The organism is Streptomyces sp. NPDC001315 (assembly GCF_042896175.1).
Classification (GTDB): domain Bacteria; phylum Actinomycetota; class Actinomycetes; order Streptomycetales; family Streptomycetaceae; genus Streptomyces.
Genome location: NZ_JBIAWZ010000005.1, coordinates 1 through 55,885 on the forward strand (window position 1 = coordinate 1; position 55,885 = coordinate 55,885).

The 55,885-nt window shown below is 69.9% G+C and carries 50 protein-coding genes, 1 tRNA gene and 3 pseudogenes; 19 read left to right on the plus strand and 35 right to left on the minus strand.

The window, feature by feature from the left end:
* Positions 1 to 17 precede the first annotated feature (17 nt).
* The 3 genes and pseudogenes from ACFY16_RS16060 to ACFY16_RS16070 form a co-directional block, all read right to left on the minus strand.
* The gene (locus ACFY16_RS16060; RefSeq protein WP_390647741.1) at positions 18 to 851 is read right to left on the minus strand and encodes an MFS transporter; all 834 of its coding nucleotides are present in this window, start codon (positions 849 to 851) and stop codon (positions 18 to 20) included.
* A 207-nt stretch (positions 852 to 1,058) separates the two neighbouring features.
* A complete protein-coding gene (locus ACFY16_RS16065) occupies positions 1,059 to 1,298 on the minus strand; it encodes a hypothetical protein (RefSeq protein WP_390647742.1) in 240 nt (79 codons plus the stop codon).
* A 101-nt stretch (positions 1,299 to 1,399) separates the two neighbouring features.
* Positions 1,400 to 1,507: pseudogene (locus tag ACFY16_RS16070) on the minus strand (LacI family DNA-binding transcriptional regulator); the annotation flags it as partial.
* A gap of 52 nt (positions 1,508 to 1,559) precedes the next feature.
* On the opposite strand from ACFY16_RS16070, the gene ACFY16_RS16075 reads away from it, so the two are divergent.
* The 3 genes from ACFY16_RS16075 to ACFY16_RS16085 all read left to right on the plus strand — a co-directional run bounded on the left by ACFY16_RS16075 (position 1,560) and on the right by ACFY16_RS16085 (position 3,849).
* Positions 1,560 to 2,255: a ThuA domain-containing protein gene (locus tag ACFY16_RS16075; RefSeq protein ID WP_390647743.1), complete on the plus strand. Its 696-nt coding sequence runs from the start codon at positions 1,560 to 1,562 to the stop codon at positions 2,253 to 2,255.
* Positions 2,240 to 3,343 carry a Gfo/Idh/MocA family protein gene (locus ACFY16_RS16080; protein ID WP_390647744.1) on the plus strand — a complete coding sequence of 368 codons (1,104 nt, stop codon included), beginning with the start codon at positions 2,240 to 2,242 and terminating at the stop codon, positions 3,341 to 3,343. Before ACFY16_RS16075 ends, ACFY16_RS16080 begins: the two co-directional genes overlap by 16 nt.
* Before the next feature lie 200 nt (positions 3,344 to 3,543).
* A complete protein-coding gene (locus ACFY16_RS16085) occupies positions 3,544 to 3,849 on the plus strand; it encodes a winged helix-turn-helix transcriptional regulator (protein WP_390647745.1) in 306 nt (101 codons plus the stop codon).
* Between the two features lie 209 nt (positions 3,850 to 4,058).
* Here ACFY16_RS16085 and ACFY16_RS16090 read toward each other — a convergent pair whose 3' ends face one another.
* Both ACFY16_RS16090 and ACFY16_RS16095 read right to left on the minus strand, forming a co-directional pair.
* A complete protein-coding gene (locus ACFY16_RS16090) occupies positions 4,059 to 4,370 on the minus strand; it encodes a hypothetical protein (protein ID WP_390647746.1) in 312 nt (103 codons plus the stop codon).
* Entirely contained in the window at positions 4,367 to 5,149 is a 783-nt protein-coding gene (locus ACFY16_RS16095) for a phytanoyl-CoA dioxygenase family protein (protein WP_390648180.1), read from the minus strand. Before ACFY16_RS16095 ends, ACFY16_RS16090 begins: the two co-directional genes overlap by 4 nt.
* A gap of 124 nt (positions 5,150 to 5,273) precedes the next feature.
* Between ACFY16_RS16095 and ACFY16_RS16100 the strand changes: the two genes are divergently transcribed.
* From ACFY16_RS16100 to ACFY16_RS16110, 3 genes are all read left to right on the plus strand, one after another.
* Positions 5,274 to 6,044 carry a helix-turn-helix transcriptional regulator gene (locus ACFY16_RS16100; RefSeq protein ID WP_390647747.1) on the plus strand — a complete coding sequence of 257 codons (771 nt, stop codon included), beginning with the start codon at positions 5,274 to 5,276 and terminating at the stop codon, positions 6,042 to 6,044.
* Positions 6,045 to 6,385: 341 nt separating this feature from the next.
* Positions 6,386 to 8,551 carry a beta-galactosidase gene (locus tag ACFY16_RS16105; RefSeq protein ID WP_390647748.1) on the plus strand — a complete coding sequence of 722 codons (2,166 nt, stop codon included), beginning with the start codon at positions 6,386 to 6,388 and terminating at the stop codon, positions 8,549 to 8,551.
* Positions 8,552 to 8,924: 373 nt separating this feature from the next.
* The gene (locus ACFY16_RS16110; protein WP_390647749.1) at positions 8,925 to 9,524 is read left to right on the plus strand and encodes a hypothetical protein; all 600 of its coding nucleotides are present in this window, start codon (positions 8,925 to 8,927) and stop codon (positions 9,522 to 9,524) included.
* A gap of 325 nt (positions 9,525 to 9,849) precedes the next feature.
* Here ACFY16_RS16110 and ACFY16_RS16115 read toward each other — a convergent pair whose 3' ends face one another.
* Both ACFY16_RS16115 and ACFY16_RS16120 read right to left on the minus strand, forming a co-directional pair.
* Entirely contained in the window at positions 9,850 to 10,572 is a 723-nt protein-coding gene (locus tag ACFY16_RS16115; RefSeq protein WP_351300938.1) for a FadR/GntR family transcriptional regulator, read from the minus strand.
* Positions 10,563 to 10,919, minus strand: a pseudogene (locus tag ACFY16_RS16120) (aldo/keto reductase); the annotation flags it as partial. The gene ACFY16_RS16115 and the pseudogene ACFY16_RS16120, both read right to left, overlap by 10 nt.
* Positions 10,920 to 11,489: 570 nt before the next feature.
* Here ACFY16_RS16120 and ACFY16_RS16125 point away from each other — a divergent pair.
* The 7 genes and pseudogenes from ACFY16_RS16125 (at position 11,490) to ACFY16_RS16155 (ending at position 21,593) form a co-directional block, all read left to right on the plus strand.
* On the plus strand, positions 11,490 to 13,718 hold the full coding sequence (locus ACFY16_RS16125) for an alpha-L-fucosidase (RefSeq protein WP_390647750.1): 2,229 nt from the start codon (positions 11,490 to 11,492) through the stop codon (positions 13,716 to 13,718).
* A 187-nt stretch (positions 13,719 to 13,905) separates the two neighbouring features.
* Positions 13,906 to 15,465, plus strand: coding sequence for an RICIN domain-containing protein (locus tag ACFY16_RS16130; protein ID WP_390647751.1), 1,560 nt, complete (start codon positions 13,906 to 13,908; stop codon positions 15,463 to 15,465).
* A gap of 217 nt (positions 15,466 to 15,682) precedes the next feature.
* Positions 15,683 to 15,910: pseudogene (locus tag ACFY16_RS16135) on the plus strand (RICIN domain-containing protein); the annotation flags it as partial.
* A 684-nt stretch (positions 15,911 to 16,594) separates the two neighbouring features.
* A complete protein-coding gene (locus ACFY16_RS16140) occupies positions 16,595 to 16,804 on the plus strand; it encodes a hypothetical protein (protein WP_390647752.1) in 210 nt (69 codons plus the stop codon).
* A gap of 115 nt (positions 16,805 to 16,919) precedes the next feature.
* Positions 16,920 to 18,434, plus strand: coding sequence for a glycoside hydrolase family 43 protein (locus ACFY16_RS16145; RefSeq protein ID WP_390647753.1), 1,515 nt, complete (start codon positions 16,920 to 16,922; stop codon positions 18,432 to 18,434).
* 242 nt (positions 18,435 to 18,676) lie between these two features.
* On the plus strand, positions 18,677 to 20,446 hold the full coding sequence (locus ACFY16_RS16150; RefSeq protein ID WP_390647754.1) for a cellulase family glycosylhydrolase: 1,770 nt from the start codon (positions 18,677 to 18,679) through the stop codon (positions 20,444 to 20,446).
* Positions 20,447 to 20,648: 202 nt separating this feature from the next.
* A complete protein-coding gene (locus ACFY16_RS16155; protein WP_390647755.1) occupies positions 20,649 to 21,593 on the plus strand; it encodes an expansin EXLX1 family cellulose-binding protein in 945 nt (314 codons plus the stop codon).
* A gap of 145 nt (positions 21,594 to 21,738) precedes the next feature.
* Here the strand turns inward: ACFY16_RS16155 and ACFY16_RS16160 are convergent, their stop codons facing one another.
* The 8 genes from ACFY16_RS16160 to ACFY16_RS16195 all read right to left on the minus strand — a co-directional run bounded on the left by ACFY16_RS16160 (position 21,739) and on the right by ACFY16_RS16195 (position 32,304).
* Positions 21,739 to 22,455 carry a hypothetical protein gene (locus tag ACFY16_RS16160; RefSeq protein WP_390647756.1) on the minus strand — a complete coding sequence of 239 codons (717 nt, stop codon included), beginning with the start codon at positions 22,453 to 22,455 and terminating at the stop codon, positions 21,739 to 21,741.
* A 436-nt stretch (positions 22,456 to 22,891) separates the two neighbouring features.
* Positions 22,892 to 24,556 (minus strand): extracellular solute-binding protein, encoded by a 1,665-nt coding sequence (locus tag ACFY16_RS16165; protein WP_390647757.1) that lies wholly within the window; start codon positions 24,554 to 24,556, stop codon positions 22,892 to 22,894.
* 814 nt (positions 24,557 to 25,370) lie between these two features.
* A tRNA-Pro gene (locus ACFY16_RS16170) sits at positions 25,371 to 25,444 on the minus strand.
* 295 nt (positions 25,445 to 25,739) lie between these two features.
* Positions 25,740 to 26,813, minus strand: coding sequence for an Ldh family oxidoreductase (locus tag ACFY16_RS16175; protein WP_390647758.1), 1,074 nt, complete (start codon positions 26,811 to 26,813; stop codon positions 25,740 to 25,742).
* 20 nt (positions 26,814 to 26,833) lie between these two features.
* Positions 26,834 to 28,543, minus strand: a complete 1,710-nt coding sequence (locus ACFY16_RS16180) for a thiamine pyrophosphate-dependent enzyme (RefSeq protein WP_390647759.1) — start codon at positions 28,541 to 28,543, stop codon at positions 26,834 to 26,836.
* 13 nt (positions 28,544 to 28,556) lie between these two features.
* Entirely contained in the window at positions 28,557 to 29,417 is an 861-nt protein-coding gene (locus ACFY16_RS16185; protein WP_390647760.1) for an amidohydrolase family protein, read from the minus strand.
* 164 nt (positions 29,418 to 29,581) lie between these two features.
* Positions 29,582 to 30,808 (minus strand): L-2-hydroxyglutarate oxidase, encoded by a 1,227-nt coding sequence (gene lhgO / locus ACFY16_RS16190; protein ID WP_390647761.1) that lies wholly within the window; start codon positions 30,806 to 30,808, stop codon positions 29,582 to 29,584.
* A gap of 38 nt (positions 30,809 to 30,846) precedes the next feature.
* On the minus strand, positions 30,847 to 32,304 hold the full coding sequence (locus tag ACFY16_RS16195) for an aldehyde dehydrogenase family protein (RefSeq protein ID WP_390647762.1): 1,458 nt from the start codon (positions 32,302 to 32,304) through the stop codon (positions 30,847 to 30,849).
* Positions 32,305 to 32,532: 228 nt separating this feature from the next.
* On the opposite strand from ACFY16_RS16195, the gene ACFY16_RS16200 reads away from it, so the two are divergent.
* Complete coding sequence (locus tag ACFY16_RS16200) at positions 32,533 to 32,820, plus strand: putative quinol monooxygenase (protein WP_390647763.1); 288 nt, start codon at positions 32,533 to 32,535, stop codon at positions 32,818 to 32,820.
* Between the two features lie 75 nt (positions 32,821 to 32,895).
* On the opposite strand, the gene ACFY16_RS16205 is transcribed toward ACFY16_RS16200, so the two are convergent.
* The 12 genes from ACFY16_RS16205 to ACFY16_RS16260 all read right to left on the minus strand — a co-directional run bounded on the left by ACFY16_RS16205 (position 32,896) and on the right by ACFY16_RS16260 (position 44,271).
* The gene (locus ACFY16_RS16205) at positions 32,896 to 33,924 is read right to left on the minus strand and encodes a methionine synthase II (cobalamin-independent)-like protein (RefSeq protein WP_390647764.1); all 1,029 of its coding nucleotides are present in this window, start codon (positions 33,922 to 33,924) and stop codon (positions 32,896 to 32,898) included.
* Positions 33,925 to 33,928: 4 nt separating this feature from the next.
* Positions 33,929 to 34,402 (minus strand): heme-binding protein, encoded by a 474-nt coding sequence (locus tag ACFY16_RS16210; RefSeq protein WP_351137164.1) that lies wholly within the window; start codon positions 34,400 to 34,402, stop codon positions 33,929 to 33,931.
* Entirely contained in the window at positions 34,399 to 35,184 is a 786-nt protein-coding gene (locus ACFY16_RS16215) for an alpha/beta fold hydrolase (RefSeq protein WP_390647765.1), read from the minus strand. The genes ACFY16_RS16210 and ACFY16_RS16215 overlap by 4 nt, the downstream gene beginning before the upstream one ends.
* 26 nt (positions 35,185 to 35,210) lie before the next feature.
* The gene (locus ACFY16_RS16220) at positions 35,211 to 35,582 is read right to left on the minus strand and encodes a VOC family protein (protein WP_390647766.1); all 372 of its coding nucleotides are present in this window, start codon (positions 35,580 to 35,582) and stop codon (positions 35,211 to 35,213) included.
* Positions 35,579 to 36,376: a fumarylacetoacetate hydrolase family protein gene (locus ACFY16_RS16225; RefSeq protein ID WP_390647767.1), complete on the minus strand. Its 798-nt coding sequence runs from the start codon at positions 36,374 to 36,376 to the stop codon at positions 35,579 to 35,581. Before ACFY16_RS16225 ends, ACFY16_RS16220 begins: the two co-directional genes overlap by 4 nt.
* Positions 36,373 to 37,821, minus strand: coding sequence for an NAD-dependent succinate-semialdehyde dehydrogenase (locus ACFY16_RS16230; RefSeq protein WP_390647768.1), 1,449 nt, complete (start codon positions 37,819 to 37,821; stop codon positions 36,373 to 36,375). The genes ACFY16_RS16225 and ACFY16_RS16230 overlap by 4 nt, the downstream gene beginning before the upstream one ends.
* A 69-nt stretch (positions 37,822 to 37,890) precedes the next feature.
* Positions 37,891 to 38,817, minus strand: a complete 927-nt coding sequence (locus ACFY16_RS16235) for a VOC family protein (protein ID WP_390647769.1) — start codon at positions 38,815 to 38,817, stop codon at positions 37,891 to 37,893.
* A 123-nt stretch (positions 38,818 to 38,940) separates the two neighbouring features.
* The gene (locus tag ACFY16_RS16240; RefSeq protein WP_390647770.1) at positions 38,941 to 39,852 is read right to left on the minus strand and encodes a LysR family transcriptional regulator; all 912 of its coding nucleotides are present in this window, start codon (positions 39,850 to 39,852) and stop codon (positions 38,941 to 38,943) included.
* A 188-nt stretch (positions 39,853 to 40,040) separates the two neighbouring features.
* Entirely contained in the window at positions 40,041 to 40,991 is a 951-nt protein-coding gene (locus ACFY16_RS16245; RefSeq protein WP_390647771.1) for a sugar ABC transporter substrate-binding protein, read from the minus strand.
* A 129-nt stretch (positions 40,992 to 41,120) separates the two neighbouring features.
* Entirely contained in the window at positions 41,121 to 42,137 is a 1,017-nt protein-coding gene (locus ACFY16_RS16250; RefSeq protein WP_390647772.1) for an ABC transporter permease, read from the minus strand.
* Positions 42,134 to 43,669, minus strand: coding sequence for a sugar ABC transporter ATP-binding protein (locus ACFY16_RS16255; RefSeq protein ID WP_390647773.1), 1,536 nt, complete (start codon positions 43,667 to 43,669; stop codon positions 42,134 to 42,136). Before ACFY16_RS16255 ends, ACFY16_RS16250 begins: the two co-directional genes overlap by 4 nt.
* 38 nt (positions 43,670 to 43,707) lie before the next feature.
* Positions 43,708 to 44,271: a carboxymuconolactone decarboxylase family protein gene (locus ACFY16_RS16260; protein WP_390648181.1), complete on the minus strand. Its 564-nt coding sequence runs from the start codon at positions 44,269 to 44,271 to the stop codon at positions 43,708 to 43,710.
* 232 nt (positions 44,272 to 44,503) lie between these two features.
* Here ACFY16_RS16260 and ACFY16_RS16265 point away from each other — a divergent pair, with 232 nt between their 5' ends.
* The 3 genes from ACFY16_RS16265 to ACFY16_RS16275 all read left to right on the plus strand — a co-directional run bounded on the left by ACFY16_RS16265 (position 44,504) and on the right by ACFY16_RS16275 (position 46,444).
* Positions 44,504 to 44,908 carry a cupin domain-containing protein gene (locus ACFY16_RS16265; protein ID WP_390647774.1) on the plus strand — a complete coding sequence of 135 codons (405 nt, stop codon included), beginning with the start codon at positions 44,504 to 44,506 and terminating at the stop codon, positions 44,906 to 44,908.
* 128 nt (positions 44,909 to 45,036) lie between these two features.
* Positions 45,037 to 45,483 carry an SH3 domain-containing protein gene (locus ACFY16_RS16270; protein WP_390647775.1) on the plus strand — a complete coding sequence of 149 codons (447 nt, stop codon included), beginning with the start codon at positions 45,037 to 45,039 and terminating at the stop codon, positions 45,481 to 45,483.
* Positions 45,484 to 45,682: 199 nt separating this feature from the next.
* Positions 45,683 to 46,444 carry a DUF2690 domain-containing protein gene (locus tag ACFY16_RS16275; protein WP_390647776.1) on the plus strand — a complete coding sequence of 254 codons (762 nt, stop codon included), beginning with the start codon at positions 45,683 to 45,685 and terminating at the stop codon, positions 46,442 to 46,444.
* Between the two features lie 185 nt (positions 46,445 to 46,629).
* Here the strand turns inward: ACFY16_RS16275 and ACFY16_RS16280 are convergent, their stop codons facing one another.
* From ACFY16_RS16280 to ACFY16_RS16310, 7 genes are all read right to left on the minus strand, one after another.
* A complete protein-coding gene (locus ACFY16_RS16280) occupies positions 46,630 to 47,961 on the minus strand; it encodes an MFS transporter (RefSeq protein ID WP_390647777.1) in 1,332 nt (443 codons plus the stop codon).
* Positions 47,962 to 48,218: 257 nt separating this feature from the next.
* Complete coding sequence (locus ACFY16_RS16285) at positions 48,219 to 49,169, minus strand: VOC family protein (protein ID WP_390647778.1); 951 nt, start codon at positions 49,167 to 49,169, stop codon at positions 48,219 to 48,221.
* The gene (locus tag ACFY16_RS16290) at positions 49,166 to 50,278 is read right to left on the minus strand and encodes a 4-oxalomesaconate tautomerase (RefSeq protein WP_390647779.1); all 1,113 of its coding nucleotides are present in this window, start codon (positions 50,276 to 50,278) and stop codon (positions 49,166 to 49,168) included. Before ACFY16_RS16290 ends, ACFY16_RS16285 begins: the two co-directional genes overlap by 4 nt.
* On the minus strand, positions 50,275 to 50,985 hold the full coding sequence (locus tag ACFY16_RS16295; RefSeq protein ID WP_390647780.1) for a 4-carboxy-4-hydroxy-2-oxoadipate aldolase/oxaloacetate decarboxylase: 711 nt from the start codon (positions 50,983 to 50,985) through the stop codon (positions 50,275 to 50,277). The genes ACFY16_RS16290 and ACFY16_RS16295 overlap by 4 nt, the downstream gene beginning before the upstream one ends.
* Complete coding sequence (locus ACFY16_RS16300; protein ID WP_390647781.1) at positions 50,982 to 51,731, minus strand: PIG-L deacetylase family protein; 750 nt, start codon at positions 51,729 to 51,731, stop codon at positions 50,982 to 50,984. Before ACFY16_RS16300 ends, ACFY16_RS16295 begins: the two co-directional genes overlap by 4 nt.
* Positions 51,732 to 51,795: 64 nt before the next feature.
* Entirely contained in the window at positions 51,796 to 52,446 is a 651-nt protein-coding gene (locus tag ACFY16_RS16305; protein WP_390647782.1) for a GntR family transcriptional regulator, read from the minus strand.
* 179 nt (positions 52,447 to 52,625) lie between these two features.
* Positions 52,626 to 53,138 (minus strand): hypothetical protein, encoded by a 513-nt coding sequence (locus ACFY16_RS16310; RefSeq protein ID WP_390647783.1) that lies wholly within the window; start codon positions 53,136 to 53,138, stop codon positions 52,626 to 52,628.
* A 131-nt stretch (positions 53,139 to 53,269) separates the two neighbouring features.
* Between ACFY16_RS16310 and ACFY16_RS16315 the strand changes: the two genes are divergently transcribed.
* Positions 53,270 to 53,584, plus strand: a complete 315-nt coding sequence (locus ACFY16_RS16315) for a cupin domain-containing protein (protein ID WP_390647784.1) — start codon at positions 53,270 to 53,272, stop codon at positions 53,582 to 53,584.
* A complete protein-coding gene (locus tag ACFY16_RS16320; RefSeq protein WP_390648182.1) occupies positions 53,581 to 54,738 on the plus strand; it encodes a Gfo/Idh/MocA family protein in 1,158 nt (385 codons plus the stop codon). The genes ACFY16_RS16315 and ACFY16_RS16320 overlap by 4 nt, the downstream gene beginning before the upstream one ends.
* Here the strand turns inward: ACFY16_RS16320 and ACFY16_RS16325 are convergent.
* Positions 54,722 to 55,795, minus strand: a complete 1,074-nt coding sequence (locus tag ACFY16_RS16325; protein WP_390647785.1) for a LacI family DNA-binding transcriptional regulator — start codon at positions 55,793 to 55,795, stop codon at positions 54,722 to 54,724. The genes ACFY16_RS16320 and ACFY16_RS16325 overlap by 17 nt on opposite strands.
* Between the last annotated feature and the right edge of the window lie 90 nt (positions 55,796 to 55,885).

Genomic DNA, 55,885 nt, shown 5'->3' on the forward strand with positions numbered 1-55,885 from the left:
CAGCTCAGCCCGGTCGACTACGAGCGGCGATCGAGTACGCTCGAACTCGCCGCATAACAGGATGAAACGGTGTCCACTCGTCGGGTGGAAGTCCCGATGTCCAGGTGGCGTTCCCGTTGTGCGCGGGACTCGGTCAGGACCATGCCCCCGACCGCGGCCGTGACCAAGCCCATGACCAGTGCGGGAAGGAAGATCCACCGCCAACTCACGTGTTCCACGATCAGGCCGTTGAACAGCGGACCGAGGGTCAGGCCGAGACCGAGGGAGGCCGTCCACAGGGCTATCGCCCTCGCGCGCTTGTGGCGGTCCGGACAGACATGGCTGATCAGGGCGAGCGTGGAGGGGAGCAGAGCGGCGGTGCCCACGCCGGTGAGCGCCTGCCCCACGCAGACCTGCACCACGCCATCGGCGGTCAGACAGACGAGGCAACCGAGGGAGAACAGCACGAGCCCGGCCAGCCAGGTCTTCTTGCGCCCGTACAGGTCGCCGATCATGCCGCAGGTCAGGAGCAGAGCCGCGGTCGGCAGGATGAAGGCGTCGGTGATCCACTGAAGCCCGGCGGTGGAGGCGTCGAGCGCCTGTTGCATGACCGGCAGCGCGACGGATACGCCGACGACCGGCAGGTAGGAGATGAACACTCCCATGCAGGCAAGCACGATGGTGACCGTGATGTGCCGGGACCCGGATTGCGGTTGCGCGGACTGGGACGGGACAGGACTGATGGCCGACATGGCGCCTCGAGACGGTGGTGTGGTGACGAGTTGCTGGAGCGAGAGTTCACAAGCCGTCGACTCCGCGTCGACGGGTGCGCCGTGCCCTACCGCGAGGAGGGACGGCACCGGCTCCGTCATGTCGGTCCAAGGTCCGGGCGGTGGCGCCGGCGTTGCTGCGTGCCATGCGCATGCGCGGCGGATGTTACGGAAAATCGTCGGCCGCGCGGCCCGCCCGCAGCCCTTCCGGCTTGAATCTCCATTGACGTAAGACGTTTCTGATCAGGGGAATTTGCTTCGGACCGTATACCGGCCGGGCCCCTCCGGAGATGCCCTAGGACCTGCAACCTAAGGTGAACGAGGTTGACGGCTGAGCCCTTTCGGGTCGCGTGCATCGCCGGATTCCGCGGAGTCCGTCACATCGCGTGCCTCGGCAGGGATGCCGGAGGTGATGAGGCCGTGGGCCGCGAAGATCGCTGTGGGGGGAACGCTGAGGGAGAGCAGGGCGGTGAGATCACGGACTCCGTGTTCGGCCAGGAATTGGCCGTGGATGAGGTACGGCTCGTCGACGGGGATGCCGGCGGCCATGAGGGCCGCCGTATGGCCGTGCAGGCGGGCGACGCCGACGGCTCCCGCCGCTCGGCGTTGCCGGGGGGACTCGTATCCCGCCTCTTCGAGCGCCCTTACCACCCGGGCTCTGGTCTCCGCCGGCCGTTGAGTACCTTCGACACCGTCGACGCCGACACGCCTGCTCCCCTCGCCACGACCGCGAGGGGCGGCTCGGGCGCCCTTGCCAACTGCTGAGCGGCACCGCATGATTCCACCGTCACCGAAGGAGAACGTTCGCCAATGCACCGCAGACAAGCCCTTGTCGTGCGCGGCGGCTGGGACGGCCATCAACCGGTCGAGGCGACCGAGTTGTTCATACCCCACCTGCAGAACCATGGGTACGAGGTACGCATCGAGGAGTCTCCTCGGGTCTACGCGGACGCCAACTTCATGGCCCGCGTGGACCTGATCGTGCAATGCATGACCATGTCGACCATCGAGGAAGCGGAGGTGCAGGGCCTGCGCACCGCAGTCGAGGCAGGCACCGGCCTTGCCGGATGGCACGGCGGCATAGCCGACTCCTACCGCAACAGCTCCGACTACCTCCAGCTGATCGGCGGACAGTTCGCCTGCCATCCTGGGGTACGTCCGGCGGAACGCACAGGCGAGCAGTCCGACAACTACGTCCCCTACACCGTCAACATGCTGCCGGCGGCCGCTGACCATCCCATCACCCGCGGCGTCGGCGACTTCGAACTCGTCACCGAGCAGTACTGGGTGCTCTGTGACGACTACATCGATGTGCTGGCCACTACCACGCAGAAAGTACGGGACTGGGACCCGTGGAACCGGCCCGTCGTGTCCCCCGCCATCTGGACCAGGCAGTGGGGCCGGGGCCGCGTGTTCGTCACAACTCCCGGTCACCACATGCCGGTGCTGAAGGATCCCAATGTGAGGACCATCATCGAAAGAGGCATGCTGTGGGCAAGTCGCTGAACGTCGGCGTGATCGGCTGCGGTGTCATCAGCGGCCAGTACCTTGCGAGTTTCGACAGGCTCGAGGCGGTCAACCTCGTCGCCGTTGCCGACATCGACCGGGACCGCGCCTCGGCAGCCGCCGAGGGCCGCACCGGCGTGAGAGCGTGCACGGTCGGGGAGTTGCTGTCCGCCGCCGATGTGGAACTCGTGGTCAATCTGACCGTCCCCGACGCACACGCGGAGATAGCCCTTCAGGCGATCGCGGCCGGGAAGAGTGTCTACGGGGAGAAGCCGCTCGCCGCGACCACCGTCCAGGCGCGAGCCGTTCTCGAGGCAGCGTCGAAGGCGGGGGTCATCGTCGGCTGCGCTCCCGACACGGTCCTGGGTACCGGCGTCCAGACCGCTCGGGCAGCGATCGACGCAGGACTGATCGGTGCACCCATCGCAGCGACAGCCACCATGGCCGTCCCCGGCCACGAACTGTGGCACCCGGACCCGGACTTCTACTACAGGCCCGGTGGAGGCCCCCTGCTGGACATGGGCCCGTACTACGTGTCCGCCCTGGTCACGCTGCTCGGCCCGGTCACCTCGGTAATCGGCACCGCCAGCCGCACCCGGCCCACCAGGGTCATCGCGTCCGGCCCGCGCAGCGGGGAAGTGATACCGGTCAGCACCGACACCCACGTCACGGGCATCCTCACGCATGCGTCCGGGGTACTGTCCACCCTCCTCATGAGCTTCGACGCCGTCGCCACGAAGTCGGCGAACATCGAGATCCACGGCGAAACCGGCAGCCTCGCGGTCCCGGACCCCAACCACTTCGACGGAGAGGTGCAGCTGCGCCGCCTCCGCAGCGACGCATGGGAAACCCTTCCCGTGTCCGCGGGGTACCGCAACGCCGGCCGGGGGTACGGAGTCGCGGACATGGCACTGACACCGCCCGCTGAAGCACCAAGAGCCGGAGGCACCCTCGCGTATCACGTGCTGGACATCCTGGAATCCGTCCTCACCTCCGCCGTCGACGACCGAAGAGTCCACGTGACGAGCACGGCGGAACGACCCACCCTGGTTCACCTCCAGTCGCTCGACCATGAACCGCCTCCATGAGGGGTGCGGAACCGTTGCCGCTTGACCGTGTACGAGTGTGCTTTCGCGAGGATGGGTGAGCGTCGGCGTCGGCAATCGGGTGTGCGGGCGGGTTTCCGGTCGGTGGGAACGGGAGTGTGTCCGTCGAATGCGTGACCTTTGCGGGCGGGGCTCGCTAGGCAGGGTGACGGGATGGCGCGGCGCTGGGTGGGGGTGACGGGATGGGTGAACTGCGGGAGGTGGCGGCGTCGTTCGTGGTCGAGGGTCTCGGTGATCGCACCCTGCGTTTCAGCGAGCTGCGGAACGAGATCGAGGGGATCAGCCACAAGATGCTCACCCAGAACCTGCGCATGCTGGAGCGCAACGGCCTGGTCGAGCGCACTGTGCACCCCACCGTCCCACCGCGGGTCGAATACACCCTCACCGAGCCGGGTCAAGCCCTGCGCGCAACGGTCGACGGAATGTGCGGCTGGACCCACCAGTACTTCGGTCACATCGAGGCCGCCCGCCGCCGCTTCGACGCCTGACGGCCGCCGGCGCACGCGCCGCCGTGGGCCGGCCAGGTGCAATGCTCAGCGTGGCCGACCAGCGTACTCAGTCACAGTAACCGGCAACCCGCGGGTGTCTGGTGATCACTTGTGCGGGATGATCCCGGTATGCGTGATCAGGAGGGGCCGTTCGGGGTCGAGCCAGCCTCCTCCCGGTCCCTCACGCCGGCCAGGTGTCTTGTCAGCTCCTATCCAGGAGTCTTGTCCACCTCTCCGGAGCCCGCCGGGCCGAACTTCTCGAAGAAGAACTCGTGCTTGAGGAACGAGGTGTCGTACTCGTGGCCAGGGTAGGGCGGTAGGAGCTGGGAGGCCTGGAAAAGGCGCCAGCCGTCCAGCAGGGCGTCGAGGCCGCTCTTGTACGGGGGCTCGTCGCTGTCGCCGGAGGTGGGGCGGGTACGGCCGGTGCCGTCGTAGCGCGACCAGCCGACGACCGGAGAGTCGAGGGCCGAGGTGGAGAGGTAGAGGACGAGGACTTCCTGGCGCGGCTCGGTGCTGATCACTTCTGCCCCCTGATCGCGGGTCGGTTGGTGACGCGGGTGACCCAGTGGTCGACGTCGAAGCCGGCGTCGCCGGTCAGGGCACGCCACAGCAGGGCCCTGTTGTAAATCTCCAGGCGGCCGGTGGCCTGCTCGTACCAGGGGAACCCGATGGCGAGTTCGCGCAGGACGGCCGGGTCGCCGAGGTCGGCGGTGTCCCAGAGGCGGACCTGCGGGACGGTCGGGTTGAAGCGGATCTTGTACATGTAGCGACGGCGGCCGGTGTCGTTGCGCCGTCCGCCGTGCCAGATGCCGTGGTGGACCAGGACGACGGTGCCTGCCGGGCAGGTCAGCCGGGTCTGGCCGCGCAGGTTCTGCACCCGGCCGATGTCGGTCTCGTTGATCCGGCGCAGGTGGCTGCCGGGCACGGACAGCGTGCCGCCCATGTCGGCGGTGACCTCGTGCGGGTAGTACATGAGCTGGATGTCGAAGGCGTCAGGGCGGACGTCGATGATCGCGTCCCCGTGCAGGTCCTGCGCCTCGCCCTCGTGCGGGCCGCGCACGTGCACGGCGTGGTGGTCGACGTCCGGTTCGGGCCCGACCAGGCTGCGCAGGGCGCCGGCGACCGCCGGAACGGCGAGCAGGCGCGGGATGAAGGTGGAGTCGTCGAACGCCTTGGACAGCGGGGTGCCGTAGGCGACGGGCGGGAGCTCGTGGTCGAGGGCGACGATCGCCTCCTCGTTGATCTCCCGCGGCACGACTCCGTCCAGCCGCAGGTATCCCTGCGCGACGAAGCGGGCCATCTCGACGGAACTGAGGGACTGTTGATGGTCCGGCTGTTGAGTGGTCGGCATACGGCGAAGGTATGCGCGCATGAGAGCGTTGTCGTGGGATGAATTCGTCGCTCGCTGGTAGATTTTCGGCATCATGCTGAGCGTCGCCCCTTGCCTCGAGGAACCGCCCGAGGTCGTGAACGCCGGTGTCGGCGTCCATGGCGTCGTCTCCGACCACGACGTCTTCCGGCTGCCCGATCTCTGGCAGTTGCACCTGTACAGCTACGCGGCCCGGCTGGTGATCGGCCGCGGTGCCGAGCACGCCATCCTCCCCGGCCGGGTCAGCCTCGTCCCGCCCGACACCGAGGTGCACTATCACTACCGTGGTCGGTCGGAGCACCTGTACGTCCATCTGCGCCTGCCGGACGCCGGGCCGGGAATGCCCTTCTCGCTGATGCAGGACACCGGGGACGAGGGCGCCCTGCTCGCCGGGCTCCTGCGGCGGGCTGTCGCCGCCTTCCCGTACTCGCGTGCCCGGGCGGCGGCCGAGGTGTGGACGGTGCTGTGGCGCGTGGCGGAGCTGGGCGGCGGCGCGGAGCAGGACGGGCACAATCATCCGGTGGTGGCCGCCGCGGCCGCCCACCTCGAGGCTCATCTCGCCGACCCGCTGACCGTGCCCGCCGTGGCCCGCGCCGCCGGGGTCTCCCCCGGGCACCTCACCCGCCTGTTCACCACCCACACCGGCCGCACCGTCGTCGCCTACATCCGCCACCGCCGCCTGGAACGCGCCCGCCACCTGCTGAGCGCCTCCACCCTCCCGATCCCGGCCGTCGCCGCCGCCGTCGGCATCCCGGACCTTCAGGCCTTCAACAAGGCCTGCCACCGCGAACTGGGCGCGGGACCACGGGCGATCCGGGGCCGATGACGTGCGCCGCACGCGGCACGGAGCACGTCTCCAGAATTGGTCGGATGCTTTTACACTCCCGGTAAGACGGCACCACGCACACCTCGGCGATTTACAGAGCTGGTTGACCTTTCTTGGCGCAAGGTCTGGACGGCGACGACCCTTGACGCCTATACATACATCCCATCAATGGGGGCGGGGTCAGATGGACCGCGGAGAGGAAGGCAGGCCGGAGTGTCGCTGACCGCGGCCGGACCCCGCCTGACCGTCCACCCCATCATGTCCCGGATGCCGGGACCCGCACTCCCCCACTCCCCCACTCCTTCGCTCCTTCTCGCCCACTTCTCCGCGAGGTCTCCCGCATGACATCTCTGCCTCCGCGCGTCCTGTTCGGCGCCGCCTACTACCACGAGTACCAGCCCTACGAGCGACTGAAGACCGACCTCGATCTGATGGCGGAGGCGAAGTTCACCGTCATCAGGGTCGGCGAGTCGGTCTGGTCCACCTGGGAGCCGGAGAACGGGCGCTTCGAGCTGGACTGGCTCCGGCCGGTTCTCGACGGCGCCCACGAACGCGGCATATCCGTCGTCCTGGGGACCCCGACCTACGCGGTGCCGCCGTGGCTGGCCCGGCAGTACCCGGAGATCGCCGCCGAGGACGCCGCCGGCCACCCCGCCGCGTGGGGCGCCCGCCAGGAGGTCGACATCACCCACCCGGCGTTCCTCTTCCACGCGGAGCGGGTGATCCGCGCGATCGTGGCCCGCTACGCCTCCCACCCCGCGGTCATCGGCTTCCAGGTCGACAACGAGCCCGGCCCGCGGCTGCCGCACAACCACGGCGTCTTCCAGCGGTTCGTGGACGACCTGCGGCAGCGCTACGGCGATGTGGAGACCCTCAACCGCGAGTGGGGGCTGGTGTACTGGTCGCACCGGCTGACCACATGGGCCGACCTGTGGAAGCCGGAGGGCAACACCCAGCCCCAGTACGATCTGGCCTGGCAGGCGTTCCAGGCGCGCCGGACCACCGAGTTCATCGCCTGGCAGGCAGGCATCGTGCGCGAGTACGCACGCCCGGAGCAGTTCGTCACCACCTGCCTCGCCTACGGCTCCCCCGGCCTGGAGGACGACGAACTGACCGACGCACTGGACGTCACCGCGGGCAACCCGTACTACGACATGCAGGACAGTCTCACGATGCCCGAGCCGCCGCGCGAGAAGCTGCCCCAGCAGTGGATGGCGTACGGGGCATGGGCGCTGCACCGGAGCGCCGACCGGATCTACTCCTCGCGCCAGGAGCCGTTCCTGATCACGGAGACCAACGCCCAGGCCATCGGTGGCCCCTCCGACAACCGGCCCGCCTTCGACGGCCAGTGGCGGCAGGCCGCGTGGGCACTGGTCGCACGCGGCGCCCGCATGATCGAGTACTGGCACTGGCACACCCTGCACTTCGGCGCCGAGACATACTGGGGCGGGATCCTTCCGCACAGCGGACAACCGGGCCGCGTCTACGCCGAACTCGTCCGGCTGGGCGGCGAGTTCGAGCGAGCGGGAGACCTTGTCGCCGGAATCACCCCGGATGCCGACATCGCCATGGTGTACTCCGCACCCAGCAAATGGCTGATGCGCAAGCACCCGCCGCTCTCTGCCCCGGACGGCGGCCCGGACGCGGACGCGTACGAGGGGATCTTCGACCCGTTCTACCGAGGAGCGTTCGAGGCGGGACGACAGGTACGGATCCTGCACGCCCGCCAGCTGCACGACCCCTGCGGCGAACTCCCGGGAATCGCCCCCGAGGCGGCGGCCGAGCGGCACCCCATCCTCATCGCGCCAGGACTGTACGTGGCGGACGACGGCATGCTCGACTGGCTCGCCGCCTACGCCGAGGCGGGCGGCCACCTCGTGCTCGGGCCGCGCACCGGCTACGGCGACAGCGAGGCGCGGGCACGCCACGAGGTGACGCCGGCGCGCCTGGTGCAGGCCGCGGGCGTGCGCTACGACGAGTTCAGCAACCTCCACACAGACCTGCCGGTGCGCTCCACCCCGGGCAGCCCCCTCACGCTGGGCGCCGGCGCCGTGGCGACCCGGTGGGTCGAGGGACTCGCCGTGGACGACGCCGACGTCCTCGCCACGTACGAGCACCCGCACTTCGGGCGATGGCCCGCCGTCACCACCCGCCGTCACGGCGCGGGACGCGTCACCTGTGTCGGGACCGTGCCTGGGCGCGAGCTCGCCCGCGCGCTCGCCGCGTGGCTCGCACCCGCCCCGTGCGCCGGCTGGCGGGACCTGCCGGACTCCGTCACCGTCGCGACCGGCACCGCCGAGGACGGGCGACGCGTCCATGTGGTCCACAACTGGAACTGGGAGCCCGCCGTCGCCCAGGCACCCGAGGACGTCGACCTGACGGACGCCCTGGACGGCGGCGCCGTCCCGGCCGGCACGCCCGTGCGGCTCGGCGCCTGGGACGTCCGCGTCCTCGCCACCGAGCCCGCGTCCCTCCCCTCCCCCGCCTCCCCTGGGGAGGTCCGGTGACATCCGCCGAGCGTGCCCCGGTCGTCCGCGGGGCTGGGACGGGCACGTCCCTGTGGCCGCCACCGACCGCTACGTCACCGCGCTCAAGGCGGACGGCTACACGGTGACCGTCTCCGACACCCTCGAGAGCTACCTCGACGCGGAACTTTCGCGGTCACGGACCTGGTGGTGCAGTGCTGGACGATGGGCGAGATCACCGGCCCGGAGGCGGAGGGCCTGACCCGGGCCGTCCGGGCGGGGACCGGCCTGGCCGGCCGGCACGGCGGCATCGTCGACGCGTTCCGCGCCGAGACCCGCTATCAGCTTCGACTGGCTGGACGGCATCCTGGACCGCCATCCGCGCCTCGTCCTGGAGAACTGCGCCTCCGGCGGCATGCGCACCGACCACGCCCTCCTCTCCCGCGTCCAGCTGCACTCCACCAGCGACCAGCAGAACCTGCAGCTGTACGCCCCCATCGCGGCAGCCGCCCCCACCGCGGTCACCCCGGAGCAGGGAGCGGTCTGGGCCTATCCGCAGCCCGAGGACTCCCTGGACGAGGTCGCTTTCACCATGGCCGGCGCGCTGCTCGGCCGCATTCACCTGTCGGGCCGCCTCCCCGAACTCGCCCCCGACGCGCGCTCCTTGACGCACGAGGCGGTCGCGGTCCACAAGGCGATCCGGAGCGACGTGGCGACCGCGGTGCCCTCCTGGCCGCTGGGCCTGCCCGGCTGGGACGACCCGTGGATCTCCCTGGCCCTGCACACCCCCGACACCGCCTATGTCACGGTATGGCGGCGCCCCGGTGACGGCTCCGAGGACTCGACGGTGCTCCCTCTGCCGAGCCTTCAGGGTGCGCCGGTCCGTGTCGACGTCCTGTACCCCTCCACCACCAAGGCGCGAGCCTCGTGGGACCCGACGAGCGCGGCGCTCCGTGTGTTCCTCCCGTCGGCCCCTTCAGCGGTACTGCTGCGCCTCTCCACCCGTCCGGAGTGAACCGTCCGGGCAGGTGGGGACGCGGGACACCGCCCGAGGTCAGGACTGCCGCGACTACGGTCGCGACTGCCGCAAGGCAATCCGCAGCTCCTGGCCCTGCTGCTCGGCGGTGACCCACGGCACCGACGAGTCGGCCCAGCCTCGGCCGGGCCCGACCAGGCGGCCGCGCAGCGCGCGACGAGCCGGGCGCCGCGGGTAGTCGCCCGCCGGGCGGCCGACGGTCAGCGTGCCGGTCGCCTCGTCCCAGCCCTGACGCCCGGGCCGCGTGTCAGAGCGAGCCGGTGCACGCCCCGAGGCAGGGGAACGAGGACCTGGCGGGCGCCCGTCACTTCGGCGCTGTGGTCCCGAAGGGGAGGGCCTCGCCCGACCGCAGGTGCTCCCTCAGCCACTGCTCAGTGTTGCTCACGTGCAGCAGGGCGGCGGCCTGACTGAGGGCGGCGTCACGGGTGGACAGCGCGTTGAAGATCGCCTCGTGCTCGGCCAGGGTCCGACCCGCGGCCTTGTCGTCGACCAGACCGCGCCAGATACGGGCGCGCAGCGTGCGGCCGGAGATGCCCTCCAGGAGGGTGAGCAGTGACTCGTTGCCCGTGGCCGAGACGACGGCGCGGTGGAAGGCGGCGTCGTGGGCGTTGAGCCGCTCGACGTCGTCGCGGGCCTCGCGCATGGCATCCAAGTGCCTTTCGACCTCGGCCAGTTGGTCGTCGGAGATCCGGGTCGCGGCCAGCGCCGTGGCGACCGGCTCCAGGAGCCGCCGTACCTCCATGAGGTCCTGCAGGGCGACCGAGTCGCCCTGCAGCAGTTCCACCGCCCCGCCGAGCCCCTCCAGCAAGAGGCTCGGCTGCAGGCTGGTCACATACGTGCCGTCACCCCGCCGGACCTCCAGGACCCGCGCGACGGCCAGGGCCTTGACCGCTTCGCGGGCGAGGTTGCGGGACAGGCCCAGCTGAGCGGCCAGGTCCGGCTCCGGGGGGAGCTTCGAGCCCGGCGGCAGGGCACCGGTCCGGATCAGCTCACGGATCTGCTCGATGGCCTTGTCCGTCAGAGACACCGCTCATCCCTCCCCTCACCGTGCCCCGTGAGCACGTCCGACCCGATCAGCCTCTGAGTGCGGAGCTCGTCCCAGAGGCCGTCCGGGACTTGCTGATCATGGAGTTTCACGTTTCGTATGACCTGTTCCGGATTCCGCATACCGAGGGTGACATTGATGATACTGGGATGCGTGTACGGGAAGGCGATCGCGGCCGCGGGCAGAGTGGTCCCGTGCGCCGCACGGACCTCGGCGGTCGCCCGGGCCCGGGCGACCGGAGCCGGCGGGGCGTCCTTGTAGTCGTACCTCATGCCCGCGGCGGGCCGGTCACGGGAGAGCAGTCCCGAGTTGAAGACACCCCCCGCCACCGACCAGCGACATGTAACTCGCCGATGCCGCGGACGTGGCGCCGCTGCCGCACGCACTGAGCAGCGTCAGTGCGGAGAGGGCGGAAACGGCGGAACAGGGGTCGGTTCCGAGTCTCATCGATGCCTCCTCGCGCCGGTCCCGTGGCGGGAGATGTTTCGCCTCGACGACATCTGTGTCTCGGCGCGCGGTAGTAATGGGATGTTTATAGCGGTTTCACTGGCGCGCTGTCCAGCCTCCGCTCGATTTTGCGACGCAATACACGACCAAAGAACCCACCGGGCCCCTAACGGTCGAGATTCATCCCATCAATGCTGTCGCCCAGTGATTCGAATCAGCCAGGAAGGGCTCGTCAGACATGCCATGTTTACCAGCGGTTACGCGTTACAAACACGAGCAAGTGGAGCAAATCTCCTGATCGATCGATGCCTTTCATCCCTGCACGCCGGTTGACATCCCAGGGAGACATAGCGGACCTTCATGCGTAACAAGCGGCTCCCCATGCACAGCAGCCACGCCGACCCGTGTCCCCCTGCATTCCCCCTGTCCTCTTCCGCACCAGGGATGTGTCCATGTCGAGTTCGATCAACAGACGCCACTTCCTGGCCGCTGCAACCTGCGTGGCCACGGCAGCAGTTGCCGGAGGTGTGTTCAGTGCCGGTGTCGCCGAGGCGGCGCCCAGCACGTACACGCCCGACTGGAGCTCGGTCGACCAGCACCCGTCGGCTCCGGAGTGGTTCCAGGACGCGAAGTTCGGGATCTACTTCCACTGGGGCGTCTTCAGCGTCCCCGCCTTCGACAACGAGTGGTACCCGCGCAGCATGTATCAGGCGGGCAGCAACGCCAACCAGCACCACATCGCGACCTACGGCCAGCCGTCGGCGTGGCCTTACCACAACTTCATCGACGGAGCGCGGGACCTGGCGGGCAACACCGTGAAGTTCGCGCCGAAGCTGAAGTCGGCCGGCGGGAAGTTCGACCCCGACGAGTGGGTGCAGCTGTTCGTCGACGCCGGTGCCCGGTTCGCCGGCCCGGTCGCCGAGCACCATGACGGCTTCTCCATGTGGGACAGCCAGGTCAACGAGTGGAACTCGGTGAACAAGGGCCCTGGTCTTGACCTGCTGCGGCTGTTCTCCACAGCCATCCGCGCCAAGGGCCTGAAGCTGCTGGTGGCCATGCACCACGCGTACCACTTCAACGGCTTCTACGAATTCGTCCCCGCGCAGACGGACGGCAGCCTCAAGAAGCTCTACGGGCAGCTGGGTTCATCCGCGGAGAACCAGCTCTGGTTCGACAAGCTCAAAGAGGTCATCGACCGCGCCCAGCCCGACATCCTGTGGCAGGACTTCAAGCTGGACGCCGTCGACGAGACACAGCGCCTGAACTTCCTGGCCTACTACTACAACCAGGCCAACAGCTGGGGCCGTGAGGTCGTCGCCACCTACAAGGACGGCATGAACGGCAAGGGCGAGGTCTTCGACTACGAACGCGGCGGACCGGCCGATCTCACCACCCCGTACTGGCTGACCGACGACAGCATCTCCAGCAGCAGCTGGTGCTACACGCAGGGTATCGGCTACTACAGCATCCAGCAGATGCTGCACTCGTTCATCGACCGGGTCAGCAAGAACGGCAACGTGCTGCTGAACATCGCACCGATGGCCGACGGCACCATCCCCCAGGCACAGAAGGACATCCTGCTCGGCATCGGAGACCACCTGAAGCGCTTCGGCGAGTCGGTGTACGCGACCCGCGCCTGGACGGCGTACGGCGAAGGGCCGACGAAGATGGGAGGCGGCGCGTTCACCACCCCCCACGCCGGCACCGCGCAGGACATCCGCTTCACCCGCAACAAGGCCGACGACGTCCTGTACGCCACCGTCCTGGGCTGGCCCGGCAGCTCGCTGACGATCAAAACCCTCAGCTCGGACCGGATCAACCTCTCGTCACTGACCTCGGCGAAGCTCCTCGGTACCACCGCAGGCACCTACATCGACCTGCCCACGCCGACCCAGAACTCCTCCGGCCTCACGGTCACCCTGCCGTCCTCGGTCCCGTACAGCGCCGGTGCCTACGTCCTGAAGCTCAACTTCTCCGGCACGATCCCGGGGCTTCTGCCGCTCGCCGGCGCCATCGCCTTCGCGGACGTCAACTACACCGGGGACTCCGCTGTCCTCACCATCGGCGACTACACGGCGTCCGACCTGACCGCGGCCGGACTGGGCGCGCGCACCCTCTCCTCCGTCCGGCCGGCCCCCGGCTACCAGGTCATCGGCTACTCCGGGAACAACCTCACCGGCACCTCCTGGACGTTCACCGCCGACAACCCCGACCTGCGCGTCACCGGCAACAACGACCGGATCGCCTCGCTGAGGGTCCAGTTCAACCCGGCGACGTACTTCCGGATCACCAACGTCACCGACGGCCTTGCCCTGGACAGCGGCGGCAACGTCGCCTCCGGCTCCAACCTCACGCAGTTGACCTGGGACGGCAGCTCCAACCTCCAGTGGCAGGCGGTGGCGGTCGGCGGCGGCTACAAGCTGGTCAACCGCACCAACGGCATGGTCGCCGACGGCTGGGGCGCCACCGCCGACGGCTCCGCAGCCAGACAGGCCCCGTGGAACGGTGGCACCAACCAGCAGTGGACCATCACCCACCGCGGTGGCGACCACTACTCGATCGCCAACCGCACCACCGGCCTGACCCTCGACGGCGGAGGCAACGTCGCCTCGGGTTCCATCACCAAGCAGTGGACCTACGGCAGCAGCACCAACCTGCAGTGGACCTTCACCGCCCTGTAGCCGGCGGAGCGCGCTGCCGCTGACGCGGCGGCGAAATTCAGCAGGCGCAGCACGGTTCCCGTGTACGGCGGCGGAGCGGTCCTGTTGCGTTTGGGATGCCAAAGCGTGCCTCGACGCGACTGGGCGCGTGTCCCCGGGGGACGGGCGGCCACACTCAGTGAGAGGGACACGAATGCAGAGAGATGGCATGCATAAGACATTCAGTGTGTCGTGGTGGGGACGTGGGAGGCGTACGGGAGTGCTCGCCGCGGTGACCGCCTTACTGGCGGCGCTGCTGACCGCACTGGGTGCCGCCGGGACGGCGCAGGCGGCCACGGTGGATACGAGCGCGTCATACGTGCTGGTCAACCGGGGCAGCGGCAAGGTGCTCGACGTGTCCGGCGCGAGCACCTCCGACGGTGCGGGTCTCACACAGTGGACCCGCACCGACAGCGCCAACCAGCGGTTCCAGTTCGTCGACTCGGGCGGCGGCTACTACCGGCTCAAGGCGCAGCACTCCGGCAAGGTGCTGGACGTCTCCAACTACTCCACCGCCGACCACGCGGACATCGTGCAGTGGAGCGACCTCAACGGCACCAACCAGCAGTTCCGGCTGGCCGATTCCCCGGACGGATACGTCCGTCTGCTCAACCGCAACAGCGGCAAGGCCGTCGAGGTCGAGAACGCCTCCACCGCGGACGGCGCCAAGGTCGTGCAGTACACCGACTGGGGCGGAGCCAACCAGCAGTGGCAACTGGTCCGCGCGACAGGAGTGCTGGCACAGGTACACACCGCGGGGCGGGTCAAGGACGCCGGAAACACCGTGCAGTACAGCTGGCCCGGTGTGTACTTCGAGGGCCGCGTCAGCGGCACCGGCGTGGGCATCGTGCTCAACGACTCTGCCGCCGACTACGACGTCCAGGTCGACGGAGCCACCGTCGCCACACTCGTCACGCCCGGCAACACCACGCACTGGATCAACGGCCTGTCAAACAGCACGCACACCGTCCGGCTCGTCAAGCGCAACGACACCCCGGGGGACACCAGCACGTTCGGAGGCTTCGTCGCCGCGCCCGGCGGTGCCGTACTGAGCAAACCGGCCGCCCGCAATCGTCAGATCGAGTTCGTCGGCGACTCCCTCACGGTGGGCTACGGCAACCTCTCGACCTCCCGCACCTGTACCTGGGACCAGGTCAAGCGGAACACCAACTCCGACGTGAGCTATGGCGCCCTCACCGCACGGCGACTGAACGCCGACTACCAGATCAACGGCTATTCGGGCCTCGGCATGGTGCGCAACTACAACGGAGGCTCACCGGACGTCACGTACCGGACCTTCTACGACCGTGCCCTGCTGAACGTGTCCGGCGACGTCTGGCAGAACCCGGGCACCTGGCGCCCCCAGGTCGTGGTGGTCAACCTCGGCACCAACGACTTCTCGACCGCCATCAACCCCGGTGAGGCGTGGACGCCCGACAGCCTCGCGGCCGCCTACCTCAGCGCCTACGGAGACTTCATCCAGAAGCTGCGCACGCGCTACGGGGCCGACACGACCATCGTGGCGGTGGGCGCAGGCCAGTACGCCGGCCATGTCCAGCAGGTGGTCAAGGCGCGCAACGACGCCGGCGACAGCCGGGTCCGCTACTGGTTCCTCGACGACTCGGGCCTGGACTTCCTCGGCTGCGACTGGCACTACTCGGCCCACGACGACCGTGTCATCTCCGACCGGCTCACCTCGTTCATCGCGGGTCTGCCGACAGGCTGGTGACGGTACCGACCGCCCAGGAGCACCACAGATTCGGCCATGGGACGGCATTCTGACGGTACGTCAGGCGACGACCGTCGACGCCAACGGGAGGACACGACGGCCGAGTCGACGACTCGAACGGCGGTTCAGACCGTTGATTCAGCACTCACTCGTCATGAGAGGACCTCTGCATGAGAAAGTCCTGGACTCTGTCCCTCATCACTCTCGTCTCTGCCGCCTCGACGCCGCCGGCGGGGGCACCGCCAACGGCACCAAGGTGCAGATCTGGGCCTGCCACGGCGGCGCCAACCAGGTCTGGCAGCCCTACAACGGCGGCTACCGCAACCCCGCCTCCGGCCGTTGCCTCGACGATCCGGGCTCCTCCACGACCGACGGCACACAGCTCCAGCTGTGGGACTGCAACGGCGGCTCCAACCAGAAGTGGACCACTCTGACCGCCGGATGACCCCCGCTCCCCGGACCCGAACCCGCCTCCGCGTTCCGGTCCCGGGAGATCATCGGTGACGGGCACCGCCGGGCGCGGCGCCCGTCGTGGCTGGGGTCACGAAGGCCCAATCGGCCTGCGAGCCGTCAGGCGGCCCCGTGCGGCGGCTCACCGTCAGTGGCCCCCCAGGCGCGGCGGCGGCCGGACCGTACGGTCAGGGCGACATCGCCAACCGCTCGTCCACGTGGGCCGTTCGAGTATGCCGGCGACGTTCCGCGCCTCAACGATCCGGGGCAGCAAAAAGAAAGCCGGTCAGTGGCGGAAAGGACGCCGAGCCCACGGCGCACGCTCCTCGGAAGCAGAGTGTGGAACTGGCTCTGGCGCATGACTTGTCGAAGCGCTTCGAAGATGCCATTCTCCTTCTGGGCCGCCCATAGACCGTCAGGAGAAAGGGCCTTGCGGCTGAGGCCCTTGTTGCACACGAGGCTTGTCCGTCAACTTGCGCCCACAGGTGAAGCGCTTCGACAGCCTCGACAGCCACCGCAGGAAGACCGTCGGCCTGCCGACCGATGCCCTTGCGAACGAACTGCCGCCCGGCGGTTGCGCGGTTCTGCCCGGGCACTGACCTCGAAAGAACCTCCATGACCAAGGAACAAGGGACTTTCCACCGGGGGCACGAGGCCCTTCACCTCGAGATCGTGCTCGATGACGACGGCAGCTCGCGCCTCACGCGCCTCGGACTGCCCGGCGAAGCGCAGAGAAGCCGCGTCCCTGCCTCTGGTGGAGGTGACGGCCGCAGGTCACGGCCGTGGCCGGTCGGGCAACCGCCTCGTGGGCCCCGATCTCGGCGTGCGTCTGCGCCACCGGACCCACCGCGCGACCCGCGACAGCGACTGGCACACCCGGCCGGGCTGAGCCTGACCCTGCCCACCGCGTTCTGCTCCGCATCAGCCCCACGGACCCAGACGCCTGAACCACCCCACTGAACCATCCCACGCCTGCATCACGAATCGACGAGAGGACCTATCGGGTGCCCCCGCTGCGCCAGCCGGACAGACGCTTCACCAACCCCGTGATCCCCGGCTTCCACCCCGACCCCAGCATCTGCCGCGTCGGCGACGACTACTACCTGGCCTGCTCCAGTTTCGAGTACTTCCCCGGCGTACCCCTCTTCCACAGCCGCGACCTCGTCCACTGGACGCAGATCGGCAACGCCCTTGACCGGCCCGAGCAGTTGCGCCTGCCGGCGGACATGTCGTCCTCCGGCGGGATCTACGCCCCCACCCTGCGCCACCACGACGGCCGCTTCTGGCTGATCGTCACCAACTGCAGCGAGGGCGGCGGCAACCTGATCGTCACGGCCACCGACCCCGCCGGACCTTGGTCGGACCCCATCTGGGCACCGGGCGTCCCCGGCATCGATCCCGACCTGGCCTGGGACGAGGACGGCACCTGCTGGTGCACGGTCGCCGGGGTCTCGCAGGTCCGTCTCGACCCGTCCACCGGGCAGACGTACGGAACACCGCACACGCTCTGGTCCGGCGGGCCCGGCGCCAAGGCCCCGGAGGCGCCGCACCTGTACCGGATCGGCGACTACTGGTACCTGCTCATCGCCGAAGGCGGCACCGAGCGCGGCCATGGTGTCTCGATCGCCCGCGGCCGTACGCCCGCCGGCCCGTTCGAGCCGTGCCCGGCCAACCCGATCCTCACCCATCGCGGCACCGACCACCCCGTCCAGAACACCGGGCACGCCGACCTGGTCCAAGGCCCCGACGGCTCCTGGTGGATGGTGCTGCTCGGCGTGCGGCCGGGCGGCGGCACGCCGGGCTGGCACGTGCTCGGCCGGGAGACATTCCTGGCCCCCGTGACCTGGGTGGACGACTGGCCGGTCGTCGGCGAGGTCGCCCTGGACCTGCCTGAGCTGCCGTGGCCGCTCTCCCCCAGCCCTGCCGAGGAGCACCGGGACGACTTCGAGCTCGCCGAACTGCGGCCGTCCTGGATCTCCCTGCGCGACCGGCCCGCCGAACACTGCACCACCAAGGAGCGCCCCGGATGGCTGACGCTCCGCGCGCGGGGCGGCTCCCTGGACGAGCCCGACGTGGTGTTCACCGGCCGGCGCCAGCAGCACATGTCGTGCCGGGCGCGCACTCTGGTCGATGCCGCGGAGGGAGGCGGTGGCCTCGCCGTGCGGCTCGACGAGCGGCACCACTACGAAATCGAGGTGTCCGGCACGCGGGTGCGGGTGGTCGCGCGTGTCGGCTCCCTGAGCACGGTCGTGGCCGAACAGCCCGTGCCCGCCGGGCCGGTGGTCCTCGCCGTCACGATCACGGAACCGCCGTCTGCGGACGGGCCGTGCACGGGACCCGACGTCGTCTCCCTCGGCGTCGAGCAGCCCGACGGCACGTTCACCGAGCTCGCGACCCTCGACGGCCGCTACCTGTCGACCGAGGTCGCCGGCGGCTTCACCGGTCGGGTCATCGGCATGTACGCCGCGACAGGCACCGTCCACTTCGACTGGTTCGACTACGAGCCGCTCGACGGCTGAGCCAGGCCCCCCTCCTGCTGCCTCCTTCTGCTGACAGGAACGAGGACGCTCCGCCATGTGGCGACGAGGGCCGGCTGGCCCGTCCTGCCCGACCGGCTCGGTGGTCCGGCCCTGAATCCCGAGAACGCCACGACACACATCACCCCATTGACCTGCAGCGGCAGGCGCGCCCGACGGCGGCGCCCGGTCGCTGCCCGACCACGGATCGGATCAGCCGTACAACCGACTGAAAGGCATGGCACATGAAGGACATACGGCAACCCGCACACCACCGCAGCCGCGGCCCCGGACGCCTGGCCGGCCTGCTGATGGCGCTGCTCGTCATCCTGGGACTGTCCGGCAGCACCGCGCTCGCCGCGCCGGGCGGCACGGCACAGCAGGCACGCGCCACGGTCAGTGTTCCGGCCCGCGCCATGGACGCCGTCGCGGCGATGCAGCCCAGCTGGAACCTGGGCAACACCCTGGACGCCATTCCGGACGAGACGTCCTGGGGCAACCCGAAGGTCACCAAGGACCTGTTCGACACCATCCGCGCGCAGGGCTACCGCAGCGTCCGCATCCCGGTGACCTGGACGGACCACCAGTCCGCCACCGCCCCCTACACCATCGACGCCACGTTCATGAGCCGCGTCAAGCAGATCGTCGACTGGGCGCTGGCCGACGGCCTGTACGTCGTGCTCAACGTCCACCACGACTCGTGGCAGTGGATCTCGAAGATGCCCACCGACCACGACAACGTACTCGCCCGCTTCAACGCCAGCTGGACCCAGATCTCCTCGACGTTCCGCGACGAGCCGCGCGCCCTGCTCTTCGAGAGTGTCAACGAGCCTCAGTTCGACAACGCCACGGACGCGCAGACGACCCAGCTCATGAACGAGCTGAACACCTCCTTCCACAAGATCGTCCGCTCCTCGGGCAGCGGGAACACAAGCCGCCTGCTCGTGCTGCCCACGCAGGGCTGCACCCCCTCCCAGCCCCTCATGGACGACCTGTCCGCCACGATCGCCGCGCTGCACGACAGCAACCTGGTCGCCACCGTGCACTACTACAGCTGGTACCCGTTCAGCGTGAACATCGCGGGCGGCACCCTGTACGACGACAACGCCCAGAAGGACCTGAACGAGGCCTTCACCCGTATGCACGACACCTTCGTCGCCAAGAACATCCCGGTCTACCTCGGCGAGTACGGTCTGCTCGGCTGGCCGGACCACAACCATCCCGACCGCGTGGAGCGCGGTGAGGCGCTGAAGTACTTCGAGCACCTCGGCTACCAGGCGCGCGTCGCCGGGGTCACCACCGCCCTGTGGGACCCCGGAACATGGGCCTACCTGAACCGCGAGACTCTGAAGTGGACCGACCCCGCCCTGTTCGCCTGGATCAAGTCGAGCTGGACCACCCGCTCGGGAACCGCCTCCTTCGACAAGGTCTTCGTGGCGAAGTCGAGCCCGATCACAGCCCAGTCGCTCACGCTGAACCGGAACGGCACCAAGTTCCAGGGTCTGTGGCACGGCGACACCAAGCTCGTCGAGGGCCAGGACTACACCGTCCTCGATGATCGCCTCACCCTCACGGCGCAGGCGCTGACCCGGCTGACCGGCGAGCGGGACTACGGGGTCAACGCGACACTCCAGGCCCGGTTCTCCCGCGGCCTGCCCTGGCAGATCGACGTGGTCACCTACGACACTCCGGTGCTGTCGGACGCCACGGGCACGGCCGGTTCGTTCACCGTTCCCACGAAGTACCAGGGAGACGACCTGGCGACCATGGAGGCCACGTACGCCGACGGCAGCAATGCCGGCCCGACCAACTGGACTCCGTATCAGGAGTTCAACACGGCCTTCTCGCCGGACTACCCGAACGGCACGATCATCCTGACCCCCGAATTCCTGAAGGCACTGCGTGACGGGGAACCGGCGACGCTGATCTTCCACTTCCACAGCGGCGCCAAAGTGAAGTACACGGTCACGAAGTCCGGAGACTCAGTCACCGGTACGGCTGTCACGGAATCCTGACCTGCCGGCCCTCGCCCTGGTTGCCCGCCTCCCGGGCAACCAGGGCACCGGCGTCTCTGCGCGCCCGCGACCGTGCCAAGCCGCCCATAACCGTCCTGCCGCGAGACTCGGCCACTTTCTGCGACAAGTCGTCGGCAACCTTTGCGCTTCCGGCGGTCACTCAGTAGTGCACCATCGGCTCGACCTTGCGAACGGACAGGACATGAACACACCGAGGCAGGCCGCGCGGCAGCGCAGACAAAGACGCAGGCTCATACTGGGCGGCACATCGGCTCTGATCGCCGCGGGCGTTCTCGCCTACCTGGTCATGGCGTTGCTCCCCGACCGCGACGTCGACGCAAGGCCCGCCGCGGCCACATCCCTCGCCACCACCCGAGGGAAAGCCACCGCCGCCGGCGAGACGAACACACCGACCGCGACGGCGAGCCCGACTGGCTCCCCCACCCCGACGGGTGCCGCGACCACCACGTCAGCACGGCCGTCACCCACTGACACCCCGCGGCCCAAGCAAAAGTCCGCCCCGGCCTCGCAGGCAGGACGGCTTCAGCCCCACACCACCTACCAGGGCGTCGCCACCGCCTACGAGGCCGCGGACGGAGACGGCGCCTGCCTGTTCGGCCCGAGCCCCGACCTCATGATCGCGGCCATGAACACCAGCGACTACGAGACGTCCAAGGCGTGCGGCGCATACGTGCTCGTCCGCGCGGCCAGCGGCAAATCCATCACGGTTCGGATCACCAACGAATGCCCCCTGCCCTGCGCACCCGGGCAACTCGACCTCAGCCAACAGGCATTCGCCGAACTCGCCGACCTCAAGGTCGGCCGGATCCCCATCACCTGGAGCCTGGTGAGCCCCAGCACCTCCGACACGATCTCCATCCGGTACAAGACCGGCTCCAGCCGCTACTGGTGTGGCATCCAGGCGATCGGCCACCGCAACCCGGTCGCCATGCTGGAAGTCCGCACCACAGGCGGCTGGCGACGACTGCCCCGCACCTCCTACAACTACTTCATCTCCGCCGACGGCGGCGGGTGCGGCAGCGCGATCAGACTCACCGACATCTACGGCGAACGGCTGACCATCACCGGAATCGCGGTGCGGCCGAACGTCGTACAACCCACGCAGGTCCAGTTCGCCCGACACTGATCCCACGGCCCGCCCACGGTCCGCCCAAGGCCGCCGACGGCTCCCCACAAGCCTGGAAGCCACCTTCGCGGACCACAACGCGCCGAGGGCCGAGGTCGGCCGCGCCTGAGGAAGGACGCGGACCTACCTCGGCCCTGGTGTCGGGTCAGCCGCCGCTGACGGTCAGGTTGTTGGTGTTGAAGTTGAGCCCTCCGGACGACGAGGTGATCTCATAGCCGAACTGGACGTCGCCGATGATCTCGTTGCCGGGCATCCAGCCCTTGGTGTAGGCGATCCAGTTGAGGATCGGCTTGACGTCCACGGTGCCGGAGTTGGAGTCGGACGTCCGCAGGAACGAGAACACCTGGTTCGACCCGTTGGTGCCCTTGTAGACGTTCCAGTTGTGGCCGCCGAGCGTGACGTTGGCCTGATAGCTGCCGATCGGGCCGACGGATCCGTTGTAGTTGACCCACAGCATGATCTCGTACTGGTGGTCGTTGTCCCAGATGTCGTACGACGTGTTGTACGCGCCGGACGACGGGACGCTGACGTCGTAGTTGCTGGTGAGCCAGCTGAGGGAGTCGATCGTCTTGTTGATCGCCTTCGTTGAGTTGGGGTAGGACTTGATGCCGCCGGTGTTGGGGTGGTCGGCCCAGACGCCCCAGCCGGTCCCGGAGTTGGCCCAGATGCACTGGCTGCCGGCGCCGGAGCCCCAGATGTTGTTGTAGAGCTTGTAGCCGTCCAGGGTGGTGCTTCCCCACCGGTCGCACGAGTTCCAGACTGCTGCCGAAGCGGGGGCGGAGGCGAGGCCGACGGTGGCACCGAGAGCCATCGCCGGCGCGAGCACCGCCATGGTGACCTTGCGTAGGCTGTTTTTGACCATGGTGTCCCTTCCACGGGTGGGGGGAATTGTGGGGTTGCTACCACGCCCCTCTGCTGAGGACGTGGTCCTCTCCGGCGACGAGACCGATCGGCTGCGTGTCACCGGAAGAAGTCCTGACTTCCTTACGGACCGTGCGAGTCGGCTTCAGAACCGCCGTCGCCCGGTCTGGTTCCCAGGTCATTGCATCTCGATCAGCAGGGCGGGCAAGGCGGGCGTAGGCGAGGCCACGAACGGAGGGATGAAGAGGGAGTCAGACCTACCTCCGGGATGAGCGCGCGGTCCCGGCGCAGCCGGATCCGCCAGGGAACCCGGCCCGCCTTGCTCGCCTTGCGCGGCGCCCGCGCCTTCGCCACGGCTGTGGCGACCGCGGCCGTCGGTTCCTCGACGGCCGCGGGGGGACGAGTCCCGTCGGGCCTGCTCCCGGCCGTGAGGGACATCAGTTGCCGCTGCCGTTCTTGTCGATGAGTTCCTTGTACCAGTCGCGCAGCTTGTCGCCGCCGGAGGACTTCCAGGTGGAGATGGCGGCCTGCACGTCGGACAACTTCTTGTGGCCCCGCACGTAGTCGATCTGCAGTTGCTCGTGCTGGCTGGCGAGGTTGGCGTAGCGGGCCGGCTCGATGACCTTCATGCCGTAGAGGGAGGTCTTCTTCATGAAGGCGCCCATCCGCTGCTGCCACTCGACCTGCTTGCGGGCGACCTCGGGGAAGTCGGGGTGGGCGAAGTAGGGAGCCGGGGCCGCCAGCATCACCCAGGCGTTGATCACCTCGGAGTTGCCCAGGTCGTTCTTGACCGGAACGCCGTCCTTGACCGAGTAGTGGGTGCCCTCGACTCCGTAGTCGACAAGCATCCGCTCCTTGGTGCCGTACGGCGCTGCCGCGAAGTCGGCCGCGGCCAGCGCGTTCTCCACGGTCTCCTTCGATGCGCCCTTGCGGATCATCGACCAGATGTTGGCGGGCGAGGACGCGGTCAGCGTCGGGTTGCCGCCGTCGGCGCCGAAGATGTCCATGGCGTCCATCTCGAAGTCCGGGTTGGCCTTGGCCTGTTCGGCGGTCTTCTGGTACCAGCCGGAGCTGTCGCTGACCCAGAACAGGGTCTGTCCGGCGGTGAACCGCTGGCCTGGGTCGCCGGACTGCGCCTTGTCGTCGGGGTGAACCACGCCGGCGTCGAACAGCTTGCGGACCCACTCCAGGGCCTCGAGGTACTCGGGCCGCTCGATCTGGTACCTCAGCTTGCCGTCGTCATCGATGTTCCAGCCGGCGAGGTTGCCGAAGACGCTTCCCGCGATCCAGGACATGTCACCGCAGGCGTACACCTTGGCCTTGGCGCTGGTCGCCTCCTTGGCCCAACTGAGGAACTCGTCGGCCGACTTGGGTACGGTGTAGCCCTTCTTGTCGAAGATGTCCTTGCGGTAGTAGGGCACGATGGAGCTCGCGGGGGCGGTGGGCATCGGAATGCCGCGCAGCGCGCCGCCGAAGATGCTCATGCGCCAGGAGTCGGAGGGGATCGCGGCGAGGTTCGGGTACTTCTTGGCCTTGTCGCCCGCCAGGTAGGGGCCTAGATCCAGGAACTTCGCGGTGACCGCGTTCGCCATCTTGCTGTTGTTCAGTTCCCAGTCGGGCACGACCACCATGTCGGGTATGGAGCTGGAGGCCAGGATGGCGCCGAGCTTCTGGCCATAGGTGTTGCCGTCCTGGTTCTGCCAGGTGATCTTGGTGCCGGCAGCCGCGTCGAGTGCCTTGTAGTAGGCGCACCCGGGCTTCGGCGGGGTGCCCCAGAGCGGGGACATGATCTTGAGGGGAGCGCCGGTGCCGAGCTTCTTCGGGACCGAGACGGCGAGGGCGGCGAGGTCGACCTTGCCGGTGTAGCCGGCCGACGAACCGTTCTTCGACGGAAGGTCCGGCTTGGCGACCGTGCTGGCGACGTAGGTCGGGATCAGCTTGTCGGCGGCCTTGCCCGACGTGGCACCCTCTCGCGACCCGCTGTCCGAACCGCCGCAGGCGGTGAGCAGTGGCATTCCCCCAGCTACCGCGGCGGTGGCGACCGCCGTGGAGGCAAGGAAGCTTCTCCGGCTCGGTCCGGAGGAGGCGGCATTCGGCGTCATTGCGTCAACCCTTCATTGCGCACCTGGACACCCGGCGTGGGGCCGTCGGCTGCGGTGTCGTGACTGGAACTGGCTGAGCTGAAACGGACACATCCAATCATTGCGATGCGATTGGCAGTCGAAGCGCTTCGATGGGCAGTGAGGTTAAGTGAACACCCATGGGCACACAAGGGTCGCTTCCAAGATTCCTTCAAGGCCTGAAGCCCTGCATATGCCCCTACTTGACGTAACGGCGTTGATCACTTGACATGGACCTGGCGCCTGATGCACCGCGAAGCGCTTCGAAAGCCCTCGACCTGCACCTCAAGAAGATCCCATGTATCTGCCACACACTCCGCACACACCACCACCTTTCCGCGATCCGCAGCCGCCTTTCCCGAAGCGCATCGACGACCTTCTGCCGCGGCTCACCCTCGACGAGAGGGTGCTGCTGCCCGGGGTGTCGGTGCCGGCCCGCAGGGGTATAGGAGGCCTGGGCGGTGGACGAGCGCCGCGCGTACGAGGCGGTGGCCCGCGCGGCGCACCGGGCCGATCCCGCGCTCGCGCCGACGCCGGCCGGGCTGCTGGTGGTGCCGGAGGGCAAGCGGGTCGATGCCTGACCCTGCGTCTACCCGAGCAGTGGCACTGGCGCGACGCCTTCACCACGCTCTTCGACTCACCCCACGGCTTCGCGGGCGGGTCACACGGCCCCCTTCGAAGAACTGGGAGCGATGGGAGCAATGGGGAGCGAAGAGGGCTCCCAGTTTGCTCCCGAACACGCGTCAGGGGCACTCCGAAGAGTGCCCCTGACCTGCGGAAACTTCCGACATCTCTGTCGGGACGACAGGATTTGAACCTGCGACCCCTTGACCCCCAGTCAAGTGCGCTACCAAGCTGCGCCACGTCCCGCCGCGTCTCACACGGTGAACCGTGATCGCGCAGGTCAACACTACCGTACGCGCACGGGTGCTCCTGCCGGGGCGCCGGCCGCGCGGGCGGGTCCGAGCGAGCAGAGGGCGAGTTGGCACTGCCGGTCTTGCCAGCGGGTGAGGAAGCCGAGGGAGAGCGCGCCCGACGGCGGCACCCGTGGCGAACGGCGCCTTCGCCGGCGCTGAGGCCTCGGGCCCCTCTGAACACACGGATGGCCGGCGTGTCCTCCGCACAGGACGTGCCGGCCATCCGCCTCACCGAAGGCCGCTGTCCCCTATCCAGCGGCGTCCGGCAGCGCGACGCCCAGCTGCTCGGCGCGCTCGGTCAGGTCGCGCCAGACCTTCGGCGCCACCGGAATGCCCTTCTCGGTGCGGCCGACGGCCACTTCGGCGCTGCGCTCGCCGGGGTAGTACACGCCGTCCGCGTCGTCGGCCACCGGCAGGCCCTTGAGGGTGCCCAGGGTGCTGTCCACGGCCGCGGTGAAGGCGTCCGCGCCGCCGAAGGCCGCCGGGTCGAGCGCGATGAGCAGCGCGTTCTGGCGGTGCTTGCGGCCGGCCGGGTCGTCCGAGTGGAAGGCGGCGAAGATCGGCGCGCCGACCAGCACGCTGGTGAGCAGCTCGAACGCGAGGGACATGCCCGACCCCTTCGCGCCGCCCAGCGGCAGCGGCATGACCGCCTGCTCCGGGTCGGTGGTGGGGGTACCGTCCGCGGTGGCCGCCGCGCCCTCGGGCAGCGGGGTGCCGCTCGCCTTGGCCTGGCGGATCTTGCCGAGCGCGATGGTGGCGGTGGCCATGTCGAGGAGCAGCGGCGCGTGGTCCTCCGCGGGTACGGCGACGGCGAGCGGGCTGGTGGCCACGGCGGCGCCCTTGACGCCGGTGTAGCCCATGTTGGGCATGCCGGCGACGAAGCCGATACCGACCAGGCCCTGCTCGGCGATCTTCGACGCGTAGTAGCCGATCGCCCCGGTGTGGACGGTGCCCCGCACTCCGACGGCGGCCACGCCGTTGGTCCTGGCCCTGCTCACGGCGTCCTCGGCGGCCGCGGTGAGGGCCACGGGGCCGGGGGCGCGGTCGGCGTCCAGGACGGCGGCGGCCGGGGTGGACGCCTCCACCTTGATCTGCGCGTCGGCGTTGGCCACGCCCTTGGCGAGCAGGCCGAGGTAGGCCGGGACGCGGGCGATGCCGTGGGAGTCGACGCCGCGCAGCGCCGCCCAGACGAACACGTCGGCGGTGGTGCGGGCGTGTTCGGGGCTGAGGCCGCCCTTCTCGAGGAGGGCCGCGGAGAAGGTGCGCAGCTCGTCGGCGGGGACGAGCACCTTCCCCGGCTTGGGGGTGGGGGTGTCGGACATGGTGGCGGGTGCCTCCTGGTTCAGCGGGTGACGAGGACGTCGACGACGGCGGTGGTTCCTTCCGCCACTGCCTTGAGCGCGCGCTCCAGGGCGGGCGCCAGCGCCTCGGGCGCGTCGACGGTCTCGGTGTGCATCCCGAACGGCTCGGCGAACTGCGCCAGCCGGGGCAGCCGGTGCAGATCGGTGCCCAGCCACTCGCCGGTCTCGGCGGCCGCGCCCTCGGGGTAGAAGCGGCGGTGGTTGAGGTTCATCGACTTGTAGACGCGGTTGTTGAAGACCACGATCAGCAGCGGCAGGTCGTACGCGTTGGCGGCGTCGTACGACTGGATCACCGGGTTGTAGGTGAATGCGCCGTCGCCGATGGTGAGCACCACCGGGCGCTCCTTGACGGCGAGTTTGACGCCGAGCGCGACCGCGATGCCCTGGCCGAGTCCGCCCTGCACGTAGAAGTACGAGTCGGGGTCCTCGGTCTGCAGATGACGCTTGACGACCCGGCTGTGCGTGATCGTCTCGTCGACGACGACCGAGTCCTGCCCGTCGAGCAGTCTGCGCAGCTCGGCGGCGACGCGCACCGGGTCGATACCCTTGGCCTCCTCGGCCTTGGCCTCGGCGGCGGCGATGGCGGCCTGCTCGTCCGCGTGCCGGCGCTCCTGCTCCGCGCGGCGCGCGGTGACGGCGGCCAGGTCGAGATCCTTCGCCCGCTTGGCCAGCTGGCGCAGGGTGTTGGCGACGTTGCCTTCCAGGTATCGGTCGGCGAACAGCACCTGGTAGACGACGTGCGGGCGCTGCGGGACCTCGTCGATGACGACGATCTGCGCCTTGGAGGGGCGCCGCGACGGCGGGTAGAACGGGGCGCGGCAGTTGACCAGGAGGATCAGGTCCGCCGTGTCCATCCAGGGCCCGATGTCGCTGCCCGCGTGCAGCGGGTGGGTGCGCGGGAAGTTGCCGCACACCGCCGAGTCCGGTTCGACGACCGGGATGTTCCACGCCTCGGCGAAGGCCACCAAGGCCTCGAAGCCGCCCGCCTCACGGCCGGCCGTCTCCGTGACGATCACCGGGTTGCTCGCCTCGCGGATCATCCGGGCGACCGGATCGACCTCTTCGGGTGAGCTGTGCGTGGAGCCCGGCTCGACGACGGGCTTGGCCTCGCGGCCGTCCCAGTCCTCCAGGAGGATCTCCAGCGGGATGTTGAGGTAGGCCGGGCCCGCCGGTGCGCGCCAGGCCAGCTCCGCCGCCCGCGTGATCATGGTCGGCAGCGTGTGGACGCTGGCGGCCTCGTTGGACCACTTGGTGAACGGCTGGGCGATGCCGTGCGGGCCGCCCACGATCGACAGGTTGCGGTACCACTGGCCGCCCGGGTCGTGGCCGGGAGCGTCGCCGTACGTGGTCGACTCCGAGGAGGTGACCACCATCGGTACGCCGGCCAGCAGCGCGCCGTGCACGGCCATCGAGCCCTGGAGCAGGCCGGGGGCCGCGTGCAGCAGCACGCCCTGCGGGCGGCGCTTGACGAGTCCGTAGCCGGTGGCCATGCCGACGGCGACGGTCTCGTGGGTCAGGTCGAGGTACTCCGGCGCCGGCTCACCGTCGCGGTGACGCCGGGCCAGGGACTCCCACACCGGGGCCCATTCGGACCCCGATGAGCAGAAGACGTAGTCGGCGCCGACGGCGTTGAAGGCGGAGACGACGGCGTCACCGCCGTCGGCGCCTGGCGTGTTCTTGCTGTCCGTCATCTCTGGTGTGTCCTCAGCCCTCGATCGGCCAGTTCAGGACCTCGGAGATGCCGCGGCCCATCATCCATTCAAGCTCCTCGGGCGTGAAGTCCCAGTGCTTGGTGAACTGCTCGATCGTGTCGGTGTAGGTGATGCCGTGGCCGAGCAGGCGGGTGATGTCGGTGCCGTAGAAGCAGCGCTGCGGCCCCATCTTGTCGACCATCTCGCGCACGTACTTCTGGATGTTGTTGTTCGGGAAGGGCTGCGTGGAGTAGCCGGGCAGCGCCGAGACCTTGACGTAGATGTTGGGGTGCTCGGCCAGGTCGGCGGTCTCCGAGACCCAGTAGCCGATCGCGTCGTCGACGCAGCGGGCCATGATGCCCATGTGGTCGATGATGATCTTCAACTCGGGGTGCTTGGCGGCGATCTCGCCGAGCTCACGCTTCCAGATCGGGGCGTGGACCATGGTGGGGATGCCGAGCTCCGCGGCGACCGGCCAGTACCAGTCGTTGGTGCCGTCGATCATCCAGTTGCGGTCCTGCGGCCGGTGGAAGGTGAGGCGCGTGCCCTTCACGTGCGGGTTCTGCGCGAAGTCCGTCAGCATGGCCTTGCCCTCTTCGGGCTTGTTCTGCGGAATGCGGGCCATGATGCCGAACCGGTCCGGGTGCGCCTCGCAGGCCTCGAGGGCGTAGTCGATGCGGTCGCCCTCCCAGGACGGCGGCAGGATCAGCGCGCGGTTGACGCCGGCCTCGTCCATCAACTCGAGGGCCTCCTCGTAGGAGAAGGGGTCCTCGCGGTGGCCGTTCAGGCGGATCCGCTCACGGGCGCCGGGGACCCAGGGGCGGTCCGGGGTCTCTTCCTTCCAGATGTGGATCTGGGTGTCGACAACGAACATGTCGGTTACTTCTTTCTCTTGGCAGAGCAGGTGGTGGGGCGTTGCTGAGGGAACGCTAGGCGGGCCGTGAGGCCTTGCGGAGCCCCTGGGAGCGCAAGCTGTTGTTGCGGGAAATCGCGCTGTACGCAGGGCGTTCTTTGAATGCGGAGGTGTGCCTGGTCGCGTCAGGCGTCGCCGAAGACGGCGCCGACGATGTGCTCGGCGATCGCCATGGAGGCCGTGGCGGCCGGCGAGGGCGCGTTGCGCACGGCGGTGATGCGGCCGACCTGATGGATGCGGAAGTCGTCCACGAGGGTGCCGTCCCGGTCCAGGGCCTGGGCGCGTACGCCCGCGCCGCCGCGCACCACGTCCTGGACGCCGACGCCGGGGACGTACAGCTTGGCGTCCTTCATGAAGACCGCCGCGGAGAACGAGCCGCGGTACTCCTTGATGCCGGTGCGCCAGTGCTGGGCCGCCATCTTCCAGGCGCCGGGGTAGGCGGCGAGGCCGAGCAGGTCCCGGGGTGAGATCCGGCTGCGCCGGTAGCCCTCCCTGGCCAGGGCCAGTACGGCGTTGGGCCCGACCTCCACCGTGCCGTCGACGCGGGGCGTGAAGTGCACGCCGAGGAAGGGGTAGCGCGGGTCGGGCACCGGGTAGATGAGCCCCCGCACCAGATGCGTCCGGTCCGCCCTGAGCAGCATGTACTCGCCCCGGAACGGGATGATCTTCGGTTCCTGCTTGTCCTGGGCCAGCTTGGCGACCGTGTCGGACTGGAGGCCCGCGCAGAGGATCAACCGGTCGACGCGGACCCTCCCCCAGCCGTCGGCCGGGGGGACCCCCAGTTGCCCGGAGGCCACCTCGATGCCGCCCGGCACGTTGGTGATGCCGGTGACCGGGAAGCCGAGTTTCACCTCGCCGCCGGAGTCGGCGACGTCCTGGGCGAACGCCCGGGCGATCCCCGGGTAGTCGGTGATCGCGGTACGCGGGGAGTGCAGGGCCGCGACGCCCCCGGCATGGGGTTCCAGCTCCTTGATCTCCTCCTTGGAGATCTTCCTCAGGTCGGGCACGTGATTGTTCTTCGCCCGCTCGTAGAGGTTCTCCATGCGGCCGAGTTCGTCCTCGCGGACCGCCACCACCAGCTTGCCGACCTCCTGGTACGGCAGGGCGCGGTCCTGGCAGTACTCGCGCAGCAGGGACACACCGCGCACGGTCAGGTCTGCCTTGAGGCTGCCCGGCGTGTAGTAGATGCCGGCATGCACCACGCCCGAGTTGCGCCCGGTCTGGTGGAGCGAGACCTCCCGCTCCTTCTCGAACACCACGACGCGGGTGCCGGGGCGGCGCAGGGCGATCTCACGGGCCGTGGCCAGGCCGACGATGCCGGCGCCGACGACGCCGATCGTCTCGTCTGTCATCGGCGTCCTCCTCTCTCACAACTGCTCGGGTGGCGCGCTCAGGCGCCGAAGTGGATGGCGACCGTCTTGACCCGGGTGGAGAAGCGCAGGACTTCCTCGCCCTGCTCCTTGTAGGCCGTACCGGAGTCGCGGAACCCGCCGAAGGGCAGGTGCACGTCCCAGCCGGTGGTCGTCGTGTTGACCGCGACCTGACCGCACTCGGCCTCGTCGGCGAAGCGGTGGGCGGCCGTGAGGTCGCGGGTGAAGACGGCGGCGGCGAGACCGAAGTCGGAGTCGTTGACCGCCTCGACGGCCTGCTCGAAGCCGTCGACGGCGCGGACGGCGAGGACCGGCCCGAAGACCTCCTCACGCCAGATCGCCATCTCGGGGGTGACATCGGCGAGCACGGTCGGCTGTACGTAGCAGCCGTACGCGCGGTCGCCCTCGGTGTCCGCCCTGCCGCCGGTGAAGGCGACGGCACCCTGCTCGATCGCCTTGTTCAGGTCGGCGAGGACGCTGTCGCGCTGCTTGGGGCTGGACAGCGGGCACAGGGTGGTGGCCGGGTCGCTGCCCGGGCCGATCGTCAGCGCCTCGACCTCGGTGACCAGCAGCCGGGCGAACTCCTCGTACACCGGCTGCTCGACGATCACCCGGCTGGTGGCGGTGCACCGCTGGCCGGCCTGGCCGAAGGAGGCGGCGACCACGGCCTTCGCGGCGGCCGGCAGGTCGGCGTCCCTCAGGACGACGGAGGCGTTCTTGCCGCCGAGCTCGCCCTGGAAGCGGATGTTGCGGTCGGCGAGGCGGCGGCGGATGCGATTGCCGACGGCGTTGGAGCCGGTGAAGGTGATGCCGACGATGCGCGGGTCGTCGAGGAGTGCCTCCTCGATCTCGGCCGTGCGGCCTGTCACGACGTTGAGCACTCCCGCCGGCAGTCCCGCGTCGTGCAGGGCGCGGGCGAAGTGCAGGCCCGACAACGGTGTCTCGGTGGCCGGCTTGAACACCGCCGCGTTGCCGGCCGCGAGCAGCGGGGCGAGCTTGCGGGCCGGGGTGACCAGCGGGTCGTTCCACGGGCTGATCACCAGAATCACGCCGATGGGCTCGCGCTGGGTGTGGGTGCGGGTGTCGGGGCGGGCGTCGTGCAGCAGGGTGCCGTAGCCCTGGCGGGCCAGGCCCGCGTAGTAGTCGAGGAAGTCGGCGGCCTTCCCGGTCTCACCGCGGGCCTCGGCCAGGGTCTTGCCGTTCTCGGCGGTGACGTCGGCGGCGATCTCCTCGATCCGCTCGCGGATCAGCCGGGCGGCGTCGGTGAAGATCCGGGCCCGTTCGAAGGGGCTGGTGCGCTTCCAGACGGCGAAGCCGCGCTCGGCCTGGTCGTAGGCCCGGGTGACGTCCTTGGCGGCGAGGGCCGGGATACGGGCGAGGGGCGTGCGGACGTCCGCGGGATCGTGGACGTCGATCCACTCGCCGGTCGTCACCCACTCTCCGCCGGAGAGCGCTTCCACAGTACGCAACAAGATCACTTCCTTCGTCGGCCGCAGTGCGGGCGGTGCGGTCGGGTCGGGGCTGGGTGGCCATGCGGGCCGGATTCGACAACACACCATGTCGGGGCGGGTCCACCAGCACCGCGGCGGAAGGCATTGGTTGCGCCGCGCGCGGGTCGGCGGCGGCTCGATCCGTGCTGGAATCGGCGGGCCGGACGGCCAGTGCGATGCCGCCGGAGAGCCGAGAACCGCTGAGGAGAAACAGATATGGCCTACGCAGTCGTCGCCCACTACCGCTGCGAGCCCGACGACGACGCCACGGTGCGTGCCGCGCTGCTCACGGCACAGGAGGCGACCCGCGCCGAACCGGCGAACCTGCTGTACGAGGTGCACGCGGTGGCGGACCAGCCCGGCGGCTTCCTGCTGTACGAGCGGTACGTCGATGTCGCCGGCTTCGAGGCGCACAAGGCGGCCGAGCACTTCAAGGAGCTGATCGTGCAGACGGTGTGGCCGCTGCTGACGGACCGTACGGTCACGTTCGCCGAAGTGCTCTGAGAACGGGGGCCCGCCAGGAAGCGGCTGCCCGCTTCCCGGCCCCCCTCGGGCCCCCGTCGGCCCCGGAGCCCTGGATCAGAACTCGTTGCCCCAGATGTACCGCGCGAGGGTCTCCACCAGGACGATCTTCCGGCGCTGCTCCTCGGTGCTGAGGAGCGGCCGGCTCGCCACGTCCGCGAAGCCGCGGGACGGGGAGATGGCCGCGTCCTCGAGGTCCTTGGACTCCCCGGCGGCGTCGAGACGGGCCAGCACGGTGTCGATGTCCTCGAGGTCGGGCGCGGTGGCGTCCACCACGCCCAGGCACACGTCCCGGTCCTCCGGCAGCGCCTTGACCAGGTCGAGCTCGGCCTCGGTGCCCTGGTCGAACGGCAGCACCCAGCGGTCCGCCGGGACCTCGCCGTACAGCCGCTCGGCCCGGGCCCGGTCCACCGCGGCGGGCGCCGCCCAGCCGGGCGCGACAGCGATCCGCACGCCCTCCGGGCGCTCGTCCAGCCGTACCGCCAGCGCCTCGACGGCCAACGTGTCCTCGAAGGACAGCGCGCCCGGGTCGGCCGGGTCGGCGGCCAACTGCCCCAGCAGGAGCGGGTTGTTGAGCTGGATCAGGCGTACGCCCTTGGAGACCAGCAGCTCGATCTCAGCCTGGATGATCTCCGCGAGAGCCTCGCCGAGCTCACGAGCGGAAGCCACACCGAGACCCGGCTGGAACGTGGTGGCGGCCAGGTACGCCGGGGACGGCAGCGACGCCTTCGGCGCGATCACCGTCAGCTCGGCGAGCCGGGTGGCCCAGTCCGCGAGCAGCGGGCCGTTGGCCTTCGGCAGTGACTCCGCGACCCAGCGCACCAGGCCGTCGGGGCCCTCCTCCCCCGTACGTCGGAAGCCGGAGACCCCGTCGAGGACGGCGCTGCGGAAGTCCTCCCGGGGGAAGTCTCCGTCGGTGACGACGGTGGAGCGCAGCTTGCGCTGGAGGACCACCGCCTCCTGGACCGCCTGAAGTTCGGCGGCCAGGAGGGCGTCGGCGTCACCGGACGCGCGGGCGGCGCTGAGCTCGGCGGGACGGACCAGGCTGCCGTGGTGGTCGATGCGGTAGTTGAACGTATCCGCCATGGGGTCAGTCCTTTCCGGGCTCGGCCGGCTTGCCCGCGACGCCCCAGGCGGCGAACTCCAGCTCGTAGCCGAGGGATTCGAGGACGTCGTCGGCGAGCTGCTGGTCCTCGTCCGCGGTGCCGCCGGCGATGCCCAGGCCGCCGATGATCTCGCCGTCCTTCTTGATGGTGACACTGCCCTCGGCGGCCATGATCGGCAGGGCCGCGCCGGGCAGCTGGGACAGCTGGGAGAAGAAGACGGGCTGGCTCTCCTGCCACTTCTTCAGCATCTTGCCGGGGCGCTGCATCACGGCCGCGGTGTAGGCCTTGGCGCGGGCGATGTCCGGGGTCAGCGGGCGGGCCCCGTCGGCCCGGCGGATCGCGACGACAAAACCGCCGGCGTCGACCACGGCCACGCTCACCGCCTTGCCGAGGGCCTGGGCGCGCTTGTGGGCGGCGGCGATGATCTCCTCGGCCGCGTCGAGGGTCACGTTGCTCATGCTGTTTCCTTCTGGGCGGTCAGGGTGCGGCGCAGGTGGGCGACCGCCGCGTTGTACGGCTCCGGCGTCTCCCAGTACATGGAGTGCGGGGCGCCCGGGACGATCTCCAGGTGCGAGCCGGGCAGCAGTTCGTGGGCGCGGGTGACGGTCTTCACGCTGAGCACCGCGTCCTTCTCGCCGGCCAGGAACGCGACCTTCACACCGGAGTTCTGGATGTCCTGCAGGGACGGTCCGTCGGTGTCGAGGTTGCGCAGGTCCTGCATCTTGGCGACGTTGAAGGTGCCCATCTGCTGGAAGAGGAACGTGAGGTCGGCGCGCTCCTGCTGGAACGGCTTGGTGAGCAGGCGGTCGATGACCGGCAGCTTGACGGCCTCGGCGCGGTCGGCGGCGGCCAGTTCCTTCAGCTCCGGGTGGCTGATGCCGCCCAGGGAGTGGCCGAGGACGACCGAGCCGACACGCTCGGGACGCAGCAGGCCGGCGCGCAGGGCGGCGACGGAGCCGATGGACTGGCCGACCAGCATGACGTCGGTCAGGTCCTCGGCGTCGAGGACGGCGACGACGTCACCGGGGAAGTCCTGGCCGTCGAACTCGGGCATCGACGAGTCGGACTTGCCGAAGCCGCGCAGGTCCACGGTGACGACCGTGAACTCGTCGCGCAGCGCGGCGACCTGCTGCCACCAGGCGGCGTGGTGGCCGCCGCTGCCGTGCACGAACAGGATCGCCGGACCGCTGCCGTGGCGCTCGTAGTAGATGGAGGTGCCGTCGGAGTCGGCGAGGGGCATGGGGAGGAACTCCTAGCAGATGGCGATCAGTTGGGGCGCTTGGCGTGGTAGACCAGTTCGATCATGGTGTGGTCGGGGTCGTGGATATAGCAGAACTTCGACTGGTTCTCCGGGCGCTCGATGGGGCGGGTGTGCCGGATGCCCAGCTCCTTGAGGTGGGCGAGGAAGTCGTCCCAGTCGTCGACCTCGACGGCGAAGTGATAGGGAGCCATCCGCTCCATCTCCTCGACCGGAGTGAAGTGCAGGTCGAAGTTGCCCCGGGTCATCAGCACCACACGGGTGTTGGACTTGGGCGTGATCCTCTTCATCCCGAAGACCTTGGCGTACCACGCGGCGGTCCGGTCGGGGTCGGTGGTGGGGAAGTTGACGTGGTGGATGTAACGGGGTTCCTTGCTCATCTTTGGTTCCCTTCAAGGTGTACGGGGTTGGACAGCACGCCGATGCCGCTGATCTCGACCTCCACGGTGTCCCCCGGCGCGAGGCGGCAGGTGGACTCGGCGCCCATCCAGAGCACGTCCCCGGCCTGCACGGTGTTGTGCTTGGTGATCTCGACGAGGTAGTCGAAGGGGTCGAAGACCATGTCGCCGGTCGGGAAGGCGGCGCGCACCTCGCCGTTCACCCGCAGGGTCGTCGTCTGCGCGAGGGCGTCGACGTCGGTCTCGATCCAGGGGCCCATGGGCTTGAAGGTGTCGCTGTTCTTGCTGCGCCAGAACGTGCGGTCCTGGTGCTGCCAGGTGCGGGCACTGATGTCGTTGCCGATGGTCCAGCCGAAGACGGACTCGCGTGCTTCCTCGTATGTGGCGTGGCGCAGCGTACGGCCGATGACGGCGACCAGTTCCGGCTCGGCCTCGAAACGGCCCTCCACCTCCGCCGGTTTCACGATCGGCGAGAGGTGGCCGGTGAGCGCGTTGTTGGCGCGGTATCCGACCTCGGGCCGGTCGGGGGTCTCGACACCGGCATGCGCTACGTGCCGTGGGTAGTTCATGCCGACCGCGTAGAACACGGGCGGCACGACGGGCGGCAGCCAGACCGCCGTGGCACGCGGGACGGTGCCGATGATGTCGGCGCCGCATTCGGCATGCGGCTGCCGCCGCGTGGCCTCGATCGGCGAGCCGGACAGCAGCTCGACGTCCTCCTCCCCCACGCGGCCCCACACCGCCCGGCCGCCGACCGAGACACGTGCGTACCTCATGGCACCAGCAGGTGGGAGACGCGCTTGGTGATCAGATAGGCGTCCAGGGCCTCGGGGCCGCCCTCACGGCCGTAGCCGCTCTCCTTGACGCCACCGGAGGGGGCCTCGGAGACGGATCCGCCGCAGTGGTTGACGGAGAGGATCCCGGCCTCCAGCTCGCCCACCAGGCGCTCGGCGGTGGCGGCGGACTCGGTGAAGCCGTAGGCGGCCAGTCCGTACGGCAGCTCGTTCGCGATCGCGAGGGCCTCGTCGAGGTCGGTGAACGGGACGATCGGCGCGAGCGGCCCGAACGGCTCCTCGTGCAGCAGCTCCGCGTCCGCCGGTACGTCGGTCAGGACGGTCGGCGCGAAGAAGTAGCCGGGGCGGTCGAGCCGTTCGCCGCCGGTGAGGACCTTGGCGCCACGCGCGACGGCGTCGGCGGTCAGGCGCTCCATGGCCTTCAGCCGGCGCTCGTTGGCCAGGGGCCCCATGGTGGTGCCCTCGGCCAGTCCGTCGCCGACGACGACGGCCTCGGCGGCCTTCACGAACTCGGCGGTGAAGTCCTCGACGAGGCTCTCGTGGACCAGGAAGCGGCTGGGCGAGGTGCACACCTGGCCGGCGTTGGCGAACTTGGCCTGGGCGGCCTTGCGGGCGGCCTTCACGGGGTCGGCGTCCGCGCAGACGATCACCGGGGCGTGGCCGCCGAGCTCCATCAGGGACGGCTTCATGACCTCGCCCGCCTTGGCCGCGAGCAGCTTGCCGACGGGGACCGAGCCGGTGAAGGCGACCAGGCGGACCGCCGGGGCGGCGATCAGGTGGGCGGAGACCTCGGCCGGCTCGCCGAAGACGAGGTTGAGGACGCCGGCGGGCAGGCCCGCGTCGGCGAAGCAGGCCACCAGGGCGGCCGCGGTGGCGGGGGTTTCCTCGGAGGCCTTGATGATGATCGAGCAGCCCGCGGAGAGCGCGGAGGAGATCTTCCGCATGGGGCCGCCGGCGGGGAAGTTCCACGGTACGAAGGCGGCGACGGGGCCGACGGGCTCGCGCCGTACGGAGAGCAGGGTGCCGGGGGCGGAGGGGATGATGCGGCCGTACGCGCGGCGCGCGTCGTCGGCGTGCCAGCGCAGGGTGTCGGCGACGCGGCGGGCCTCGCCGGTGGCCTCGGCCAGCGGCTTGCCCTGCTCCAGGGTCATGATCCGGCCGACCTCGGCGGCGCGCTCGGTGAGCAGGTCGGCGGCGGCGTGCAGGAGGGCGGTACGCCTGGCTATGGGCGTGTTGCGCCAGGTCCTGAAGCCTGCCGTCGCGGCGTCGAGCGCGCGGTCGAGGTCGGCGGGGGTGGCCAGCGGTACTTCTCCGATCACCTCCTCGGTGGCCGGGTTGACGATCGGGGCGGTACGTCCGGTGCCGCCCTGGCACCACTCGCCCGCGATGTACATGCGGACGGCGGGGTAGCCGTGGTCGGTGGTCATGAGTGGGTGCCCTCTCAGGCTTGAAAGCGAAGCAAGACGGGGGTCCCCCGGCCGAAGGCCGGGGGAGGGTCAGGACGCGGAGGTGGTGGCGTCCTGCTGGTCGCGGTTGGTGCGCAGCGCCCAGATGTGGTGGGGCGGGGTGGTCTCGTGCACCCGGGTCTCGTAGGTGTCGTCGACGCGGTCCATGTCGGCGGCGTACTCCACCCGGCCGCCGCAGGGGGCGTGGATGAAGCGGAAGACGTTGGAGCCGACGGTGTGGCGGCCGAGCCGGCGGGCCTCCCGCCACCCGTGGTCGATCATGTAGTTGCCGCCCTCGATCACGTCGTCGAAGCCGGGGACCTCGTAGGCGATGTGGTTGATGCCGGCCTTGTCGGGGCGGTGGCACAGCAGCATGGTGTGCTGGTCGTCGTCGCCGGGGGCCTGCATGAACACGCCCATGGGTTCGACCACGTCGGTCGGGCGGAAGCCGAGGAGGTCGGTGTAGAACGCGACGGCCTCGTCCTTGCCCGGCTTGGGGATGTTGAGCGCCACGTGGCACATGCGCAGCGGGCGCACCCGGGTGATCGCCTCCAGCGCCGAATTCCAGCGGTTGACGCTGCCCAGCGCGTTGGCGGGCCGGGGCTCGACCGTCGCCGGCCTGGGCCGGGCGAGGGTGAGGCCGACGCCGAAGCCGGTCTCGTCCACGGTGTGGTGGACGCCGTCGGCGCTCTCGCGGACCGGGCGGTCCTTCGCCACCGCGGCCACCAGTCGCTCCAGCTCCGCGCGGGTGTCGACGCCCCAGACCACCTCACGGAGGGTCGGCCCGTTCTCCACCGGCGGCGGCAGCAGGGGGCTGGGGTCGGTGTCGAAGTGGAGGGTCTGCCCGGTGAGCGTCTCGAACACCGCGTGTTCGTCGGTCCGCTCCACCAGGAACAGACCGAAGTCGTCGAAGAACCGGACGCATTCGTCGAGGTCGCCGATGCTGTAGGTAACCGATTCGATTCTCTGGATTCCCATGGATTCCTCGTTTCCGGGTCGCTTGGCGAGCGTAGGTTTCGGGGCGCGAGGGGCTCAATGGCCCGAGCTCTACGGAGTGCGCAATCGTTTCTTGCGCCGCGGTCCCGCGCCTTCGCCCAGCGCCTACGCCCGGATGGCGGGGATCGGATTCTGCGCGAACCACTCGGCGAGGTAGTCCAGGAACACGCTGATCTTGCGCGGGGTGTCCTGTCCCGGGCCGTAGATCGCGTAGAGCGGGCGGTCGGGTACCGCCAGTTCCGGCAGCAGGACCTGGAGGGCGCCCGAGACGAGATCGTCGTAGGCCGGACGCTGGGGCAGCAGGGCGATGCCCCGGCCGTGCACGGCCGCCTTCTGCAGGGCGATGTAGGAGTTCGACGAGAAGGCGATGTTGCGGATCTTGTGCAGGGTGCTCGCGTGCCCGTGGCCGATGCGCCACACGGGGTCGTTGACGTGGACGAGACAGTCGTGTGCGGCGACGTCGTTCGGATGCGTGAGGGAGCCGTGCCGCTTGATGTAGTCCTCCGAGGCGCACAGCACGAAGGGCAGGGAGGAAATCTTCTTGAGGCGGACGCTGGAGTCCCTCAGGTCACGGGTGTGGAAGGCGACGTCGAATCCGCCGTCCAGGAAATCGTAGGTACGGTCCGACATACCGCCCAGTTCGAATCTGACCTGGATTTTCGGATGGGCGGCGGAAAAGGCGGCGATGGCGTCGCCGAGGTCGAGGCTGCCTATCCATTTGGGACAGATGATGCTGAGCGTCCCCTCGGCCCGGTCGTGGAGTTGGGCGATGCCGGCGTCCTCGGCCTCGATCTCCTCCAGGATGCGGGCGGCGAACTCCGCGTAACGCTGTCCCGGCTCGGTGAGGCTCACCGAGCGGGCCGTGCGGTTGACCAGGCGGACACCCACCTGGCGCTCCAGTTCGGCGACGTGCCGTGACACCAGCGAGCCCGACGAGCCCAGCTTCTTGGCGGCTCCGCTGAAGCTGCCGACCTGTGCGACGGTGACGAAGCTGTGCATGAGGAGCAAGCGATCCATGTTTCCTCCGAGAGCTGCTCCCCGCCGGCCCGCGCCGGGAGGGGGAGCATGGGGGCCGCCGAACCTCGCCGGAATGTCCCGATAGCGGCTCTACCAGGACATTCAGCGACACGGCGGATGTGCGGCTCAGACACGGTGAGACAGGCGCCGGTGACCGGTGGGGGCTCGGCAGAAGGCCCTGGTGGGGCCTACTTCGGGCAGTACTGCGGCGCTTCGCTCAGGTTGTCCTTGGTGACCAACACAAGAGGAATGTTGGCAATTTTGTCAACCTTCTTCTTGTCGAGCAGGCTCACCGCGTTCTTGACCGCGGTCTGCCCGATCGTCAGCGCCGAGTTCGCGACGGTGGCGGAGAACTCGCCGCTCTTGACGGCGGCCAGCCCCTCGTCGGTGCCGTTGACGGTCACGATCTTGACGTCCTTGGCGCCGGCGGCGTCGAAGGCCTTGCGCACGGAGAAGGCCATCTCCTCGTTGGCGACGAAGGCGTAGTCGAGGCCGGGGTTCGCCTGGATCATATTCTCGGCGACGTCCTGGGCCTTCGCGGGGTTGAACATGCCGGGCTGGTTGGCGACGACCTCGGCGGTCGCCGGCAGCCCGCTCTTGAACCCGCCCACCAGCAGGTCGGAGGCGGCACCCGGGGCACCGGCGACGATGCCGACCTGGACGTCCTTGCTGCCGGCGTCCTCGGCGATCCAGCCGGCGTCCAGGCTGCCGACCTTCTTGAGGTCGACTACGGCCGCACCGAGGATGTCGTCGGCGTCGCTGGTGGACACGGACGTCAGGTAGATCGGGATGCCGGAGGCCTTCGCCTTGGCTATGTCGCCCTTGAGCGAGTCGACGTTGACGGTCTGCACGATCAGCGCGCTGACGTTGCGGGAGATCATGTCCTCGATGTTGGACAGCTCGGTCCCGGCGTTCTGGTGCGAGTTGGACGTGTAGACCTTGGCGTTCTCGGTCTTCGCCGTCTGCTCGACGGCTTTCTGCAGACAGCTGTGGAAGTTGGTGTCGCCGCCGTTGACGAACCCGAGGGTGACGTCTCCGGAGCCGGCGCTGTCGTCGTCGTTGCCGCAGCCGCTGAGCACCAGGGTGGAGCAGGCGACCGCGGCGAACAGCGCGTGACGGGAACGGACGGAAAGTCTCATGGTGAACCGCCTTTCGAGACGGAAGTGAGCACGACGGAATGTGGGCACGACAAACCGCGATCAGGGCGTTCTGTGATCAGACGTGCCGTGATCGAGGCGTGTTGTGGGCGAAGACGCGGGGGGTGGTGATCAGTGCCGCGTGGAGCGGGTCTTGTGCATCTCGTTGGCGATGGCCGCGATGAGCAGCACCGCGCCGACGGAGACCGGCTGGTAGTTGCTGGAGAAGTCCAGGAGGTTGAGGGCGTTGGCCACCACACCGAGGAGCACCAGGCCGAGGGCGGTGCCGATCACGGTGCCGGAGCCGCCGGCCAGCGAGGTCCCGCCGATGACGACGGCGGCGACGACGGCGAGCTGCAACGAGAGACCGGCGGTGCCGCCCGGGCTGCTGGAGCCCAGCCGGGACAGCAGCATCAGGCCCGCCAGCCCCGAGAGGGCACCGGTCGTGCCGTACAGCACGAGCTTGCGCGCCGTGACATTGATGCCGCTGAGGCGCGCGACGTGCTCGTTGCCACCGATGGCGAAGGCGTCCCGGCCGAACACGGTGAACCTCATGACCAGGGCCGTGGCCACCAGCACCAGGACGGCCACGACCAGCAGATACGGCACGCCGAGGATCTTGTTGTTGCCGAGTGCGAACATCCGGGTGCCGATGGAGATGGTGTTGCCGTCGTGCACCAGCAGGGCGACGCCGTCGAGCAGGGTGGCCGACGCCAGGGTCGCGACGAAGGGTGCCACGTTGGTGAACGTCACGACCAGCCCGTTGACCAGGCCTACGGCCGTGCCGAGGAGCACCGCGACGACCACCGCGTAGAAGGTGGGCTGTCCGTTCGCCAGCAGCTTCGCCGCGACGGCGGCCGTGACCGCGACGTTGCTGCCCATGGAGAAGTCCATGCCGCCCGCGGTCATCAGCAGCGTGAGACCGGCGGCGAGCACGGCGTTGACGCTCACCTGGCTCAGGATGTTGACGATGTTGCGGTCGGTGGCGAACGTATCGGTCTGCACCGCGGTGAGGACGACCACGATCACCAGGACCGCGATCAGACCGGCGTGGGGCACGCTGCGCAGGGTGTCGAGCGAGAGCCGCGACCGGGGTGCCTCGGGCGGGTCGGAGACGCCGGGGGCATCGGGAAGTGTCTTGACGCTCACTGCGGTTGACCTCCGAGAGCGGTGGCGACGAGCTCGTCGCGCGTGATGGTGGTGATGTCGTGTTCGGCGACCGTGCGGCCGGCACTGACGACGACGACCCGGTCGGCCAGCCGCATGACCTCCTCCGCGGAGGAGGAGGCGAGCAGCACGGCCACCCCGCGCGAGGCGAGGTCGTCGACGAGGGTGTGGATGTCGGCCATGGCCGCGATGTCCACACCGTTGGTGGGGTCCTCGAGGAAGCACGCGACCGGCTCGGTCTCCAGCCACTTGCCCAACAGGACCTTCTGCTGGTTACCGCCGGACAACGCGCTCACCGGCGGGTTTCCGGTGAGGGAGACCACGCCGTAGTTGTGGCGCACCGGCCCGGCCCGGCGGGCGAGTTCGGCACGGCGGTGCAGGCGGCGGCGGGCGAAGCGGTCGTCGGCGAGCATCAGGTTCTCGTCGAGGGACATGCCCGGGACGAGACCCAGCGTCCGGCGGTCGCCCGTCACACAGCGCAGGCCGCTGCCGAGCGAGGCCGGGATGTGGCCGACGGCCACGGGGCGGCCGTCGACGCGCAGTTCGCCGGTGTCCGGCCGCCGGCGTCCCGACAGCAGGTCGAACAGCTGTGACTGCGCGTCCCCGGCCGGGCCGAGTACGGCGACGACCTCGCCCTTGCGCACCTCGACGGTGAAGTCCTGGATGGCCCGTCCGTGGCTCAACCCCCGTACTACCAGGCCGAGTTCGTCCTTCGGTGCCGGACGGTCGGGGCGCCGCGAGACGACGTCCCGGCCGACCATGGCGCGGACCAGCCCGGCAGGGTCCAGCTCCTCGGCCGGCGCGGTGCGCACCACTCCCCCGTCCCGCAGGACGGTGAGGCGGTCGGCGACGGCCATGACCTCGTCGATGTAGTGCGAGATGTAGACGACGGCGACGCCGTCGTCGCGCAGCCTGCGCACCAGGGAGCGGATCTGGTTGGCGTCCTTGGCGCTCAGACACGCGGTCGGCTCGTCGAGGATCAGGATCCGGCCACCGCGGCGGACTTCGCGGGCCACCTCGACCATGGTCTGCTCGGCGACGGTGAGCGAGCCCGCGGTCCGCTCCACGTCGATGTCGATGCCGAGCGAGTGCAGTGCCTCCCGGGCCTGCTGCCGGACGGCCTTCCAGTGCACGGCGCGGCGCCGGGTGGGCAGGTCGCCCAACATGACGTTCTCGGCGACGGTGAGTCCCATCGCCAGCTCGCGGCGCTGCGGCACCGAGGCGATGCCGAGCCGCCGGGCCTTGCGGACGGTCAGTCCGGCGTGCGGGTGACCGTCGACCTCCACGGTGCCGCCGTCGGGCTGGTGCGCCCCGGACAGGACCTGCACCAGCGTCGACTTCCCGGCGCCGTTCATGCCCATCAGCGCGTGGACCTCACCCGGGTACAGGTCGAGGTCCACGCCCTTGAGGGCGGCCGCCCCGCCGAAGCTCTTGGTGACGCCTCGTACCCGCAGGACGGCCGTGCGGGCCGTACCGGCACCACTGTCACTGTCGGCGTTCTTCCTCGGGCTCACGGCGGTACCTCCCTGCGGGCTCGGGTCGGTCAGGAAACTCACGGCTGCGGCCGGTCGGCGTCGGCGACGACACGCCCGTAGCCGCGGATGTCCGGGAACGGGGGCTCCTTGTCGGCCTGGAGGTCCACCTGGAAGGTGTTCAGACACATGCCGAGCATGGTGAAGTTGCCGAGCGCACCGATGGTGTCCACCAGGCCCTTGGAACCGAAGTGCTCCAGGGCGCGGGCGAAGGTCTCGTCGGTGACGAAGTGCTCGTCGAGGATCTCCTGGCAGAACTGGTAGAAGGCCTGGTCGGCCTCGTTGTCGAAGACTGCCTCGCGCTTCTCGGCGATGGCCTTGACCGCGGCCTCCGGGATGCCGGCCTCGATGGCCTGGTGCACATGGGCGTTCCACGAGTACTGCGCGTCCCAGTTGCGGGCCGCCATCAGCAGGGTGAGCTCGCGCAGGTGCTTGGGAAGGCTGCAGTCGAACCGGGCGAACGCGCCCAGGGACTCGGCCCGTTCGCACATCTCCGGGCTGTGCAGCCAGACCCGGAAGGGGCCGCGGACGGCGCCGCGGCGGCCGGCTATACGGGCGGCCAGCTCCTGCTGGCGCGGGTCCATTTCCTCTTCGTCGAGAACGGGGAGCCTCATCTGGCCGATACCTGCCTTTTCTTTCCGGCGCGTTTCACTCACGGGTCGAGAGCCGTGCGGTGACAGGTGACGGTACAGCCGGGTTCGCGTTGCTCACCCTTCTCGGAGTGCAAGGTAAACCTGCACGCCAGAGGGCACCCGTTCACGCCTGAGCGACCTAACGTCGTTCGTCGCATCACGTCGAAGTGGAGAGGAACCCCGGATGACCACCATCATCAAGGTCGCGTCCGTGCCGCTGCTGGACAGGGGCGGTTCGGTCGTGACGACGCCGCTGATCACGACGCCGTCGGCGAGCGGGGAGAACCGCATCACCAGCGGGATGAGCGTGTATCCGGTGGGCTCCGGCGCGCCGCTGCACTCGCACAACTGCGACGAGCACGTGACGATCCTCGAAGGCGACGCGGAGGTGTGGGTCGACGGCGAGGTGACCAAGCTCGAGCAGTTCGACACCACCTACATCCCGTCGCCCGTCCCCCATCTGTTCCGCAACATCGGTGAGACGCCGCTCAGGATCCTGTGGGTGTACTCGTCGGGACACGTCACCCGGACGTTCACGGAGACGGGCAAGACGGTGGAACACCTCTCGGCCCAGGACCAGATGGGCTGAGCGTCGCGTCCCGGGGGACGTCCCCGTGTCCCGCGGGAAGCGGGGACGGCATCCTGACGGCCCGTCACGGACACGCTGGCTGTCGTGGTCACGCATCGTGGTCACGAGAACGACAGCCGGAGGTTTCCATGTTCCGACGGACCGTGCAGAGCGGCCTGCTGGCCGCGGTCGCGGTGCTCGCGTTCCTGCCCGCGGCGGCCGGTGCCGCCCCGATGGGCGCGACCACCGCGCACCCGGCGCTCGCCGCCACCACGCAGCACGCCCTCCCCTCGCTGCTCTCCACCCCCGCCCGGCACGCACCGGCGCGGCACCACACCGTCCACCGCGTCCACTGCGCCCGGCACCACATGGCGGGAAGGGTGGCCACGCACCGCCTGGCACTGAACGTCCGCTCCGGTCCGGGCACGGGCTACCGGGTGCTCGGTCACCGGCACAACCACCGGCTGGTCTCCGTGGCCTGCAAGAGGTACGGCTCCGGGGTGTTCGGCAACCACGTCTGGTACCGGCTCGCCCACCACAAGGGGTACGTGGCCGCCCGCTACGTACGGGTCGGCGCCGCCGTGCCGTGGTGCTGACGGCTCCGGGCCGCCGTACGGCCTGACCGCCGAGGCCTGTTCGGGAAGCGCACCGTCCCGAACAGGCCTTCGGCATGCCACTCCGCCTCACCTTCCTCATACCGTGCCGGACGTTGCGGGCACCGTCTCTCTGGGAAGCCATCCCGACAACAGTGGGCGAAACGCCCATAGCGGATGATATGAAGTCGAGGGAGGCGCCATGCGGCACCCGCAAGGGTCGACCACGCCGGACGAGCCGCTGGTGGTGAGACTGCGGGAACTGAAGGACCGTACGGGGCTGAGCCTGGCCGCGCTGGCCGCCCGCACGCCGTACAGCAAGTCCGCCTGGCACCGCTATCTGACCGGCGGCAAGCGTCCGCCGCGCTCGGCCGTGGAGGCGCTCACCCGCCTCGCGGGCGTCGACGCCGGCCCCGTACTGGCCCTGTGGGAGGCCGCCGACGAGCCCCCCGCCGCGAGCCCGCCCACGGAGACCGGCCGGGCCCGCCCCCGGTGGCGGCCGTTGCCCCTGTCGGCGCTGGCCCTGCTGGGACTGGCCGCCGCGGTCACGGCCGGCCTCACCTTCTCCGGCCGGCACGGTTCGTCCGGTACACAGGTGGCCACGGCGGCGCCCCGCTGTCACGGGCGGTCCTGCCAGGGTGAGTTGCCCGACGCGTCGGCCTGTGCGCGGGACGCGCGGACCAGGAGCAGCGTCACCGGCAGCACCTACGACGTCCGGCTGCGCTACTCACCGGCCTGCGGCACCGCCTGGTCGGAGGTGCGGGTGCGCTCCCCGCGCGCCCGGGAGGTCTCCGTCCGCGCGGGCCAGGACGTGCTCTCCGCGGCCTATCCGGCCGAGGACACCGTCGGCTACACCAGCCCGATGGTCTCCGTGCCGTCACCCCGGGGCGTGGAGGCGTGCGCGGAGGTGGACGAGGAGCTGGCCTGCACGGGGCTCGACGTCGAGCCGCCGGAGCAGGGATGAAACGCGGCGGGGCACCAGGACTCCCGGCCCGTCCTCCCAGAACCGGTCCGGCCACGGCGACCCGGGCGGGCGGCCCCGCTCCGCGCCGTGGACGTGAGCCCGGCCCGCGCCCCGGGCGCTCGGCGCGGCAAAGGGCGCCGCGCCCCGGGTAGCGGGCGCGGCGCCACAGTGGAGGCGGCGGACGGTCAGCCGGTGGTGGACAGTTCCTGCTGGGTGCCGCTGCGCTCCGGCTGCCTGGCCGAACGCAGGGCGGCGATGCCGATGAAGACCATCGAGGAGAGTCCGGCGAGCGCGAAGGCCGTGAAGCCCCAGTCGCCGTTGTTCGCGGCGAGCAGCTGGCCGCCGAGCCACGGGCCGAAGACGGCACCGAAGCGGCCCATGCCGGAGGTCCAGCCGACAGCCGTGGCACGGTCGTCCGGGGTGGAGCGGATCGAGACCGTCGCGTAGATCATCGTCTGGGCGCTGTTGAGGAAGACGCCGGTGAGGAAGACGACCACCATGGTCACGCTCATCGGCATGTGGACGCTGAGCAGGAAGACGCCGGCGGCGGTCAGGGCGAACCAGATCGCCGAGATGCGCGGAGCGCCGAAGCGGTCGGCGGCCCGGCCGGCGACCAGCATGCCCACGATGCCGCCGAGGTTGAAGACGACCACGAAGGACAGGGCCGAGCCGAGCTCGTAGCCCTCGGCGCGCATGAGGGTGGGCAGCCAGGTGGCGACGCCGTAGACCAGCAGGAGGCCGCCGAAGGAGGCCAGCCAGTACAGGAGGGTCTGCGTCCACTCGCCCCCGCGGAAGAGGTTCACCAGCGCGTTCCAGCGGTCGGCCGCGCCCTGCTTGCCCGACGACTTGGTGGCGGGCAGCTCGACCTCGTAGCGGGTGGCCAGCTCGCGGGCCTCCTCGGTACGGCCCTTGGCGACGAGGAAGCTCAGCGACTCGGGCAGGAGCTTGACGAGCACCGGGGCGAAGAGCAGCGGGATCACGCAGACCCAGAACGCCGCGCGCCAGCCGACCGGCTCCACGAGCCACTTGGCCACGTAGGCGGAGAGGATGCCGCCCGCGTGGTGGGCGGTCATCAGCAGGCCGATGACGATGGCGCCGCGGCCGCGCGGGGCGTAGTCGGAGACCATGCTGATCGCGGTGGGCAGCAGACCGCCGAGGCCGACGCCCGCCAGGGTCCGGCCGAGGCCGAAGACCGTGAGACTGTCCGCCATCGCGCACAGGGCGGAGGCCAGCGAGAAGAGGGTCACGCACGAGACCATCAGCTTCTTGCGGCCGATCCGGTCGGCGACGGTGCCCGCGGTCAGGGCGCCGACGAGCATGCCGAAGGTGGCGTAGCTGCCGAGGTCACCGGCCTGGTCCGGGGTGAGGCCGAAGGTCTTCGTCGCCAGCAGGTGCGGCAGCACCGAGCCGTAGATGAACATGTCGAGACCGTCGAAGAGGACGGCCAGCCAGCACAGACCGACGACCAGGAAGGCCAGTCTGCTGCCGCGAGCGGACAGCGCGGGGGAGGAGGACATCTTTGTTTTCCTCTCGTCCAGGAGGCGTTCCCTGGAGGGGACTCAATGAGGAGGGTCTTCGCGGCTCGTGCGGTGACCCGGTGTGGGCAAGACGCTAAGGATCCGTCCCCAGAGTGTCAACGTTTTTGTCAACAATCTCATCGACGATCTGACGGACCGCTCTGCCCCGGGTACGACAAGGGGGTAGGTGCGCACGTCGGTGCGCCGCCCACCCCCTGGTAAGACCCGTGACCCGTAAGACCCGTAAGAAGCCGCGACTACGCGACGGGCGGTGTGCCGTGCGTGTGGAAGGACTGGATGGTCTGCAGGCCCCAGGCCTGCCCCTTGGCCCGCTCGGCCTCGGTCCAGGTGATCAGCGGCCAGTCGGGGGCCAGCACCAGACGCGTGAGCGGGTTGCACAGCTCGATACGGTTGCCGCCAGGCTCGTAGACGTACAGGAAGAACGTCTGCTGGATGGCGTGCTTGTGCGGACCGGTCTCGATGAACACACCGCTGTCGATGGCGAGATCGGCCGCGCGCAGGATGTCCTCGCGGGTGTCGGTCGCGAAGGCGATGTGGTGCAACCGGCCGGCGGATCCGGTCCAGTCCGAGGTGTAGACGACGTCGTACGACTTGTCGGTGAAGGTCAGCCAGCGCGCCGCGATCTTCCCGCTGTCGAGCCGGATCTGTTCCGTGGGCCGTGCGCCCAGCACGTTCTGCTGGAACTCGGCGTTGGCGAGCACGTCGGCGGCCAGGAAGTTGATGTGGTCCAGGCGCCGCACACCGACGCCCCGGTTGGGCTTGGCCTGCGGCTGGTTCTTCAGCGCCGGTTTCAGCTCGTCGGGGGCCTGGTAGTACTCGCTCTCCCAGTACAGGGCGTGCTCGTGGCCGTCCGGGTCGGTGGTGACGTAGAGCTTGCCGAGCCCCGGCTCGTCCTCGGCCCAGTGACCGGTGCCGCCCGCCTCCTCGTTCGCCTCGATACGGCGCTGGAGGGCCTCCTCGCTGGAGGTGCGCAGGGCGAGGCGGCCGAGGCCGGGCTGTTCGCGGGCGGTGAGCACCAGGCTGTGGTGCTCGTAGTCGTCGAAGGTCCGCAGGTAGACGGTGTCGCCCTCCTGCGCGCAGACGGTGAGCCCCAGGTAGTCGGTGAAGAAGGCGACGCTGGCGTCCAGGTCCGGGGTGAACAGCTGGGCGTGGCCGATGTGGGCGATGTCGCCGAGCGGCGGAGTCATCGCTGACCTCCTTGGGGTCGTGCGGGTGTTGGTGCCGTCTCGGCGGACCTGGGGAACACGGTGCCGTCGAAGATCTTGCGGGCTGTACGGACGACGGCCGTACGGCGGGCGGAAGGCAGCCCGTCGGTTCCCGTGCCGAGGCTACTTTCGATGTCCAGGAACCCCGTGGGATGTTCTATGCGCATTCGGTCACCCTGAACGGGGAGCCTGGCGAGCTCGGCGCCCACGCTTCCTCCGATTCGCAGGCCTGCGGCGACGCTGGCTGCGCCGAGCACCCCGATGGAGGGGTGGCAGCGCACAGGAATGAAGGTCCGGGTGGTGGCTGCGCCGCCGTCCCGTGGCGCGGCGAGCAGCGTGAGCTTGGGCACGGTGGTGTCCGAGACGTCGCCCAGACCCATCAGCCGGCCCGCCGTCAGCCGGATCTCCCGGAGCCGGTCGGCGAGGGTGAGGTCCTCCTCCAGGTCCTTGGGCGTCTCGTAGCCGGTGACCTCGAGGGAGGAGGCGGCGATCAGCACGGTCGGCATGCCGTTGTCCACGCACGTCACCGGGACGCCGTCGATCACGTCACGGACGTTGCCGGTGGGCAGCAGCGGACCCGCGCCCGGCGGGAACTCGATCACCACGGGGGCGGCCGTGCCGGGCACGCCCGAGATCTCGGCGTCGCCCGTGTAGTCGACCCGGCCGCCCGGTGTCGGGAAGGTCGCCGTGGCGAGGTCGCCGGTGTTGACCATCCGGATGCGTACGGAGGTGCGCTCCTCCCCCGCCGGGACGAGCCCACGCTCCACGGCGAACGGTCCGACGCCGGCGAGGATGTTCCCGCAGTTCTGACGGTCACTCACCTCGGGGCGGTCGACGGCGACTTGCAGGAAGAGGTAGTCGACATCGGCCCGCGGGTCGGACGAGGGTGAGACCACGGCCACCTTGCTGGTGAGCGGGTGCGCCCCGCCCAGGCCGTCGATCTGCCGTTCGTCCGGGCTGCCCATGACGCGCAGCAGCAGGTCGTCACGGGCGCCCGGCTCGGCGGGCAGGTCCCCGGCGAGGAAGTAGGCGCCCCTGGAGGTGCCGCCGCGCATCAGCAGGCAGGGCACCTCCTCGGGCACGCGGGTCACGATCCCGCCCCCTCGCCGGCGTACTCCTCGTAGGTCCTGTACTCGACGCCGAGGCGCTTCAGCGTGTCGCGCAGACCGTAGCGGTCCAGGCCCAACTGGCCGTCGATGAAGGCGGCGCGGGTCTTGGCCTCCTTGGCCTCGCGGGCCTCGGACGCCTCGACCGTGGCGCGGGCGCGCTCGCGGGGGACGACCACCACGCCGTCGTCGTCGGCGAGGATCACGTCACCGGGGCGGACCACCTGGCCGTCGATGGCGATCGGCACGTTGACCGAGCCGCCCGTGGCCTTCACGGTGCCCTGCGAGGAGACGGCCCGGGCCCAGGCCGCGAAGCCCATGTCGCGCAGTTCCTGCGTGTCCCGGATGCCCGCGTTGGTGACCACGCCGCGCACCCCGCGCTGCTGGAGCGCGGTGGCGAACAGCTCGCCGAACATGCCGTCGGTGGACGGGGAGGTGGTGGTGACGACCAGGATGTCGCCCTCGCCGCACTGCTCGACGGCAGCGTGGATCATGAGGTTGTCGCCGGGCCAGCTGAGCACGGTCACCGCGGTGCCGGCGACCCGTACGCCCTGCTGGACGGGACGGATCTCCGGGCCGAGCAGGCCGGTGCGGCCCATCGCCTCGCTGACGGTGGCCACACCGAAGCCGGCCAGCGCGTCCACGTCCTTGGCGTCCGCCTTCGGCGGGTTGGTGACGATCACGCCGCTCATGCCAGCTCCTTCGCGATCTGCGGGTACGGACGCATGTACGCCTCGGCCATGGTCCTGTGCGCCAGGCCCAGGTTGGGGCCCGCGTTGCGCTTGAGCTGGACGCCGCGGCGGACGGCGAGGTCGGTGTAGTAGTCCCACAGGTGCTGCTGGGCGCCGAGGCACTCCATGGCCTTGCGCTTGGTCTCCCACACCTCGGTGATGTCGAGCAGCACCTCGGGCTTGAAGCCGCTCATCTCGGGCTGGTGCGGCTCGAAGAAGAAGACCGGCGGGGCGCCGATGATCTCGCCCGGGCCGGGGTAGCCGATGGCCTGGGCGAGGACGCGGGCCTCCAGGGCCATGCGGTTGGCGGCCGGGTGGTCGCCGTTGTACGGGTCGTCGGTGGGGTGGGTGAGGACGACGTCCGGCTGGGTGTCGCGGTAGACCTCGACGAGCGTGTCGGTCAGCTCGGCGGTGGCGGTCAGCGGGTAGTCGCCGGCGTCGAAGAAGCGGACCTCGGCACCGAGGGTGGCGGCGGCGCGCTCGGCTTCGTCCCGGCGTATCGCCTTGATCTCCTCGAGCTTCTTGCCTTCGCGCCACGCCTTGGCGGACTCCCCGCGCTCACCGAAGGTCAGACACGCGATGGTGACCTTCTCCCCCCGGGACGCGGCCAGGGCGATGGCTCCGCCCGCGCGCCACACGAAGTCCCCGGCGTGTGCGGTGATGACGAGTGTCGAGCGTGGGGTGGCGGGCGCGTTGCCATGCGTCATTGCTGCAATCTCCTTCTTCAGGCCAGGTGCGCGCCCGCCCCGCGTGGTGCCGGTCGGATGCGCGTCAGTCGCGCAGCGCCTCGATCACGCTGGCGAGGTGGGCGCGGACGGCCGCCTCGGCCGCCTGCGGGTCCCTGGCCCGGATCGCTTCGATCATGGCCAGGTGCTCGTTCAGGGATTGCTGCGGGCGACCGGGCCTGAGCGCCAGCTGGAAGCGATGGCGCACCAGTTGGGCGTTCAGCCGTTCCAGCAGCTCCTGGGCGGTCCGCTGGTCGGAGAACTCCCGGATCCGGACGTGCAGCTCGTGGTTGAGATCGGAGTAGGTCACCGGCTCGCCGTCGGCCACGGCCTTGGTCATGGCCGTACCGAGGTCCGTCAGTTCGCTCAGCTGCTCGTCGCTGGCCGCGACGGCCGCCTTCGCCGCGCACAGCCCTTCGAGGACCATGCGGCATTCGGTGATGGCGACCGCTTCGTCCACGGTCACCACCCGAACCCGCGAGCCGCGGTTGCGGATCCGTTCGACCAGTCCCTGGGACTCCAGGTCGATGAGTGCCGCCCGGATGCTGGCCCGTGTCACACCGAACTGTTCGGCGAGCTCGTTCTCCACCAACCGCTGCGCCGGTGCCATGTCGCCGTGCAGGATCGCTTGCCGCAGCTGCGTCAACGCATGCTGTTTGGCCTGCTCTCCGGTGCTCGGACGGGCTTCTGTCGGCATGTGCCCTCCCTGAGTGAGTGCCTCTCGAACCTAAATCTAGCCAAACAAGATTGTCAACAATTTTGTTTGCCGTATTGCCCGCAGGCTTCGACGGCGCCACGGTCCCGGGGGCGGCGCCGCTTGATGGTGTCTGTGAGGAACGGCCACGTTCGCCCGGCGCCGCGGCGCCGGGACGGGGCCTACTTGATGACCGCGTTCGCCACCACGACCACCACCCCGAGCAGCGCGTCCACCAGCCCGATCGCCACGCATCGGATCCAGGAGCGCCGCAGCCACCGCGAGGTGACCACCCCCAGCGTGAACAGCAGCGCGATGTTCAGGGCGAACGCCGGATACTCCACGCCGTTCGGCGGCCACCAGCCCCAGCCCGCCCCGGCCAGCAGCAGCACGGTGGGCAGTACGGCGGCGACCAGGGGCCACTCGTCGACAAGGCTGCGCAGGACGTCCCAGCGGCGGTGCGGACGGCGCTCGGCGATGTAGTGGGCGTAGCCGTGCGCGAGGGCGGAGGCGAGCGCGGTGACCAGCAGCCAGGCGGCGTCGTAGCGGCGGCCGGCCCGGTCGGTGCGGCCGTACTGCGTGAGCGCCGCGACCATCGAGCAGGCCAGCACGGCGCCGTAGACACCGCCGAAGAGGACGGCCTCGCGGGTGTCGTGCCGGTGCGGCCCGGGGACGGCCGCCGTGGTGTCAGCCATGCCCTCAACGATCACGTGTGCCCGACGCCGGCGCCAGTCCGCACGGCCCCGACGAAGTGTCCTCCCACCTGGGCCGATACCGCACACGCTGTCGGCCGCCGGATGGGGGAACCGCTCGCTAGGGTCGCCCCATGACCGACAGCTTCGTTCTCCGCATCCCCGACGTCGAGCTCGAACCCGAGCCGCTCGATCCGGCGCAGATCGTCTCCGGAACACCCGAGGTGACCGGGAAGGTGGTCCGGGAGTCGGCGGACGGCCGGCAGATCCGTGGCGTCTGGCAGATCACGCCCGGCGTGGTGACCGACACGGAGACCGACGAGCTGTTCGTCGTGATCAGCGGCTCGGCGACCATCGAGGTCGAGGGCGGACCCACACTGAAGGTCGGGCCGGGCGACAGTGGCCTGGACAAGTGCTTGGACCGATCCAAAGAGGGGCTGTCATGGTGATGCGTACGCTCGGAGTCGCCGTCGTCGGGTTCGGCTGGATGGGGCGGGTACACACCCAGGCGTACGCGCGCGTGCGCCACCACTATCCGCAACTGGCCCTGCATCCGGAACTGGTGACGGTCGCCGAGGACGTGCCGGGCCGGGCCGAGGAGGCCGCCGCCCAGTTCGGGTTCGCCGCCACGACCGGCGACTGGCGCGAGGTGGCCGCCGACCCGCGCGTGCAGGCGGTCAGCATCACCGCTCCGAACTTCCTGCACCGCGAGATCGGCGTCGCGATGGCCGAGGCGGGCAAGCACATCTGGATCGAGAAGCCGGTGGGCCTGACCGTGGCGGACGCCGACGCGGTGGCGGACGCCGTCGCGAAAGCCGGCGTGCAGGGCGCGGTCGGCTTCAACTACCGCAACGCGCCCGCCGTCGAGGCCGCCCGCGAGCTGATCGCCTCCGGCGAGCTCGGCGCCGTCACCCATGTCCGCATCCGCCTGTTCAGCGACTACGCGGCGCATCCCGAGGGCGCCCTGACCTGGCGGTACGAGCGGGAGCGCGGCGGCAGCGGGGTGCTGGGCGACCTCGCCTCGCACGGCGCGGACCTGGCCCGGTACCTGCTGGGAGACATCGTGTCCCTGACCGCCGACACGGCCGTCTTCGTCCCGGAGCGGGCCCGTCCGCTCGGCGCCACGGCCGGCCACTCACGGGCCACGGGCGGCGAGTCGGGCCCGGTCGAGAACGAGGACTACGTCAGCTGCCTGCTGCGCTTCGCCTCCGGCGCCCGCGGTGTCCTGGAGGCCTGCCGGATCTCGGTCGGCGAGCAGAACAACTACGGCTTCGAGGTGCACGGCACCAGGGGCGCGGTGTTCTGGGACTTCCGCCGGATGAACGAGCTGGGCGTCAGCCGCGGTACGACGTACCAGGACCAGCCCGTCAGCACGGTGTACGTCGGTCCGGGCGACGGCGAGTTCGGCGCGTTCCAGCCGGGCGCGGCGAACGCGATGGGCTACGACGACCTGAAGGTGATCGAGGCGTACCGCTTCCTGCGCTCCGTCGCCGAGGGCACCCCGTACGGCGCCACCCTCACCGACGCGGTGCGCAGCGCCGCCGTACTGGACGCGATGGCGCGGTCGGCACAGAGCGGCGCGTGGGTCAACGTGACGTCGTAGGCGAGTTGTACGGGGTCGCGTCGTATGAGGACGTGTTGTACGGGGGCATGTTGTACGGGGTGACCACCTGGATCGCCGACGGCAGCACCGGCCCGGCGGGCGGCAGGGCGCCATGGGCGCGCATGAGGACGTGGCAGGCCTCGCGCAGGTCCTGACGCAGGTCGTGGTGGAGCACGGCGGACAGGCGGTGCTCGCGCAGCAGCCGGGTGTTGTCGTGGTCGAGGTCGTGGGCGACGAACACCGCGCAGTCGCGGTCCAGGTCGGCGAAGGCCCGCAGCGTCGCGATGTTGCCGCCGCCGATCGAGTAGACCGCGCGTATCTCCGGGTCGCGCTCCAGCGCGGCGCGCACCAGGTCGTACTGGGTGGCGTCCAGTCCCTGTCCCTCGGCGATCTCGACCAGGGTGCGCTGCGGGTGCCGGGCGCGCATGGCGCCGCGGAAGCCCATCTCGCGTTCCTCCTCGTTGCGGAAGAAGCCGCTGCTGAGGCTGGTGAGCACATTGCCGGGGCGGTCGCCCAGCCACTGGCCCATGAGGTACGCGGCGGTGGCGCCGGCCGCCCGGTTGTCGATGCCGACGTACGCGAGGCGTGCGCTCGCGGGCAGGTCCGTCACCAGCGTCACCACCGGGATGCCCGCGGCTTCCAGCCGGCCGACGGCGGCGGTGACCTCGGGGACGTCCGGGGCCTTGAGGATCACGCCCTGCGAGCCGCGCCGGGCGATCCGGTCCAGGGTCCCGACCTGCTCCTGTACGGGGCCGGTCTCGCGGAAGTGGAACCGGGAACGGATCACCGCCGGGTGCAGGGCGGACAACTCGGCCTCCAGCGCGGCGCGTACGGCGGTGCTGAACCGCTCGGGCGCCTGCATCACGATGTCGACCATGAAGGTGCGGCCGACGAGCCGGACCTGGGTGCGCTGCCGGTCCAGGTCGGCGATGGCCCGCCGCACCTCCCTCGCGGTGCTCTCGCGCACCCCGCCCCGCCCGTTCAGGACCCGGTCCACGGTGGCTTCGCTCAGACCTGCCTGACGTGCGATCTCGCGGATCGGGAAGGGATGGCCCATGGGGAGGACTCCTCGGCTCCTTGAGGGGTTTTTGATGGCCGCCTGCTGGTTGTTCGACGGGTTTGTACTGACAAGAATGACAGGACCGCG

Bases quoted from the DNA above. Each gene is read 5' to 3' on its own strand.
- ACFY16_RS16270 (WP_390647775.1), top strand. From the start codon at position 45,037: ATGTTCCGACGGACCGTGCAGAGCGGCCTGCTGGCCGCGGTCGCGGTG.
- ACFY16_RS16220 (WP_390647766.1), bottom strand. From the start codon at position 35,582: ATGAGCAAGGAACCCCGTTACATCCACCACGTCAACTTCCCCACCACC.
- ACFY16_RS16240 (WP_390647770.1), bottom strand. From the start codon at position 39,852: ATGGATCGCTTGCTCCTCATGCACAGCTTCGTCACCGTCGCACAGGTC.
- ACFY16_RS16185 (WP_390647760.1), bottom strand. From the start codon at position 29,417: ATGTTCGTTGTCGACACCCAGATCCACATCTGGAAGGAAGAGACCCCG.
- ACFY16_RS16180 (WP_390647759.1), bottom strand. From the start codon at position 28,543: ATGACGGACAGCAAGAACACGCCAGGCGCCGACGGCGGTGACGCCGTC.
- ACFY16_RS16125 (WP_390647750.1), top strand. From the start codon at position 11,490: ATGTCGAGTTCGATCAACAGACGCCACTTCCTGGCCGCTGCAACCTGC.
- ACFY16_RS16095 (WP_390648180.1), bottom strand. From the start codon at position 5,149: ATGGCCCGCTTCGTCGCGCAGGGATACCTGCGGCTGGACGGAGTCGTG.
- ACFY16_RS16105 (WP_390647748.1), top strand. From the start codon at position 6,386: ATGACATCTCTGCCTCCGCGCGTCCTGTTCGGCGCCGCCTACTACCAC.
- ACFY16_RS16085 (WP_390647745.1), top strand. From the start codon at position 3,544: ATGGGTGAACTGCGGGAGGTGGCGGCGTCGTTCGTGGTCGAGGGTCTC.
- ACFY16_RS16155 (WP_390647755.1), top strand. From the start codon at position 20,649: ATGAACACACCGAGGCAGGCCGCGCGGCAGCGCAGACAAAGACGCAGG.
- ACFY16_RS16225 (WP_390647767.1), bottom strand. From the start codon at position 36,376: ATGAGGTACGCACGTGTCTCGGTCGGCGGCCGGGCGGTGTGGGGCCGC.
- ACFY16_RS16215 (WP_390647765.1), bottom strand. From the start codon at position 35,184: ATGCCCCTCGCCGACTCCGACGGCACCTCCATCTACTACGAGCGCCAC.
- ACFY16_RS16315 (WP_390647784.1), top strand. From the start codon at position 53,270: ATGACCGACAGCTTCGTTCTCCGCATCCCCGACGTCGAGCTCGAACCC.
- ACFY16_RS16275 (WP_390647776.1), top strand. From the start codon at position 45,683: ATGCGGCACCCGCAAGGGTCGACCACGCCGGACGAGCCGCTGGTGGTG.
- ACFY16_RS16295 (WP_390647780.1), bottom strand. From the start codon at position 50,985: ATGAGCGGCGTGATCGTCACCAACCCGCCGAAGGCGGACGCCAAGGAC.
- ACFY16_RS16160 (WP_390647756.1), bottom strand. From the start codon at position 22,455: ATGGTCAAAAACAGCCTACGCAAGGTCACCATGGCGGTGCTCGCGCCG.
- ACFY16_RS16280 (WP_390647777.1), bottom strand. From the start codon at position 47,961: ATGTCCTCCTCCCCCGCGCTGTCCGCTCGCGGCAGCAGACTGGCCTTC.
- ACFY16_RS16305 (WP_390647782.1), bottom strand. From the start codon at position 52,446: ATGCCGACAGAAGCCCGTCCGAGCACCGGAGAGCAGGCCAAACAGCAT.
- ACFY16_RS16165 (WP_390647757.1), bottom strand. From the start codon at position 24,556: ATGACGCCGAATGCCGCCTCCTCCGGACCGAGCCGGAGAAGCTTCCTT.
- ACFY16_RS16175 (WP_390647758.1), bottom strand. From the start codon at position 26,813: ATGTCCGACACCCCCACCCCCAAGCCGGGGAAGGTGCTCGTCCCCGCC.
- ACFY16_RS16110 (WP_390647749.1), top strand. From the start codon at position 8,925: ATGCGCACCGACCACGCCCTCCTCTCCCGCGTCCAGCTGCACTCCACC.
- ACFY16_RS16325 (WP_390647785.1), bottom strand. From the start codon at position 55,795: ATGGGCCATCCCTTCCCGATCCGCGAGATCGCACGTCAGGCAGGTCTG.
- ACFY16_RS16210 (WP_351137164.1), bottom strand. From the start codon at position 34,402: ATGAGCAACGTGACCCTCGACGCGGCCGAGGAGATCATCGCCGCCGCC.
- lhgO (WP_390647761.1), bottom strand. From the start codon at position 30,808: ATGACAGACGAGACGATCGGCGTCGTCGGCGCCGGCATCGTCGGCCTG.
- ACFY16_RS16140 (WP_390647752.1), top strand. From the start codon at position 16,595: ATGACGACGGCAGCTCGCGCCTCACGCGCCTCGGACTGCCCGGCGAAG.
- ACFY16_RS16065 (WP_390647742.1), bottom strand. From the start codon at position 1,298: ATGGCCGCCGGCATCCCCGTCGACGAGCCGTACCTCATCCACGGCCAA.
- ACFY16_RS16310 (WP_390647783.1), bottom strand. From the start codon at position 53,138: ATGGCTGACACCACGGCGGCCGTCCCCGGGCCGCACCGGCACGACACC.
- ACFY16_RS16100 (WP_390647747.1), top strand. From the start codon at position 5,274: ATGCTGAGCGTCGCCCCTTGCCTCGAGGAACCGCCCGAGGTCGTGAAC.
- ACFY16_RS16230 (WP_390647768.1), bottom strand. From the start codon at position 37,821: ATGACCACCGACCACGGCTACCCCGCCGTCCGCATGTACATCGCGGGC.
- ACFY16_RS16285 (WP_390647778.1), bottom strand. From the start codon at position 49,169: ATGACTCCGCCGCTCGGCGACATCGCCCACATCGGCCACGCCCAGCTG.
- ACFY16_RS16300 (WP_390647781.1), bottom strand. From the start codon at position 51,731: ATGACGCATGGCAACGCGCCCGCCACCCCACGCTCGACACTCGTCATC.
- ACFY16_RS16265 (WP_390647774.1), top strand. From the start codon at position 44,504: ATGACCACCATCATCAAGGTCGCGTCCGTGCCGCTGCTGGACAGGGGC.
- ACFY16_RS16200 (WP_390647763.1), top strand. From the start codon at position 32,533: ATGGCCTACGCAGTCGTCGCCCACTACCGCTGCGAGCCCGACGACGAC.
- ACFY16_RS16130 (WP_390647751.1), top strand. From the start codon at position 13,906: ATGCATAAGACATTCAGTGTGTCGTGGTGGGGACGTGGGAGGCGTACG.
- ACFY16_RS16075 (WP_390647743.1), top strand. From the start codon at position 1,560: ATGCACCGCAGACAAGCCCTTGTCGTGCGCGGCGGCTGGGACGGCCAT.
- ACFY16_RS16235 (WP_390647769.1), bottom strand. From the start codon at position 38,817: ATGGGAATCCAGAGAATCGAATCGGTTACCTACAGCATCGGCGACCTC.
- ACFY16_RS16245 (WP_390647771.1), bottom strand. From the start codon at position 40,991: ATGAGACTTTCCGTCCGTTCCCGTCACGCGCTGTTCGCCGCGGTCGCC.
- ACFY16_RS16060 (WP_390647741.1), bottom strand. From the start codon at position 851: ATGACGGAGCCGGTGCCGTCCCTCCTCGCGGTAGGGCACGGCGCACCC.
- ACFY16_RS16260 (WP_390648181.1), bottom strand. From the start codon at position 44,271: ATGGACCCGCGCCAGCAGGAGCTGGCCGCCCGTATAGCCGGCCGCCGC.
- ACFY16_RS16205 (WP_390647764.1), bottom strand. From the start codon at position 33,924: ATGGCGGATACGTTCAACTACCGCATCGACCACCACGGCAGCCTGGTC.
- ACFY16_RS16150 (WP_390647754.1), top strand. From the start codon at position 18,677: ATGAAGGACATACGGCAACCCGCACACCACCGCAGCCGCGGCCCCGGA.